This window comes from Mesorhizobium sp. B2-4-15 (genome assembly GCF_006658505.1).
Taxonomy (GTDB): Bacteria; Pseudomonadota; Alphaproteobacteria; order Rhizobiales; family Rhizobiaceae; genus Mesorhizobium.
In genome coordinates this window covers 168,460-225,720 of record NZ_VFUZ01000008.1, presented here as the reverse complement: position 1 = coordinate 225,720, position 57,261 = coordinate 168,460, and the positions used below count along the sequence as shown (strand labels likewise).

Here is a 57,261-nt window from a genome sequence, read left to right as displayed (position 1 = left end):
CTTCGACCGGAATCTGGTTCTTGCCCTCCAGCCGCTCGCGCACGACGCGCAGGTGCATCTCGCCATGGCCGGACAGCACCGTTTCAGCCGAGTCCTGGTTGTGACGGAGGCTGAGCGAAGGGTCCTCCTCGGCCAGCCGCTGGATGGCGGCCGACATCTTCACCTCATCCTTGCGTTCCTTGGGGCGTAGCGCGAAGGCAAAGACCGGCTGCGGCGGCTCAACATCGAACAGCTGTTTGGTGCCGCCCTTGGCCGAGGTCAACGTCTGGCCGGTCTTGACGTCGTCCAGCTTGCCGAGCGCCACGGTATCGCCAGCCTTGGCGGCGGTGAGCTTGACCTGGTCCTTGCCCAGCATCTTGTAGATGCCGGAGACCTTGGCGGTGCCGCCGCCTGGCAGCCAGAGTTCCAGGCCGTCGGCGACCTGACCTGACAGGATGCGAGACACCGACAATTTGCCGCCATGCGGCGTGTGGATGGTCTTCATCACCTGGGCCAGTGTGGCGTTGCCATCCGGGGCACCGAGCCGCTTGCGGGTCGCCTCGATGTCGGGCGCGTCGTGGCGGATCGCCTTCAGGAGGCGCAGCACGCCGTTGCCTTTCTCGGCGGTGCCGATCAGCACCGGCGTCACCACGCCGTCGCGAAGATCGGCGGTCAGGTCGTCGAAGACCGCGTCCTTCGGCGGCTCGATCTCTTCGAGTAGCTGTTCCATCAGCTCATCGTCATGGTCGGCCAGCGTCTCCAGCATGGAGAAGCGTGCCTCCAGCTCGCGCGCCTTGTCGTCGCCCGGTATCTGAGCCACTTCGCTTTCGGCATATTCGCGGTAGATGTAGGCGCGCTCCAGCGCCAGATCGATCGAGCCGATGACGACGCCGTCCTTGCGCAACGGAATCTGGCGCAGCAGGAGCGGCACCGAGCTTGCCGGCTGCAGCATCTTCAGCGTGTCACGCACGCCCGCTACCGCCTTGTCGACCTTGTTGAGGAACAGGATGCGCGGTACGCCGAGGTCGTCGAGCTTGCGCATGATGAGCTGCAATGCGGGGATCTTCTTCTCATCGGCCTCGGCCACGACCACTGCTATGTCGCAGGCGGCCAGCACCGGCTCGGCCTCGAAGGAAAATTCGATCGAGCCGGGACAATCGACGAAGGTGAACTGCTCGCCCATGAATTCGGTGGTGGCGATTGTCGCCTCGACGCTCATAGCGTGGGCGCGTGCCTCTGGCGAATGGTCTGAAACGGTGCTGCCCGAGGAAACCGGGTTCTGGCGGGGGATAGCGCCCGTGCGGGCCAATATGGCTTCTAGAAGTGTCGTCTTACCGCTTGCGAAGGGACCGACTATGGCAATGCATTTCGGTCCCGTGCGTCGTCCTCCGGCGCGATTACCCATGACTGACCTCCACTCAGGCGTTTCCCGTAGGACCGACTGGCATTCATGGTTCAGGCTTGGTCAATCGGTCCCGAGCGGCGGCCGGCCTGTTCGACCGTCGCGGGCGGGGTTCTTTTCAAGCGCCACCTGCCCAAAAGCATCGTCCCACTTGTTTGCCGGCAGGGCAAGGAAAATAGGAAGCCGATGCCGTGCGGCGTCAGGCGCTCAGCGCCAGGGGAGCGGCATTGACGGTGCGAACGGGAGCAAGCTTGTCGCGCGGCGCCGGCCGGCCGAAATGATAGCCCTGGAAGCGGTTGCAGCCGGCCGCCTTGGCCAGCGCGAATTCTTCCGCGGTCTCCACGCCTTCCGCCACGATGGTGACGTCCTGGATGCGCGCAATCTGCCCCAGCGCGGAGACGAAGATCTGCGCCACCTGGTCATGGGCGAGGCTGCGTATGTAGGAGCGATCGATCTTGATGATGTCGATAGGCAAGGTTTTCAAATAGTTGAAGCCGCAATGGCCGGTGCCGAAATCATCGAGCGCTATGTGGAAGCCAAGGCCACCCAATGCCTCGAGTCGACGCAGGATCTCGGGCGTGGCCGCGGTCGCCACCGTCTCGGTGATCTCGATGATGAATTGCGCCGCCTGACGGCCGGTTTCCTTCAGCACGCGGTCGCACATGGTGACGATCTCGTCGCGCTTGAGCTGTTCGCCGGAAACGTTGATCGAGATGCGGCGCCCCTGGAAATGGTCGACATCGGCGCAAGCCCGCTTGAACACCCATTCGCCGAGCATGTCGATCAAGGTCGAGCGTTCGGCGATCGGAATGAACTCGGCCGGCGAGATCAGGCCGCGTACCGGGTGACGCCAGCGGATCAACCCTTCAAACGCATGGGTGGAACCGTCCGGATTGACGATCGGCTGGTAGTGCAGTTCGAGTTCGCCGAGATAGACTGCGGCGCGCAATTCCCGTTCGATCAGACGGCGGTAGCGCTTGTCGGATAGCATCTCCTCGTCGAACACGGTGACGCGGCCTCGGCCGGCCGCCTTGCTTTCATAGAGCGCCAGGTCGGCAACCAGCATCAGTTCCGTCGTGTTCGAGGCATGGGCGGGCGCCAGCGCCACGCCGAGCGAAATGGAGAGTGGAATGATCTTGCCTTCATGCGATTTGCCGGCCCGCATGGCATCCAGCAATTGCCTGACATCCTTGTTGATGGCGTTGAGGTCTGCGTGCGGGATGATGACGCCGAATTCGTCGCCGCCCAGGCGCCCGACCATGCTGCCGGCAAAGATGCGCTCCGCTGTCTTGACCAGATACATCAGGGTACGGTCGCCGAACTGATGCCCGAACGTGTCGTTCAACTGCTTGAAATGGTCAAGGTCGATCAAAAGCAAGGTCGCCTCGCGCCGATCGCGCATGGTGCCCAGGCTGTCGCGCAGCGCTTCGAGGAAATAGCGCCTTGTCATCGCCCCGGTCATCGCGTCCCTGGTCAGGAAATAGTGCTTCTCCGCCTCGGCCGCCTCAGCCGACCGCAAGCGATGGACGATGCTGCTGCGCATGTACATCAGCGCCAGCAAGGCGACGCTCGTGGCCAGGATCGAGACGGCGAAGGCGCTGCTCGACGGCAGGTTTCGCGAATTGTCGAAAGCGCCAAGTGCCGCCGCGCCGATGCTGAGCACAAGCAGCGCCTGGACGCCGCGGTAGATCCGGCCGCTGTGGTTTTTGATCGTTGCCAGTATGCTCATCCGCCAGCCCCCGCGAAGCTGGCTCACGGCTAGTGCGCAGCCGTTAAGAAGACATTGAATTCCCCGTCATTTCACCGCGCTGCACCATGCGGAGAAGGTTCATGGTTAAGGAGAAGAAACCGATCTTGGTCAGGCAGGCGAAACCGCGGGTTGCGTCCTGGGTGATATCGACCGACAATACGGTTGCTCGATGAGCCGCGGTGTTTGCCACCAGTGGCTCACCCCAGTTTCAGGATCAGACGATGAAGATCATTGCTTGCGGCAGCGTGCCGACCATTATCGCGCCGGAAAAGTATTTCACCGGCCGGGTGCTGCAGACGCCGATCGTCGAGACGGAGGCGCCGGCGCGGCTCAGGGCCACGCTGGTCGCCTTCGAGCCGGGCGCACGCACCCACTGGCACACGCATCCGTTCGGCCAGACGCTCTATGTCACCTCGGGCGCCGGGCTTGCCCAGGTATGGGGCGGCCCGGTCCAGGAGATCAGGGCCGGCGATACCATCTCGTTCGCCCCGGGCGAGAAGCACTGGCATGGTGCCGGGCGGAAAACCGCGATGACGCATATCGCCATGCAGGAGGCACTCGATGGCGTCCATGTCGACTGGCTGGAAACGGTTTCCGGCGAGCAGTATGGCAGCTGAGTCCTGACCGTGGACGGCGGCCGCCTCCTCGGGCCTATCTGATCAGGTCAGCGATGCCGTAAAGCGCTGGATGCGTGTGCAGGCTTCCTCCAGCAGCGCCTCCGATGTGGCGTAGGAGATGCGGAAGTTGGGGCCAAGGCCGAAGGCCGAGCCGAACACCACAGCGACGCCTTCGGCCTCGAGCAGTTCCGAACAGAAGGCCTCGTCGGTGCCGATCACCTTGCCGGCTTTCGTCTTCTTGCCAATCAGTTGGGCACAGGACGGATAGACATAGAAGGCGCCTTCCGGCGATGGGCAGGTGATGCCGCGCGCCTGGTTGAGCATCGATACGACCAGATCGCGCCTGCCCTGGAAGATCGCCTTGTTCTTGGCGATGAAGTCCTGCGGGCCGTTCAACGCTTCCACCGATGCCCACTGGGCGATGGTGCAGGCACCCGAAGTCTGCTGGCCCTGGATCATGTCCATCGCCTTGATCAGCTGGACCGGACCGGCGGCATAGCCGATGCGCCAGCCGGTCATGGCATAGGCCTTGGACACGCCGTTCATGGTCAGCGTGCGCTCATAGAGGGTCGGCTCGACCTCGGCGATGGTCTTGAAGACGAAATCGCCATAGGTCAGGTGCTCATACATGTCGTCGGTCAGCGTCCAGACATGCGGATGCCTGAGCAGCACGTCGGCCAGCGCCCGCAGTTCGGCCTCCGTATAGGCGGCACCCGACGGGTTGGACGGCGAGTTCATCAGCAGCCATTTGGTCTTCGGCGTGATCGCCTTCTCAAGCACTTCAGCCGTCAGCTTGAAACCATTGTCGATGGAGGTGTCGGCAAACACCGAGGTGCCGCCGCAGATCGCCACCATTTCGGGGTAGCTGACCCAGTAGGGGCGGGGGATGATGACCTCGTCGCCGGGGTTCAGCGTCGCCATGAAGGCGTTGAACAGGATCTGCTTGCCGCCGGTGCCGACGATGGTCTGCTCGGGCTTGTAGTCGAGATTGTTCTCGCGCTTGAACTTCCTGGCGATGGCCTCGCGCAGCGGCACGATGCCCGAAACCGGCGGGTACTTGGTCTCGCCACGGCGGATCGCTTCGATCGCCGCATTCTTGATGTTGTCGGGCGTATCGAAATCCGGCTCGCCGGCGCCGAGGCCAATAATGTCACGGCCGGCATTTTTCAGCTCGCGGGCTTTCTGCGTCACCGCGATGGTGGCGGAAGGCTTCACGCGGGAAAGGGTGTCGGCAAGAAAGGCCATGACCTTTTGTCTCTCCAAAGGATCGGCGCGGCCAGGAGCGGCCGCGGCGCTTCTCATGTCGCATGCTGCCGCCAAGTGCAAGCATTGTCGGCTGGGCCAGGTATGGCGATGCGGTCAATGAGGCGTGATCAACTGAGAGTTCATTAATACAAGGTAGAGGCTTGCATGGCAGGATCGCAATCCAATTCCGCCAGTTCGCGGAGCGAGGAACCCTTGTCGCGCAGCATCGGGCTTGCCCATATTATCCGTCATGATCGCTCGCAAGTCTGCTCGCTGACGGCAACGGTCGCTCTCAGGTTCGCTCCCTCACGACACCCTCCGGGCTGTCTAAATGGGCAAGCCCCGCTGCGTAGACACCAGCCGTTTGGTCGACAAAAATATCTAGATCGTTGATGGTCGTTACGGATGATGTATAAGACATCAATAAACATGTCTGAGGCATCAATACTAACGGTCTGAACCTTAACTGAGGCTCGCCCGATGGGGGTACAAGGGGGGCAGCCCCCGGCCAAGACTTAAGGTATGACCCCCTGAAAATTTCTCCAAGAATTTACCGGAAAACGGGACCCTCGACGAGGAGCGGGGAGAAATCCCCTTGCTTGGTTCCCCGGCGGGATGACGACGAACAGGGTCCTCGTTGTGACCAGAGTGTGACAAGAGTGACCGGGAATAACCTAGAGGTAAAGTCTTCTAGAGCTTTGTTTTTATTCCTAATTTGGTAACACGTAGCGGTCTGCAAACCTAAAGGTCAAACCTCTTGGGCGAGAGCTAGAGGGCCAGAGCTAGAGGGCCAGAGCTAGAGGGCGAGAGCTAGAGGGCCAAAACAAGCACCGCAGGTTCACTAGAGTAAACCACCTCCAAAGATCGAAGGAGATAAGTCCTCTACCCTTCGGGAGTTCAGTACCCCTTGTCGGGAGCTAGGAGTTTAATGTAGGGAAATGTCCCTTAAGTATAATGTGTAAATCCCTACATTAGATTCCTTATATGTCGAACAATCAAAAACCAAGACCATGAGGGATGTCGAAACCTGTTCTCCCTACATTCTTGCGAAGTGGCTTCCACCTTTGCCTCTCATGCGCACGAGGCGGATTCCTTGGGCAGCAAGTGCCCCCTCGAAGTCCCGGTGACTTAGAACGTCGTTACTCCAATCTTGTCGAGTCATGCCGAGTTTGTTCGCCACCAGCGGAGCGGGTAGTTTGTCCCCATGACCGGGGTTGTCCCTGAAGAACTGGACTATGAAGCTGACAGCCTCTCCGACCTTGCCGGTCAACTGACGCTCGACCGGCGACCAATCAACGGCTTTCGATCCGGGGAATATGTCGATATCGCCCTTGTGTTCCAACATGGCAGGGATGCCTGTCTGAGGGTCGGCAATGATGTAGGCGTCACACTTCCCACAAGCCCCGTCGATGCTCTTCCTGACCGCGCCACGGCACAGAGCTTGAAGGATCAGGTCAGCATGTTCGCCATGTTTGATCGACGCGAGCTTAGCCTTGTCTAACTGCTCTTGGGACCGGACACCCGATGACATCCTCGCTCTAGCGATATAGGTCTCTTGGTCATAGAAGAGCGTTCCAGCGAGGATGACGTTCTCGATATCCCGATACTGGTTTGTCGCCTTGAAATCGGACCCACCCCAGTACGTGAACTTCAGTCGTCTCGAATCCTTGACCCGTCTCCGAATCGCTTTCTCGACATCGGCGACACGCTTGGAAGCCTTATGGTGGACGATGAGAAATCTTGCGTCCGGCTTGTCATCAATGGTCCTAACAATACCCTCTAGCAGGGTCTCCGCGCCATCTTCATCCCACGAAGCCTTGCCTCCGCCACGCCTCCAAATGTGGACAGTCAGGTCTCGGTAGTTTTTGCCACCGTGAGAGAGGGTGACTAGTTCCTTTCCAACATCCTTTTCCCAATGCTGGTAGGTCTTCCTGACCCTGCCTGAGGCGTCGCAGACGACCATTGGCTTAAGGTCATCGGGTAGGTGTTTCTTGTAGTGGATAGCGGCGCTGGTTGCTCCGATCTTCTCTACAATCACGGGAGTGTTCGACAACTCCCATAGGTCGCTTGCGGCTTCCTTGATTGCATCCTTCTCGTCCCCATAGCGGGCGAGGATGTCGTTTGTGTCTAGATCAGTTTCCGCAGGCAGATCAGGAACCCAGAATTCCGCCCCATGGTCCTTGGTCTCGATGCCGGCTTTGACGGTGTTCAATGCCTTGGTGAGGCTTTCGCTATAGGTCGCAGCGGGTAGCATCCCACCAATCAGAGCAGCGGAAATTCTCATCTCCCTGGCCCTCAATATGGCCTCATCCCATATGCGGACTTGTCGCGGTCTGCCTTGGTAATGGAAATCCTCCGTCGCCTCAAAGCTGTCGTGACGCCTAGTCCGGGAATCGACCATCTGTTGTGTCGTGAAAAGCACCCTAGCTCTGCGTTTGTCGGCATTGCCGGCTTTGTTCAATTCTCGAAGGAGCACCGTCCTTTCATTCGTCTTGTCTTGGTCAGCCTCTTGGACAAGGACAGCAAAATCACCGTCATCCAATCCCATCTGTTCGATCATTGGCTTGATCTCTGCCAGACGGCCAAGACAGATCAGGACCGAAACATTTTTGTGGGCTTCTGACCTAAGCAGACGACGGGAGAAATGGATTATCGACTGAGACTTGCCTACGCCGGGGTCCAGCGGGGAAAGGTAATAGAGTTTCTCGGCTTTGCCGTCGGCCATTGCCTCAAGGCTGGAAACCAAATCCTTCAAGCCTACCCATTGGGCAGTCGATGGTTGATGGCCGTTTCGTTTGAACGTCTCGCGCAGGTCATCCATCGTCTGTTCGGCAAGGGTGGCGTGGGGACGCTTGTGGCTCTCTCTCCAAGCGAGATAGGCGAGGTATTCTTTGACCCCTCCGATCTCGACACCATCGACCCTGTAAACGACCTTTCGGTCGGAGCTTCGCTCCTCTAGTGGCACTACGTGCCGACCCACGGGGCTTTCATCGGACCCCTCTTGATAAATCCTCACTTCAGGAGCTTCGTATTCATTCAATCCTAGTGCATGCGCGATGTCGCCAAATCCGTTTATCGCCAACGTGGCTTTCCTTTCTCTTGGGCAGTTGTTCAGGATGAAGCCAGTAACCCAGCTTCACCGGTTTGATTTCGCCGTCTGGGATTATGGCAGGATCGACCGATCTGAGTATAAACAGGCGATTTATTGCAGTGTCGTCTACCTTGCCGAATAGGTTCCGCCCGTTCTCCCAAAGCTCGCGGACGGAGCCGTAGGCCCTGAAGTCTCGTCCGTTCTTTTGGAGAATGAAGGAGTCGCCGCGCACGACGACCCCCCAGACCTTGTTTAGCTTGACCATCATGCGGTCACCCCAGCGTCTAAAATGCCTTTGTTTGGGTGGTGGTGGTGGCCTTTCAGCGCATCCAACGGGATCGGGTGATCCGAGACAGCGGGAACATCAAAAGACCGATATTTTATCCGCTTCGCCACCTTGGTTTGTTCATCGACAACATCGTGATCAGCCCAATAAGCAAGGCTGTGATCCCGCTTGAAGACAGGGACGCCATCCCGCTCGACATGGATCAGGGTATCGGGCGAAAATCCTACCTCATCGCGGATGACACGGCAGAGTGGGCCGAGCGGGTCTTTGTAAGTGCGCCGACCGGATGCCGAGTCAGACGTATCGATGGTAGTGCCACTGTCGCGATGGGTAGCCCGATAGCTGCCAGTGTATTCGACGACGATGGTCTCGGTCATAGCGCCGTAAACATCTGGTCAGCGCATTCAGCAACTTCCGGGTAGAAGGACGCAGGGGCATGGTGGTAACTCATCGTGGGACCGCTCCCTGTGGCTGCGAATAGACGACACGACCACGACGACGGGACTTCACCACGCTGTCAGGACGGAAGATCAACGGCTTTCGGAATCGCGGATGATAGGAACCGGCTTTGATGCTCTCGGCCTTCTCAGCCTCTAAACGATCCCTCGCTTCAACGAGTAGGGCACGATCATGCTTGGTAGAGAACCCGTCCCGTACTGCGAGATTTTCCAGGCACAAGTTAAGCGGATTGCCGTCACGGTACTCCACGACCTCGCCAGCCTTGGCATCCGTCAGGACACGAGCGACGAGAAGACGAAGACCGTTCGGGCCTCTGGCATAGACGCCCCCGCCTAGGATCGACCAGTTGGGATAGAGCTTCAGAGCGACGAGTTCGTTGTAGGCTGAGAGTTCAAGAACAGCCTCGTCTTTGCCGAAGCGCGACAACGGGACATGCACGACGAAGAGTCCCTTGGGACCCTCCGCCTCTGTGATACGTACAGAACGCGCCTTCATCAGAAAGCGCTCCGACTTGCGCCCTTTTGGGCAAAGATCGATTTGGTGTTGACCGGCTTCTGATTCACCTTGATCGAATCGAGGTACCGTTCGACTGCTCCCTCGTCGGTCGCACCACCCCGTTCTAGAAGAGCGAGCGTCACCATGCGGCTGAACTCTGGCGAGAGCGCCCCTTCGATGGCATCGGCAGCCTCATGGGCACGACGACGAAGCAACTCTCGTTCGGCATCACCCATGTCGGCCACATTCTTGGCGATCATTGAACGGTCGGAAATAGAGACATTGACAGGCATAAAATTACCTTTCTGAAAAACAGATTTTGAAAATAGATTGTTGAAACAGTGAGTAGAGTTTAGGAGATTAGGTCAGGAATGAGGATGGATTGACGTCGAGACGCTGACCTGTCGCTGACGCATAGTGGGCCATCTCGAACGCCCATCCGTTCTTGGACGCCCAATCGATCAGGGCGCGGACGAGATCTGTTCGACTGGTAAAGCTACCAAGCTCCGGACCTTCGATGCCGACAAAGCCAGCACGGTATAGATGAGTTTCAGAGCGGAGGAGTTTGACGTGCCCTTCGTCGCGACCCTTCTTGACGCTGATGACTGTCACGTCGAAGGGATTAGGGCTTGAGCCGATGTAGTTGAGTTCTTTTGTTCCTAATGATGCAATTTCGGAAATGCTGATTTCGTCCATGGTTCCTTTGGTTGCTGCCAAAACGGCAGTGGGTTTGAGTTTATCAAGTCTGATTGCAATTTGTATGCTGAATCTACAAGCTTTAAATTTGCTCTGGATTCTCCCTATTATAGCATAAATTAACAAGAAAGTCAATAGCAAACGCAAGGTTACATAAAATATATCGGAAGTCGCTTCAACAAGCCATCGATCCCGCTGGCTATTGTACCCAGAGTGTTTTTGAGCGGTAGCAAATCAGATGATAGGACGCTCTCGCTAGTGGACAATCCGGGTAGGCTCCCTACGGTCCACAGTGGCCAAATAGGAAGGGTTACAGGCTCACGCCACCCGTTCCCGGCCAGTCTCTTGGCGCAACCCTTGCTGCCTCACTGACCCCGTCGTCTGCCTGGCACCCGCTTTCGCGTACTCACCTTTGAGGGCTTTCAGTTGGCTACTAGGGCAGGCAAAGACGACTTGCCTAACGAAGCTGGGCCTTCATGTCGCTCATGTCAGAAAGACTGTGGAGCTATCCCCAGATGACCATTAGACGAAGCGATTACGGCAATCCTTGGGCCTTCCTGAAAATATTGTTCCTTGTTGATGAGTCCGGTACGCTACGGCGTTGATTCGATCCCCGGCGGGCGACCGCTATCTTTAGTCAGCGGAACTAAGGCCCGATGAGTGACTATCCGAAATTCGATTACCTTCGGAAGCAAATCGTTCGCGTAGGCGAAGAGTTGTCTGGAAAGATGCTCGTCGCGGAGGACCACTCAAATCTTGAACACTATCGGGAGGTCTTTCGTATTGCCTACAATTGGCGAAACTCTCACATCTACCCCATGAGGCGCATACATCACGAGTTAAGCGTCAACGTTCGACAGCGCGGCGTCAAGCTAACGGGCATCACTTCCGCCCGCCTGAAACGGATGCAATCCATTCGAGAGAAGCTTGGGGAGAGCACCACCAAGTTCGACCAGATTCAAGATTTAGGCGGCTGTCGGGCGATTATGGATTCTGTCGATGATTATCGGCAACTGATTGCGAAGTACCGGGAGGGCGCGACCGTCCATCGTATCCGCAATGACACTGACTACTTCGCCAATCCAAGGCCTTCCGGATATCGGGGACACCATCTGGTAATGGAGTTCCAACCACTGGTGAACGAACAGCAGCACAGGGACAGGCGCATTGAGGTCCAATTGAGGACCGGGTTGCAGCACGCTTGGGCGACTGCCGTTGAAGCCGTGGGGATCATGCGACGTGAGAATATGAAGCGCGGCAACGGTGATCCCGACTGGCTTCGTCTGTTCGCGTTAATGTCCACTGATTTTGCGATCGAGGAAGACGGCGCGGCAGTTCCAGGCACCCCGGAAGGCAAGCGAGAGCGACATCAAGAGCTTCGTCATTTGAACGCCAAGTTGAATGCAGTGGTCTTCTTGGAGAATATCAATCAGGCGTTCCATTATGCCCCGAAATACAAGGGGAGCGCCAAATTCTATCTGGTCCAAATCGACCGTGATAGGAAGGAGGTTCACGTCACCGGCTACAATCAACCGATCAATGCGACCGAAGGCTTTAGTGCTTCGGAAACTGGCGGGAGGTTTATATCCGTACTGGCGGAGGTCAACAAAATTGAAGACCTAACTCGGGCGTTCCCGAACTATTTCATGGATGTGCAAATGTTCACCGATCACCTGAAGACCATCGTTTATCCCGACAGGCTTCACAGGGTGGCAAGACAGGCAGCACAAAGTGTAAGGGCCACTAAGAAAAAGTCGTCTAGCTTCCTCGACCTGTCTTGGTTGAAATCTTATATGCCTCAGCGCTGATCACTATTATTCAACAGAAGGTTCTTCCGAATGAGTGTGACTTGCATGGTCTTTATCAATCGCAGTATGACGGGGACGCCATATAAGTTCGCTGCGGTGCCACGTGCCGGGGACCTACTTCAAATCGCTACAGAGGGGCGCGAATGGATGGTGACAGTCGAGAACGTCACCTTTATCGCCGATGGTGTTTACCAGCAGGGCGAAACCCCCATACAAATCAATGCTTTGACCGCTGAGCACATGAGGCGTAGTAAACCGTAAAGAAAAGGCCCAAGACGGGTGCAAGGGCCTAGTAAGTCTGTGTGACATTCCGATGGGCCGGAAACGTATGTAAATCAGATAGTTAGCTCTGGTGAGGGAAGGGCCTTTCGTTCCATCGTTGACGATATCGATGGCCGATCCAAGAGTTTCGCCCTGACTGCCTCCTGACTGGCGTGGGAATACCTCATCAACTGGGCAAGCGTCCTGTGGCCTGAGATCGAGGCGACTTCCGGGACCGTCAGACCAAGCTCAAACAGGCGAGATATCGCTTCGTGTCGGAGGTCATGGAAATGAAGGTCTTCAATCCTTGGCGTCGCACGTCTGCATATCCGGGTCCAAGAGGTCTTTAGAACTTCGACGTGTATCGGGAATGCTTTCGTCGTCGGAATGACATGAGGTGGCCCGATTCGGGCGAAGCCCTCAAAGGAATTCCGTTCCGTCTGGTCAGGACGTGGTTGAGCGAAAGCCAGTGTGAGACAAGCCTTTGCCTTGTTCGTCAGCGGGATCGTTCTCGAATGGCCGTTCTTCGTGAAGGGGATGACCAGCAAAGAGCGTTCGAAGTCGATGTTCCTGAGTTCTATCCGAAGGATTTCACCCTGCCGCATGGCCGTCTCTAGGGCGAACAAGATGATAGGAACGACGTAGGGATTAGGCTCACCATTCAGTTGCCTCAACTGCCGGGCTTGCGACAGCAATCGTTCTTCCTCTCCGGGACGTAGGCGTCGTTCACGTCTGACATCTATCGCAGGCAGATACAGGTCTTGGAGAGGGTTTCCGGTCGGGATATGCCATTCCGCCTTGGCCATCTTGAACATGTGATAGAGCGGGGCGAGTTCTCGTCTCAATGAGTTTGCCGTCACGGGGCGACCAGTCAGCCTCGAAACCTCCTTAAGCCTTTGGTCACGGTACTGTGCGAAGTCCTTCGATTGGAGGTCGTTCAAACTTTTCGAAGCGATAGAGTGGCGCATGAACCTGTCGAGCAGGATGGTTTCAAATCGGCATGACCGCTTCTTCGGAAGGACTTCGTCCCGGTATCGAGTGACGAGTTCAGCCAGGGTGATACCTTTGAGTGTCTTCCTGTCTGGTCCTAGCTCTTGTCGGTCTAGTGATCGTTCGATCTCTCTGGCCCATTCGAGGGCATCAGCCTTGACGAGAAAACTTCGTGATCTTGGTGATGATCCCTTCCGTCTGACTTGGACGTTCCACCTGCCGTTACGCTTGCGAATTGATGCCATTTTGAAAGCTCCGTGTGACCCAGTTGTGACCGGAAGCCAGATGCCCCAAGTTTGTCGTGGGAAATCAAATGCTTCGACTAGGTGACCTTATCATCCGTCATGATGACGGCACCTCGTCAGGTGTCTGGGGCATCTACACGCTGCAAAGCGCCTTCCAGCCGATCTTCGCCTTCAAGGAGGGCAAGCTGTTGGTCGTCGCCTTCGAAGGGTTGATCCGGCCGTTTCGCGATGGCGAACCGCAATCGCCGATGACCTTCTTTTCGACCTGTCCGGCCGCCGACCGGCTGCATGTCGAGGCGCTGACCAGGACGCTGCATCTGCTCAATGCCGGCGCCTGCCTGCCGCAGGAGGCTTCGATCTTCATCAATTTCGATCCGTCCGTGTTCACCGAGCGGGCGATTGCCGACAATGCCTTGCGCGAAATGCGGCTGGTGCTGCACGAGGCCGGCATCGATCCGGGCCGGGTCGTGTGCGAGGTGACCGAGCAGCGATCGGCATCGCAAGAGACTTTGTACGAGTTCGTCGCGGCATTGCGTGGCAACGGATTTCGCATCGCCGTCGACGACTATGGCGCCGACGATTCCGACATCAACCGCGTCAAGGAGTTGAGGCCCGACATCGTCAAGTTCGACGCTCGCTGGATCACGCAGCTGATGGAGTCAGGCGCCGGCTTCGCGCTTTTGACCGCCATGGTGAAAAGCTTCGAGGAGCAAGGCATCCGCACCGTGTTCGAGGGCATCGAGGAGGGATGGCAACTGGAGCTCGCCGAGAAATCGGGAGCTTCGATGGTCCAGGGTTATGTGCTGGCGCGCCCCGAACTGGCGCCGACCAGCTTTCACGCCTTCGGCAAAGCCGGGGAGGAGACCGTATCCGCCACCGCCGGGGCGGCGTCTGCCACGGCCACGCCGCGAACAGCACGACCGGCGAAGGCCTTCGGGCGCAGGACGTCACCATGAGCCTGGAGCGGCGGCGCAATGTCGGCGATGCGATCTTCGTCGACGAGGTCGGCATCGAATATGGTATCCATGGCGATTTCCGCCTGCGCAGCGCCTACCAGCCGATCTTCGCCCCGCGCGGCCGCACCTTGCGGGCCGTGGCGGTCGAGGGCCTGGTCGAGCCGCGTCGTGCCGACCAGCCAGGGTCGGCTCGGATGTTCTTCGAGAGCGTTGCATCGCCGGACCGGCTGTTTGTCGAGGCCATGTGCCGGGCGCTGCATTTGCGGAATTTTCACAATATCGGCGTCGACGGGCTCGATCTGTTCTTCAACTACAATCCGGTGGTTAACGACCATCCGGAGCGGGCGCTGGCGGAGATCCGGCTGATGAGCAGGCATCTCGACGAGCTCGACCTCGCCCCTGGCATGCTGGTCTGCGAAATCACCGAACAGGCGGCGGATGACGCACTTCTGGCGCGGCTGGTGCGCGAAATGCGGCGCGACGGCATCCGTATCGCCATCGACGATTTCGGCACCGGCCATTCGACCGAGGAGCGGGTGAACCTGCTCAGGCCCGATATCGTGAAGATCGATGGCGGCTGGTTCGCGGAATTCTGCCGCCACACTGCTGCCGAACGTTTCTTCCGCCCGCTGGTGTCCAGCCTGCACGACCGCGGCGCCAAGGTTCTGGTCGAGGGCATTGAGCAACCCATCCATCTGCGCGTCGCACTCGAAGGCGGCGTCGACCTGCTGCAAGGTTTTCTTCTGGGCCGGCCGGCGCTGGCCGGCACCATCTTCGACGAAAAGCCGCTCGCCATCGATGCACTGCTGGGCAGGGACAACAATGTCGTGCCGCTCTTTGGCTAGGACCTTGCATCAGCGGTGCTGATGATCACGCCAAAACAAATCATTGGTTGAGGGCGCCGCGGCTGCGATAATCGCGTCCGCACAAGGCAGCGCTTCGGGGACCGGCAATGATACTTTACAGCATGATCGACAGCGGCAATTGCTACAAGCCGCGCCTGCTGATGGCCAAGCTCGGCCTCCCCTTCACGACGATCGAGGTGAGTTCGCACACGGGCGATACGCGAAAAGCCGATTTCATCGCGAAGAATCCGAACGCCATGGTGCCGCTGCTCGAACTCGACGACGGCCGGCGGCTGGCCGAGTCCAATGCCATCCTGCTTTATCTCGCCGAAGGCACGCGCTTCCTGCCCACGGACAAATATGAGCGCGGGCTCGCCTATCAGTGGCTGTTCTTCGAGCAATACAGCCACGAGCCCTATATCGCGGTGCGCAAGGCGCTGCTGACCTTTCCCGAGAGGGCCAAGGACGCCACGCCGGAGCGGCTGTCAGTGACACTGGAGCGCGGCAACAAGGCGCTCGGCGTGATGAACAAATATCTGGAGAACAATGCCTTCTTCGCCGGCGGCGCCCTCAGCGTCGCCGACATTGCCCTCTATGCCTATACGCATACGGCGGAGCACGGCGGCTTCCAGCTCGACGCCTATCCGGCTGTCGTGGCCTGGCTTGGCCGCGTGGAGGCGGATCCAGGGCATGTGCCGATCGGGTGGGTGGGGTAGTCTTGTCCTCATGCCATAGCCGCTTCGCGGCTGGACGGGGCATGCCAAGAGGCTACTTCAAAAGGCGGTCATAGTCGGCATGGGTGCCGATCCAGAACCAGATCACATCATCATTGTCACGGACGGCAACGGCCCGGTAGCTATCGTCAACTCGCGCCGACCAATAACGTCCGACCTGTTTGAAATGCAGTGATGGATGAAAAGGATCAGCGCGCAGTCTGGCAAAACGCCTGTCCGCTTTTGCTCTGATTAGCGATGGCAGTTTTTCGTAAGCCTCCCAGAACGATGGGGAGGCGATGTGATTCACAATGGCCGGGTCCGGCCGGCACGATGGTCAGCCAGCGCCGCTTCGGCAAACTTGTCCAACCGGCCCGCCTTCGCGTCGGCCTCGATCTGCCGATCCCACGTATCAGCCCGAAGCGCCTCGAACCATGCGGCAAATGCCTTCAGCTCTTCGGGGCTCAGTTCGGCGACGGATTTTTCGATTTGCTCAAGCTTGGTCATATCCGAATAGTATCACTATTGGGCTAAAAGTACCACAAGTGGGACTATAGTTCCCAGCTTCGGTGCCTGAACTCCAGACAAACAAAAAGGCGGGACAAAGCCCGCCTTCCCATGCTTGGTAGCCTGATCGGGAGCGTCCGGTCCGGGCTGGCAGCTATCTGCTGTTCCAGCTTGTCGGGTCTTTCCGCTCCGGCGCGCTTCTCGCGCGACCGTCAGTACATCCGTGACTTGCCGCGCGCCCCGAGCTCTCGCCCGGCGCGCGCCATTCGCAAAATCAGGCTGCCTTGCTCAGAGACCCAGCGGACGACTTGCCAGTGCGGCGGTCCTGCTCGATCTCGAAGTTGATCTTCTGGCCTTCGACCAGGGTCGACAGTCCAGCGCGCTCGACAGCCGAGATGTGGACGAAAACGTCCGCGCCGCCGCTGTCAGGCTGGATGAAGCCGAAACCCTTGGTGGCGTTGAACCACTTGACCGTTCCAGTTGCCATAAAAATAGTCCTTCACATTTGCTTTGGTTTGACTGGACCGAGGCCCAGCCGGTGTGCATCGAGATTTTGGAGATAGACGTCAGCAAACGCGAAGATCGCGAGGCCCGGATCGATCGGCCGAAATATCAATGGGGCTGATATAGGATGCTTTCGCACCAAAAACAAGACTGTGTGAGAAAGCCGTGATCGGAACGCCGCCCAAAGGCCGCCCCAATCTGGTGAAACCGTTGCGGCAGGTCGTGCTGACCGCGGCTGCGGATCAGGGGAGGAGACCATGAAAATCATTCTGCTTGCCGCCTGCCTGACGCTGATGGCCGCCGAGGCGCAGGCGGTCTCGCGCTATGATCCGACGCATATGAGTTGCGGCAAGGTCCAGGCGACGATCGCGCGACAAGGCGCGGTCATCCTGCGCTATGAGTCGACGCGCGTGCCGGGCCTGCCGCTCTACGACCGCTATGTGCAGAGCCAGCAGTTCTGTACCATGGGCGAGGTGAGGACGCGCGCCTATGTGCCGAGCGCCGATACGAAGTCCTGCCCGGTCTACAACTGCAAGCGGCCGGATAACGACCGGCATTTCCGCCGGCGCTTCTTCCATAATAACTAGGCCACGACGGTTCAGAACCCGAACGACACCTGCGCGGGCGGCGGCGGGCCGACGCGCACGCCTTCCATGGCCAGCATCTTCTCCTTGGTGCCCGAGCCGCCGGGAGCCGAGAAGCCGCCGATCTTGCCGCCTGCGGCGAGGATGCGATGGCATGGGATGACCAGCGGCACCGGATTGGCGCCAAGGGCGGCACCGGTCTCGCGCGGCAAGCCAGCGTGGCCCGCGCGCTTGGCCAGTTCGCCGTAGGTGGTGGTCTCGCCATAGCTGAGTTTGCGCGCCGCGTCATAAATGGCGAGGCGGAAGTCGTCGACACCGTCGAGATCGACCGGAACATCGGTGAAATCGACGTCCTCGCCCGCGGCATAAGCCTTGATCGAAGCGATCAGGTCGACCACCCATCGCGGCTGGGCCGTGGAGGCGGAAACGCCGGCGTGGCGCATCAGCCGCCGCTCCACCGCCTCGCGGCTGCGTTCGGGCAGGCAGAGCCGGATCAGGCCCTTTTCGCTCCAGGCGATGCCCATGAAACCGATCACTGTTTCTAACACTGCGTGGCCGGCTGTGATCGAAGCTGTCGTTTCCATGATGCACTCCTTTCCGCAAAGCGGCGAAATCCGGGATTCCTGCCGGTACATATCAGGAACAATATGGCATCACCGCTCAAGTCTCGCCACCCGAAAACCACCGGACGGCCCCGATTGCTACCCAAGAATCGCTGGTGTAAGGGAAATCTTAACAACCCGACAAACCGGACCCGAGCGCGGCTTGCCAGCAAAACAGATCCTTATCGCGATCGGCGTGATCGTGGCGGCGGCAGGCATGAGCGGCTGCACCTCGACCTCGCAGATGAAAGCCGCGCCGTCCCTGACCGAAACCGCGACAGTGGCAGGCAGCGATGCCGGCTTCACCATCCCACTGCCGGAAACGGTTTCGGTGCTGCCGCAATCCTCGGGCATCGAGCCCGTTCAAACGGCCGAATTGACGCCTGGCGCGGCGGCCGCGCCAGCTCTCGATCCAGCCATCCAACCCGTTGCCGCGACCGCCGCCTTTGCCGGAGCGACGCCGGCGGCGCCGGCCGTGCCCGCCGTGATGGCCGCCAATGCCTGGCAGGCGCCGCCGCCGGCCAAAGCGGGTCAGCCACTCAAGGCGGCTCAGGCATACACGACCGCCGGGCTTATCGTGCCGGCGACCGCCAGCGCCGGCCAGAAAATGCCCGGCGTGCAGCAGGTGGCCTATATGCTGCCGCAGAATCCGGCTGCCCTGGTGCAGTTCCCGTCGGCGCCGGTTGCTCCGACGCAAGAGGAGCATGCCACCGGCATGCGCGGCGACGTCGACCGGCTGATCGTCAAATATGCCGCCCTCTACGAGGTGCCGGTTGATCTGGTGCGCCATGTCGTCAATCGCGAAAGCACATACAACCCCAAGGCCTACAACAACGGCCATTGGGGGCTGATGCAGATCAAGCACGCGACGGCGCGCGGCATGGGTTATGACGGGCCGGCCAAGGGCCTGTTCGACGCCGAGACCAACCTGAAATACGCGGTCAAATATCTGCGCGGCGCCTGGCTGGTGGCCGGCGGGAACGCCAAGAAGGCCGATTGGCTCTACCAGACCGGCTATTATTTCGATGCCAAGCGCAAGGGTCTGCTCGAGGCGACGGGCCTTGGCGCCGACCGCAGGCGGCAGCCCGCCGCCTGAGCGCAATGCCTGAACCGCGCCCGCCGGCTCCGAACGACATTCGGTTGCGCAAGATCCTCGACGAGACTCTGGTTGCGCCGCATTGGCCGGATGGCTTCGTCATGCGCTGTCTGAGGCACGGCGACGCGCCGGCCCTGCATGCGCTGATGGGCGACGTGTTCGAGAACCGCGCCGACGATCCGTTCGACGACTGGTGGCCGCGCATGTCGGGCGACCCCGAATTCGATCCGGAGCTCTGCTTCCTCGTCATCGATGCCAAGGGCCGGCTGGCGGCGGCAGCGCTGTGCTGGACTTCGGCCTTCATCAAGGATCTCGCCGTTCATCCCGAGGCGCGCGGCAAGGGCATTGGCGAAGCGCTGATGTGGCGGGCCTTCGCCGCCTTTCGCGACCGCGGCGCCGCCCATGTCGACCTCAAGACCGACACGGTCGAAAACGCCGCCGCCGTGCGGCTCTATGAACGGGTCGGCATGTTCGAGGTCGACTGGGAAGGCTGAAGCGCATCGCGCCGAAACGGATTCATGCGAGGCGCTTCAGTGTTCTTTGTCAAAGCCCGGGAACCCGAAAGGACGGCTTCGCATTCAGGGCAGGGGGATAGCTGACGAGCTGCCGGCGCGTGGGAGGTGTCCGGCTCGAAAGGGAGACCCAACCCGACGTGAAGCCTTTCCACGCATTTCTGGCGCTTGTGGTTGGCAGCATCCTGGCAGTCGCTCAAGCCCACGCGGTCGACCTGTCGATCGTGTCGGGAGACACCGGCAACGGCATCAAGGTGCTTCGCGAGATCCTCGACCGCTATGAGAAAGAGAGCGGCAACAAGGTTTCCATCGTCGTCCTGCCGCCGTCGACAACCGACCAGTTCGGCCTGTACAGGCTGTGGCTTGCCGCCGGAAACAGCGATATCGACGTCTACCAGACCGACGTCATCTGGGCGCCGCAACTCGCCAGCCAGCTCGTCGATCTCACCGAAGCGACCAAGGATGTGGTCGGCGCCCATTTCCCGTCGATCATCCAGTCGCAGACCGTCAACGGCAGGCTGGTCGCGCTGCCGATCTTCACCGATGCGCCGGCGCTCTACTACCGCAAGGACCTGCTCGACAAATATGGCGCCAAGGTCCCTGCCACCTGGAAGGAACTGGCCGAGACCGCCAGGCTGGTCATGGACAAGGAGCGGGCGGCCGGCAACAAGGATATCTGGGGTTTCGTCTTCCAGGGCAACGCCTATGAGGGGCTGACCTGCGACGCGCTCGAATGGATGATGTCCAGTGGCGGCGGCCGGATCGTCGAGCCGGACGGCACCATATCGGTCAACAACCCTAAAGCGGCGGCCGCGCTCGACATGGTCAGGGGGTGGATCGGGACCATCTCGCCGCCCGGCGTGCTCGCCTACCAGGAAGAGGAATCGCGCGGCGTCTGGCAGACCGGCAATGCCGTCTTCATGCGCAACTGGCCCTATGCCTATGCGCTCGGCAACAGCGACAATTCGCCGATCAAGGGCAAGTTCGACGTGGCGCCTCTGCCGGCAGGCACAAGCGAGGGCGCCCGGCCGGTCGCGACGCTGGGCGGCTGGAACCTCGCGGTCTCCAAATATTCCAAGCATCCGGACGCCGCGATCGGACTCGTCAGGTTCATCGCCTCGCCCCAGATGCAGAAATACCGGACGCTGAAGACGTCCAATCTGCCGACCATCCAGGCGCTCTATGACGATGCCGACATTGCCCGGCAGCAGCCGATCGTGCCGCGCTGGAAGCAGATTTTTCTCAATGCCGTGCCGCGTCCTTCCGCGACTGTCAGGATTAAGTACAACGAGGCATCGAGCCAGTTCTGGACGGCCGTGCACAACACCCTTTCCGGCGAAGGCAGCGCCGCCGACAATCTGGCGGACCTCCAGGCGAGGCTGAGCAAGCTGAAAGGCAAGGGCTGGTGAGCGTCGCGCCTGTCAGGCATTCGCGGCTGATGGCGCAGCGCGTGCGCTCGGCATGGCTGTTCCTGGCGCCGATGCTTCTGGTGCTGGCCGCCGTTGCCGGCTGGCCGCTCATCCGCACCGTCTATTTCAGCTTCACAGACGCCTCGCTGGCCGACCTCGATGCCCGCCAGTTCGTCGGCTTCGACAATTATCTCTCGGTGCTGCGCCTGCCGAGCGGCCGGGTGATCTATGACGGGCTGCTCGTCGATCCGGTCTGGTGGAGCGCGGTCTGGAACACCGTGCGCTTCGCGGCGATCTCGGTGACTTGCGAGACGATTCTCGGCACGATCGTCGCTTTGGTGCTCAACGCCAGCTTTCCTGGCCGCGGCATCGTCAGGGCGGCGATCCTCATTCCCTGGGCGATCCCGACGATCGTCTCGGCCAAGATGTGGCAGTGGATGCTCAACGACCAGTTCGGCATCATCAATGTCGTGCTGGTCAATCTCGGCCTGATCAGCCACAAGATCGCCTGGACCGCCAGCCCCGACACCGCCATGGCGGCCGTGCTGATCGTCGATATCTGGAAGACGACGCCGTTCATGGCGCTGCTCATCCTTGCCGCGCTGCAGATGCTGCCGGGCGAGATCGTCGAGGTCGCCAGGCTCGACGGCGCCAATGCGTGGCAGATCTTCTGGCGGGTGACCCTGCCGCTGATCCGCCCGGCGGTGATGGTGGCGGTGATCTTCCGGGCGCTCGATGCGCTGCGCATCTTCGACCTGATCTATGTGCTGACGCCCAACAATGTGAACACCAAGTCGATGTCGGTGTTTACGCGGGAGAACCTGTTCGAGTTCGACAAGTTCGCCTACGGCTCGGCCGCCTCGACCCTGTTCTTCCTGATCCTCGCCCTGCTCACCATCGCCTACATCCGGATCGGCCGGATAAGCCTGGATGGAGGCCGCTGAGATGTGGATCGTGCGGCGCGGGGCCTTCTATTTGCTGGTTCTGGTGATCGTCTTCGTCTCGGTGTTTCCGTTCTACTACGCCATCGTCACCAGCCTGAAATCCGGGACCGAGCTCTTCGAGCCCGGTCTTTGGCCGAAGACCTTCAGCCTCGGCAATTACCGCAACGTGCTGACCGAAGGCGCCTTCGCGCGCAATCTGGTGAACTCGCTGGTCGTCTCCGGGGCGGTGGTTGCGCTGTCGCTGCTGCTCGGCGTCACCGCGGCCTACGCGCTGGCGCGCGTTCGCTTCCGCGGCCGCTCGGCCCTGCTGCTGGCCATCCTGTCGGTCTCGATGTTCCCGCAGGTGGCGGTGCTCGCCGGCCTGTTCGAGATCGTCCGCATGTTCGGCCTCTACAATTCGCTGTTGGCGCTGATCTTCTCCTACATGATCTTCACTCTGCCGTTCACCGTCTGGGTGCTCACCACCTTCGTGCGCGACCTGCCGGTCGAGCTCGAGGAAGCGGCGATCCTCGATGGCGCGACGCCATGGATCATCGTCACGCGCATCTTCCTGCCGCTGATGGGACCGGCGCTGGCGACCACCGGGCTGCTCGCCTTCATCGGCGCCTGGAACGAATTCCTCTTCGCGCTGACCTTCACTTCCAACAATGCGCAGCGCACCGTGCCGGTGGCGATCGCGCTGCTGTCCGGCAATTCGCAGTTCGAAATCCCGTGGGGCAACATCATGGCCGCGTCGGTGATCGTCACCGTGCCCCTGGTGGTGCTGGTGCTGATCTTCCAGCGCAAGATCGTCTCCGGCCTTACCGCGGGCGGAGTAAAGGGCTGAGAAGCGGTCGAAAAAATGTAGGAACCGGTCGGTGCGCCCCGTCCTTGGGTCGTAGAGTACCCTTGCCGGGACGCCGGCGCGACGATCTGAAGGAGCCGATCATGATCACCTTTCCCAACGAATCCGCCAGATACCGCACCGCCCGCGAAAAGCTCTTGAAAAAGGAAATCGAGCTGCGCCGCGCCATGGAAGCCGTGGCCGAGGCACGGCGCGCCCTGCCGCCGGGCGGCCTGGTGCCACGCGACTATGTGTTCGATGGGCTGGACATCGCCGGCAAGCCAACGCGGGTAAAACTGTCGGAGATGTTTGCGCCCGGCAAGGACACGCTGATCCTCTATCAGATGATGTTCCCGCGCCATCCGCAGGAAACGCGCGACGTGGCGGCAGGCGGCGAGACGGCGAAGCTGCCGAGGCAGGACCAGCCGTGCCCCTCCTGCACGGCGCTGCTCGACCAATTCGACGGCGCGGTTCGCCATCTCGAGGCGGCCGGCTTCAACTTTGCCGTGGTGGCCAAGACGGCGCTGGAAAACCTGACGGCGCTTGGCCGCGACCGCGGCTGGAAGAACATGCGGCTGGTTTCGTCGGCCGGAAACAGTTTCAAGCGCGACTACAACGCCGAGGATGCGGATGGCGCGCAGATCCCGCTGCTGTCGGTGTTCCATCGCGACGGTGACGGCATCCGGCATTCCTGGTCGTCGGAGCTCGGCTTCGCGCCTGTCGAACCCGGCCAGGACCCGCGTGCCATCGGCACCTGCGAGATCCTGTGGAACCTGATGGATTTCACCCCGGAAGGCCGGCCGGACTGGCATGAGCAACTGCAATATGGCGAGTCGTGCTGCCACTGAGGGGAGAGAGAACGCGCAACCTCGGCGCGTCTGCGGCGTTGGACAGTCAGAAGGATCATTCCGAGCGGAGATTTCAGATGAAAACGCTTCTGATTGTGGCAGCCGCGGCCCTGCTTGCCAGCGCGCCGGCCGTGCTTGCCCAAACGAACGGCACCAAATCGAACACGGTCGCGCCTGTGATGGCCGACAGCAAGGTCGACACCCAAACCTTCGTCACGACGGTGCCCAGCGCCAATGAGTTCGAAATCCAGTCGAGCAAGCTCGCCGAGGAAAAATCGTCGTCGAAAGACGTCAAGGCTTTCGCCAGCCGGATGATCAAGGATCACACCAAGGCTGGGGAGGACTTCAAGGCGGCGCTGAGCAAGGGCCAGACCACCGCTTCGGTCAAGCCCGCCGGGCCTGCCTTGCAGCCGAAGGAGCAGCAGATGCTCGACGAGCTGAAGGGCGCCAGCGGCAAGGCGTTTGACCAAAAATATATCCAGATGCAGACCGACGCGCACAGGGATGCGGTGGCCATGTTCAGCACCTATGCGCAATCGGGCGACGATCCGGCGATGAAGGAATTCGCCAAGAAGACGCTGCCGGTGCTGAAGATGCACGAGAAGCATGTGAAGGAACTGGGCGCCGCGCATCAGGGGTGAGGGCTCGGTCGGCAAGGGCTGAACGGTTAAAGATGGCGCTCTACGGCGCCCCCCTCTGTCCTGCCGGACATCTCCCCCACAGGTGGGGAGATTGGCAGCTCGGGCGCCGGCTTTTCTTTTGCAACGTTGAAAACTGGCGAAGGCCGCAATATCGGCCGATCTTCCCCCTTGTGGGGGAGATGTCCGGCAGGACAGAGGGGGGCGCCGTGGAGCGCCACGTCGGATACCGGACGCCTTGGCAAATTGCGTGGAGCCATGGGCCTCCGCCGCCACGAATAGATCGGCATCCCTCCCTGGACGATGTCATCACCGTTCCGACATCGACATGATGAGCCCGACGCCAATGGCCGGCTCCTGGACAAGAACGGCTCGCCCTATCTGGGGCAGGGGTGAGGTGCGGACTATGCGCCGGCGTTCGCCGAGCGGCGCGATAAGCTCGCTTGAACCATAGCGCTATCGCTTTACGAATACCCCCACCCGGACCTGCGGTCCGACCTCCCCACAAGGGGGAGGTAAGTCGACGGTGCCGCCTCGGCTAAAGCCGTGAAGCGTGTCGCCGAACGATGCCCGGGCTCCCACCTCCCCCTTGTGGGGAGGTCGGACCGCAGGTCCGGGTGGGGGTCCTCGTAGAGCGCCAGCCTCACCCAGGAGATCACCATGAAGAAGGCGGGACTCGAAGTGCCCGTCATGCCGGACAAGGTGCGGGCGCTTGCCCCGCCCTGCTCGACAGCGGTGAAGGCCAACGGCTTCGTGTTCATCCCGGCGACGCCGCCGGTCGGCATGGTGACCAGCGAGATGGTGCACGGCGACATCGCGGTCCAGACCGAGGCGCCGCTGAAACGCTGAAACATTGCCTGAAAGCGGCTCGCTGGAAACGCGGTGATGGTGCGCATCTACGCCGTCAATTCCGGCTTCTACAACGTCATCAGCCGGGTCTACGCGAAGTGTTTCAGCGTGAACCCGCCGGCGCGGAGTTTCGTGTCGGTGGCGTCATGGCCGATGGAGTTTGATATTGAGATTCAGTGTGTGGCAGTGGGGAAGGGGCTAACTGAGGATGTTCTTCGTGATAGCCCTATTGTCTTCAATTCACCGTCTCGCCGTCTTTGGCCAGTTCTTCACCGTGTGTGTGTTCTCGTTTCAAAAGAATCGATAACAGCCGACTCGCGTAGTTTTTCTTCGGGGTGTACGAGTAATCCTCACTCATGTGGTGCCTGAGATGCTCCTTCAGCATCTCAATCTTGGTCTGTGTTCGCAATTCATATCGCTCATCGTCGGATAGCTCCATACCATCTTGAGATGCATATGAGACATCTGTTGCAATGATACTTATCTTGTATAGATCCTGCCGTCTTCTATTTATATTTATAATCTCTGATATCAACCTATAAAGAATTGAATAGCATACCAGAAGAACGGATGCAGATATTATAACATATGGTGCCCGAGATATCAAAAACTCTATGATGCCGATTTTGCTATTTTCCAGAAAAAAATTGAGCAAGCGTTCTGAGTTGGAAAACAACCTATTTGTCACTAACCCAATGATCAATATTGGCACCACGCATATTCCGGCGTATAGCCTAATGTTATTTGTTCCTTGCTTTACATAACCGGCTATTTCTGTAGGAAACAGATTTATATTACTTTTTAATTCTCTTAGCTCGATCTCTCGTTTTGATATTTCCGTGCTTATCGTTCTTCTATCCCCGTTTAATTTGGCGATGTTCAGATCGATAGCCTGCACTCTTTCGTTTTGTTCTTTTTCGACAGAGGCGCCTATCGCGATTTTCTTCTGGATATCATCACGTGACTCCAATAGCTCAGCTATATTTTTGCCAAGTTCATCTATTTTATTTCCGTTTTCGCCGATTTCGCGGGCTTGCTCCGCGATTTCTTTCGTGTTCAATTCTGTTTTTAAGAAGGATTCCTTGGCCTCCTCAAGGTATTCCTTTAGAGATGACTCGATTCTCTCTCGTTCTCGTGAAATATTTTCAAAAATATTTACAACATCTGAGAAGTATTTCTGCTCTATTCCGCTGATCTCTATTCTTTTGATGTCAGCAATTTTCCATAGTCGCTCACTTGGTCTCAATCCAAATCCGCTTATAAAGCGTTTTGGCTCGAAACTAAATGATTCTCCGTTGAATCTTCGCGATTCTTCAACTCGCCTTCCGCTAGAGCTGTCGATCAAGCTAAGTTCAAGTTCGTGATTGTCCTCATATCCTGCCGCATATACCTTTATATGGGTCACATAGATGGTGTCAATTAGATCGAAGCCCCACCATTCTCTTCTAGCTCGCAAGGTTATATTTTCGTTTCTGTTACCAATTAGTTGAGTGGACTTTCGTGTTCGATGCGAAAAGAAAGAAATATCAATATCCTTGGGAACCGGAAGCGGTGTGGCAGCCAATTCTTCGATTCGAGATAAATCCAGTTCGCTTGGTGGCGCCAGCGAACTAGCTTCAATAGGATCCGCTGCTTCAACGCTGGCCATCAAAATTCACTTTCAAATCATTAAAATAGGCTGATCCTATATTAAGATGCACTGTCAGAAAACTATTTTCCACCCGTATGCACAGGCAATTGCGAACAGAGAGCCCCTGTGTCTAGCACCCCCATTTCCTGCCGGAATCGGTCTCGGTCAGATTTTACTTTGGTTGCGCGCGTTCTCGACGAAAACGTGGGGTGCTTAGGTTTCTACCCGGAGGTTAGGATCGGCCCCGCTTTTGCAAGGCTTACTTTCGCGCTAAGCTGAAACCAACTGATAGGGGGCAAGCGATGGATATTACCACCGATCAACGCGACGCGTGGTCAAGACGGCCTGAGAACCGTGAATGGGAAGCAATTATTGCTCCTCATTACAAACGGCCTGACGGGGTGACGGACATTGAGGCGCTTCATAAGATCGCACGTCTCAACGGATTGATGGATACCCATTCCAAGTACGACCGACTAAACGCGGGGCAGGTCGCAATGAACATTCGAAATCGACTTCGGGTTCTCTGGAAGCAAGGACTATTGAACCTACCAAGTTAGTAGGGGCTCCTGCTGATGGTCAGATGGCGCTGCCCCTCATCCGCCTGCCGGCACCTTCTCCCCGTTGAACGGGGAGAAGGGAACTAATCACCTTAAGCAAAATACTCCTGCAGCGGCCTGACTTCGAGGCTCCCCGCCTTCAGCGCCGCAATCGCCTCGGCCACGGCCGCGGCGCCCGACAGCGTCGTGTAATACGGCACCTTCTGCATCAGCGTGGCGCGTCGCAGCGACTTGGAGTCCGACACCGCCTTCTGGCCGTCCGTGGTGTTGAAGACGATCTGGACCTGGCGGTTGCGGATGGCGTCTTCGATGTGGGGGCGGCCTTCCAGGACCTTGTTGATCTTTTCGGCGACGACACCGTTTTCGGCGAGGAAGCGCTGCGTGCCTGATGTGGCCAGCACCTTGAAGCCGAGGCCGGCGAGGCGCTTCACTGCGGGCAATATGCCTTTCTTGTCCTCGTCTCGCACCGAGACGAACAACGTGCCGTAGCGCGGCAGGTCGACGCCGGCGCCGAGCTGGCTCTTGGCGAAGGCCAGCGCGAAATCGCGGTCGAGGCCCATGACCTCGCCGGTCGAGCGCATTTCCGGGCCGAGCAATATGTCGACGCCGGGGAAACGGGCGAAGGGGAAGACGGCTTCCTTGACCGCGATGTGGCCGGGGTTGCGGGCATCGGGCAGGGGGCCGTAATGGGCGAAGGCGTCTTCCAGCGTCTCGCCGGCCATGATGCGGGCGGCGATCTTGGCGATCGGCCGCCCGACGGTCTTGGCGACGAAGGGCACGGTGCGCGACGCCCGCGGATTGACCTCCAGCACATAGACCGTGCCGTCCTTGATCGCGTACTGCACGTTCATCAAGCCGCCGACATTGAGCGCGCGGGCCAGCGCGGCCGTCTGGCGCTCCAACTCGTCGACGAGGTCCGAAGGCAGCGAGTGAACGGGCAGCGAGCAGGCCGAGTCGCCCGAATGGATGCCGGCTTCCTCGATGTGTTCCAGGATGCCCGACACGAAGGTCGCCTTGCCATCGCAGAGGCAATCGACATCGACCTCGATGGCGCCGGACAGATATGTGTCGAACAACAGCGGGTTCTTGCCCAGCAGCGTGTTGATCTGGCCGGTCTTGTCGTTGGGGTATTTCTGCTTGATGTCCTCCGGCACCAGGCCGGGCACGGTGTCGAGCAGGTAGGTCTGCAGCATGCTCTCGTCATGGATGATCTGCATGGCGCGGCCGCCGAGCACATAGGAAGGGCGCACCACCAGCGGGAAGCCGAGCTCACCGGCGACGAGGCGGGCCTGCTCGACCGAATAGGCGATGCCGTTCTTCGGCTGGCTGAGGTTGAGCTTGTGCAGGAGCTTCTGGAAGCGGTCGCGGTCTTCGGCCAGATCGATCATGTCGGGCGAGGTGCCGAGGATCGGAATGCCGGCCTTCTCCAGCGCGTCGGCCAGCTTCAGCGGCGTCTGGCCGCCGAACTGGACGATGACGCCGACCAGTTCGCCCGAGGCCTTTTCGGCGCGCAGGATCTCCAGAACGTCTTCGGCCGTCAGCGGATCGAAATAGAGCCGGTCCGAGGTGTCGTAGTCGGTCGACACGGTCTCGGGGTTGCAGTTGATCATGATCGCTTCATAGCCGGCATCGCGCAGCGCGAACGCCGCATGGCAGCAGCAATAGTCGAACTCGATGCCCTGGCCGATGCGGTTCGGCCCGCCGCCGAGGATGACCACCTTTTTCCGCGACGACACCTGCGCCTCGTTGGCGAGAGCGCCCGCGAACGGCACTTCATAGGTCGAGTACATATAGGCGGTGGGCGAGGCGAACTCGGCCGCGCAGGTGTCGATGCGCTTGTAAACCGGATGAACGTCGAGCTTTTCACGAATCTTCGCAACCACTTCGGCGTCGGTCTTCGTCAGCGAGGCGAGGCGGGCATCGGAGAAGCCCATCGCCTTCAGCATGCGCAGATTGACGGCATCCTGCGGCAGGCCATGCTCGCGGATGCGCGCTTCCGTGGCGACGATGCCTGATATCTGTTCGAGGAACCACGGGTCGATCTTGCACATTGCGTGCACGTCTTCCAGCGAGGTGCCCATGCGGATCGCCTGCGCCACCATGCGCAGCCGGTCGGGCGTCGGCGTGCCGAGTGCCGCGCGGATGGCGTTGCGGTCGTCGGCATGGCTGGCGACCGCGGTTCCATGGCCGAGGCCGGGGATCTCGATCTCGTCGAGGCCGGTCAGGCCTGTCTCCAGACCGCGCAGCGCCTTCTGCAGCGATTCCTGGAAGGTGCGGCCGATGGCCATGACCTCGCCGACCGACTTCATGGCGGTGGTCAGCACGGGTTCGGCGCCGGGGAATTTTTCGAAGGCAAAGCGCGGGATCTTCGTCACCACGTAATCGATCGACGGTTCGAACGAGGCCGGCGTGGCGCCGCCGGTGATGTCGTTCTCCAACTCGTCCAGCGTGTAGCCGACGGCGAGCTTGGCGGCGATCTTGGCGATGGGGAAGCCGGTCGCCTTTGAGGCCAGCGCGGACGAGCGCGAAACGCGAGGGTTCATCTCAATGACGACGAGGCGGCCATCGGCCGGGTTGACGGCGAACTGCACGTTCGAGCCGCCGGTCTCGACGCCGATCTCGCGCAGCACCGCGATCGAGGCGTTGCGCATCATCTGGTATTCCTTGTCGGTCAAGGTCAGCGCCGGCGCGACGGTGATGGAGTCGCCGGTGTGCACGCCCATCGGGTCGATGTTCTCGATCGAGCAGACGATGATGCAATTGTCCGCTTTGTCGCGGACCACCTCCATCTCATACTCCTTCCAGCCGAGCACGCTTTCCTCGATCAGCACTTCAGTGGTGGGCGAGGCGTCGAGGCCGGACTGGACGATGTCGTAGAACTCGGCCCTGTTGTAGGCGATGCCGCCGCCGGTGCCGCCCATGGTGAAGGAGGGGCGGATGATGGCCGGCAGGCCGACATGGTCGAGCGCCTGCGCGGCCACCGCCATGGCATGGCCGATATAGCGCTGCTTGCGGTCGCCCTCGCCGAGGTTCCAGCTGGTTTCGAGCGCGTCGAGCGCGGCGTCGAGATTCTCGGGCTTCTCGGCCTTCAGCGCGGCGCGCTCGGCCTCATGCGTCTTGCGGTCGGCGTTCTTGACGTCGGTGGCGTTGGCCAGCATCGACTTCGGCGTCTCGAGCCCGATCTTGCTCATCGCCTCGCGGAACAGCGCGCGGTCCTCGGCCTTGTCGATCGCCGTGGCGTCGGCGCCGATCATCTCGACCTGATAGCGCTCGAGCACGCCCATGCGGCGCAGCGACAGCGCGGTGTTGAGCGCGGTCTGGCCACCCATGGTCGGCAGGAGCGCATCGGGCCGCTCCTTGGCGATGATCTTGGCGACGACCTCGGGCGTGATCGGTTCGATGTAGGTGGCGTCGGCCAGTTCCGGGTCGGTCATGATGGTGGCCGGATTGGAATTGACCAGGATGACGCGAAAGCCCTCTTCCTTCAGCGCCTTGCAGGCCTGGGTGCCGGAATAGTCGAACTCGCAGGCCTGGCCGATGACGATGGGGCCGGCCCCGATGATCAGGATCGACTTGATGTCGGTGCGTCTTGGCATGTTCGAAATTCCGTTCGGCGAGCGGCTTGCACGAAAAACCGGGACGGGAAGACCCGGCCGGTTGTGCTTGCGATTCTGGTATCAGGCTAGGAGGGCCTTATAGGGAAGAGTTTTGCGGGATGTAACCCCGAAAATGCAGTAGGGCAGTAGGGCAGTAGGGCAGTAGGGCAAGCGACTCCAGGCACTTCACATATTGCCTTACTGCCCTACTGCCCTACTGCCTTTAGAAACTATTCCCCGAACGCCACCGCGTCGGTGATCTCGAACCGTTCCGACACCCCGACGCGGATCATGCTGAGGCTGCCTTCGCGGGTGAAGCGGAAATCGCCTTGGGCGTCCGAGCCGGCCGGCCGGCCACCGTCGAACGAGATGACACGGGTGCCGCCGTCGGGCCAGGTCACCGTCACTTCGGCCTTGTCCGTACCCTTATGCAGGACTGTTGCCGCGCAGCGGGTCATCGGTTGGCCGACATTGCGGGCGCAGGGAATCTCGACAGCGCCGCCACTGGCGAGAGCGTCTGACTGATGCGGCAGTTCCGCGACGGTCTGCGGGTCCTGGGCAGGTGTGGCCACCTCACCGGTCGACGGGGTTTCGGCAGCGGCCAATGCCAGGCCGTAGGCATCCTGCATGGCGGTGTCGGCGGCCGATTTCATCGGCGGTTCAGGGGCGGCTGGATGAGCCGCGCGCCCCAACCTTGCCGCCAGGTCGGCCGGAGGTGCCAGCGGCTGGGCGGGATCGGCGGCCGCCACCCTGTCCCCGTCGGTGTTCACATCGGCAGCCGCGCCCGCGTCCTCGGTGCCGGCATCCGCCTGTTGGTCCGCGTCAGATACGGCCGCCGGGTTGACGGGAACGAGATAGCGCGCGGGGGCCCAGCCAGTTGCCCGGGGATTGTCCGACACGATCTTGCACCATTGATGCCCGTCAATATCGTTGCAGCCGAGATTCCTGACGCTGGCGCCAGCGGCCAGACGGGTCTCGGTCTTGCCGATCGGCGATGGCTTGGTGCGGACATTGAGCAGGTCGTCTGGCGCCAGCCCGGTGACGATGGAGATGAACGGCGCCTCTTCGGCATGGGCCGGGACAACAGCCTGCCACGCCGCCATCAGCAGCGGAGCGGCGGCAATCAGCGCATGCAAACTTTTTCGGAGCGTAACTGTGCGCCTCTTCATTTGGCCGTGCGCCGATAGTCAAATCACCATGTCACGGCGGTTCCGCCGCATGCCCGGCCGGTTTTATAAGGGACGACGTGCCGCCATGTAAGTCCGAAAATTCAGGCGAACCATGCTGCTGGGCGGACGGGAGAACCCCTGCTGCTGCCTTCGAAGCCGCAGCCGATCCCCTCGCCAGGTCAATCCTCCCGTGCGCATCGAGATCGACGAAGGGCAGGACCTTGCCCGGATGCTGCGCCCGGCATGTCGGTGATCGTCAGCGTCGACACCGACGCCGCGCCGAGCGGGCTATAGACCCATCTTCAGCAGGGCGAAATCCTTTGCAATTCCATAGGCCGGGGAGTTCTTCAGGCCGGCACATCGATGTCGTGGCCGCCGACGGCCGGCAGCGCGGGGTCGTCCACGGCGGCGGCGATGACACTGTCGAGCAGGCCGGGGAAGCGGGCGTCGAGATCGGCGCGGCGCAGCGTGATCATGCGGTTGGTGCCGACCACTTCGGCGCGGGTGACCCCGGCCTCACGCAGCTTGGCGAGGTGATAGCTCAGATTGGTCTTGGAGCCGAGGTCGAGGAAACGGCTGCAGTTCAGCGGCACGCCTTCCTTGCTGGCGAGATAGCGCACGATGGCCAGCCGTGTCGGGTCGCCGAGCACGCCGAGCACGATCGGCAGGCTGATCTGGTCAATATTGGGATGGGGCAGGGTCATGCTCGAAAACTAAGCACAGTTCGGGCCGATTTCAACGCGTCTGTCCTGCCGTGGGCATGCACACTGTTTCTCCATTCGATGACCGTGCTGACACAGGGCTGTCAGGATGGTTCTGCTATTTTTGCCTGGCTTCATTGACATCATGCCCCGTTATGTCCAATTGTTCAATAACTTTTGAACTAAGGACACATGCCATGGACAAGCGGCTCTTCTGGCTTGCGCTCGGATCGTTCACGATCTCGACCGAAGGCTTCGTCATCTCCAGCCTCCTGCCTGATATCGCGGCGGACGCCGGCATTTCCATCCCGCTCGCCGGATCGCTGATCACCGCCTTCGCGCTCGCCTATGCGGTCGGCACGCCTATCCTGGCGACGCTGACTGGCGAATGGGACCGGCGCCGCGTCATCCTGTGGACGCTGGTGTTCTTCGTCGTCGGCAATATCGCCGCCGCAATGAGTTCCTCCTTCGAGGTGCTGCTTATCGCGCGCATCATCATGGCGCTATCATCGGGCCTGTTCGCGGCCACCGCGCAGGGCACGGCGGTGGCGCTGGTCGATGACCATCACCGGGCGCGCGCCATTGCCGTCGTCGTCGGCGGCACCACGGTCGCCGTTGCCGTTGGTGCGCCGCTCGGCGCGTTGGTCGCCGCGATCGCCGGCTGGCGCGGCACCTTCTATGCCATTGCCGGGCTTGGCGCGCTCGCCGGAGCCATCCTGTGGTATCGGCTGCCGCGCGGCATCGTCGGCACCAGGCTGCCCCTGAAGCGCCGGCTGGCGGCGGCCATGCGGCCCGGCGTGATGCCGATCCTGTTGACGACGCTGCTGGCGCTGACCGGTGCCTTCACCGTCTTTGCCTATGTCGCGCCGCTTGCCATCGAGGGCGCCGGGCTCGGCCAGATCGCGTTGCCCGGCATGCTGCTCGCCTTTGGAGTCGGCGCCGTCATCGGCAACATCGCCGGCGGCCAGGCGGCTGACCGTTTCGGCGCCACGCGCACCGTCGGCTGGTCGCTGACGCTGAGCGCGGCCATGCTGGTGATGCTGTCGGTCGTCCCGACCTTCCTGCCGCGCGAGATCGCGGGACCGGCGCTGATGGCGATGATGGTGCCATGGGGCATCGTCGGCTGGGCGTTCCCGCCGGCGCAGGCCAGCCGCATCATCAAGCTGGCGCCCGACGCCGCCCCGATCGTGCTGTCGCTCAACGGCTCGGCGCTTTATCTGGGCGTGGCGCTTGGTGCCGTCGTCGGCGGCGAGGTGCTGCGCTACGGCGCGCCGGCCGATCTCGGCCTCGTCGCCGCGATGTTTCCGTTGATTGGACTGGGTATCGTGCTGGCCGGGCGGGTGCTGGCGAGGCCGGTGGCGATGCCGGCGGAATAGAATTGACCGACCGATTTGACGGCCGCTCCTTCAGTCGGAAGGGGCGGCCGTCGGCGTATCGAAATCCAGCGCGGCGATTTCATCCAGCGCGGCACGCAGCTGGGCCGCGCGCTCCTTGCCGACCACCGCCTCGAAGCGCTGCTGGGCCATGCTCCAGAGTTTTATCGCTTCCTCGAGCTTGACCTTGCCCTCCGGTGTCAGCCGTACGCGCCTGACGCGGCGGTCGTCCCTGTCGGTGAAAGTCTCGACAAAGCCGTCGCGGATCAGCGGCTTCAGCGTATGGCCGAGCGCCGACAGGTCCATAATCAGCGCCTCGGCTATGGCGCCCATCGTCGGCTCGTCGCTGACATCGATCTGAAAGAGCAAGCCGAACTGCGTGCCCTTCAGCCCGGAAGGCGCCAGCATGTCGTCATAGAAACGGCCGAGGCTGCGCCCGGCACGGCGCAGCGTGGCGTTGTTGCAAAGGCTGAATCCCGGCCCGTGGCTCTCGGTCATGTGAACTCCTTGGCTGCGCAACGGATGCGCCAGCCCTATCGCAAAAATAGTTTTCGGGGTCGCCGTTGACAAGATAGTGGCATATACCTACTTCGGCGAAGGTGGCATATGCCACTAATTGGAATTGGATGGCGCGGCGCGGGGACTCGATAGTCCGCAAGGCCGAGCGACAACGAACAGGACGGAAGGAACGACAATGACTGGGAAAGACAACAAGGGCACGGCGGTCGTCACCGGCGCTTCATCGGGCATCGGTGCGGTCTATGCGGACCGGCTGGCGGGCCAGGGGTATGACCTCGTGCTGGTGGCGCGCCGCGCCGACCGGCTGGAGGAACTGGCCGAGAAGCTGCGCTATGCCTATCATCGCAAGGTCAGCGTGATCAGCGCCGATCTGTCCGACGACGATGATGTGCGGCGCGTCGAGCAGGCGATATCCGCCGACGAGAGCGTGACGCTGCTGGTCAACAATGCCGGCCTCGGCGGCCAGCAGGTGGTGGCGACGGCCGACGTCGACGCGGCCGAGCGCATGATCAAGGTCAATGTCGTGGCGCTCACCCGGCTGACGCGCGCGGTGCTGCCGGGGCTTCTGGCGCGCAATCGCGGCGCCATCGTCAACATCGCCTCGGTGCTTGCCTTCGACAGCTCGTTCGGCGGTATCTACAGCGGCACCAAGGCGTATGTCGTCAACTTCACCGAAGCCCTGCATCGCGAGGTCGCGGGCACCGGCGTGAAGGTCCAGGTGGTGCTGCCGGGCGCGACTCGAACCGATTTCTGGGAACTTGCCGGCAGCGACATCGACCAGTTGCCGAAGGAAATCATCATGAATGCCGACGATCTGGTCGATGCCGCCCTTGTCGGCCTGGCCAGGGGCGAAGCCGTCACCGCGCCGGCGCTTGTCGACGTGGCCAAGCTGGATACGTTCCTCGGCGCCAGGCAAGCCTTCTACGGCAGCCTGCACGCCGACAAGCCGGCCCCTCGCTACGCGGCCTAAAGGGGTTCGCGACGCGAACCAGCACCCCACCCGGCTGCTTCGCATCGGCTTGCCCGGGCGAGCCACGAGTCTCGGCCGAGCTTCGGACCCCACAAGGGGGAGGGTAGGGCGCGTGTTTTCTACCTCCCCCTTGTGGGGAGGTCGGACCGAAGGTCCGGGTGGGGGTACTGGCGCTGACCTCGTGGGATTTAGGTTCCTCTCCCCGCTTTGCGAAAGAGAGGAACTAGGTCTGTGCTAAACAGTCCGCCACATCGGAATGATCGACGCCGCCAGCACCAGCGCCAGCACGATGTTGAGCGCGCGCCATTGCCACTCGGTCTTGAGCAGCCGTGCCAGAACCATGCCGGCGACGCACCAGACGGACAGCGAGATGGCGGCGGTCAGGCCGAAAGTGGAGCCGAGCAGCAAGGCGAGTTGCCCCGGCCCGTCGGCCAACGCGGCAAACGAAGCGGCCGCGCCCAGCCCCATGGCCCAGCCCTTGGGGTTCATCCACTGGATGCCGGCGCCGCCAAGGAAGCTGTTGGGTCTGGCCATCGCCACTTCGAGATTGGGCGGCCCCGCACGGCCGATCTTGACCGCCAGCCAGAGCAGATAGAGCGAGCCGGCGATCTTCATCGCCAGCTGCAAGGATGGCACCGCAAGCAACAGGCCCGCGAGCCCGGCGGCGGCCGCCCCTGTCACGGTCGCGAGGCCAGCGGCACTGCCGATCATCAGGGGCACCGAACGGCGAAAGCCGAACTGCGCGCCCGACGCCGTTGACAAGGTTGTGGCGATGCCGGGCGTGGCGGTGGCCACGAAGGCGAAGAGGATGAGTGGCAGGATGGGCTGGAGCATGCGGCTTCCTTTGTCGGTGGCCGTCATGGTATGCGCGACTATCAATCAGTAAATGCAATGTTTGTCATGGTCCGCATTAGGAACTATAATGCAGGCATGATCCGTAATCTCGACACAGCGCTCATCCGCACCTTCGTCACCGTGGCCGACAAGGCCAGCATGACGGCGGCCGCCAACGCGCTGCACCTGACCCAGGGCGCCGTCAGCCAGCAGGTCAAGCGACTGGAGGAGACGCTCGGCTGCAGCCTGTTCGAGCGCGACAGGCGCGGCTTGCGCCTGACACGATCCGGCGAGCGGCTGTTCGGCAAGGCAAAGCGCCTGCTCAGCCTCAACGACGAGATCTGGGCCGAGATGGCGGGAAGTGCCGTCGCTGGCGAGGTGCGCCTCGGCGTGCCCTACGATCTCGTCGGTACCTTGCTGGCGCCGGTGCTGAAGACCTATGCGGAAACCTACCCGCAGGTCGAGATCTCGCTGGTCTGCGCCTCCTCGCCGGAGCTGGCCTCGGCGCTGGCGGCGGGAACCATTGACCTTGCGGTGATCGAGGAGCGGGTTGGTCCGAGCGCCGGCGAATGCCTTGCCATCGACCGGCTGGTCTGGGTCGGCGCCAGGGGCGGCGTTGCCCGTGCCAAGCGTCCGCTGCCGGTTTCGATCGTCGCCGACACTTGCGCCTTTCGCCCGGTCGTGCTGGCGGCGCTCAACGAGCACGGGCTGGAATGGCGCACCGTGTTCGAGAACGGCAACATCGACGCGACGATGGCAACCGTGCGATCGGACCTCGCCGTCACCACCTGGCTGGCTTCCACCGTGCCGGCCGATCTCGACATATTGCCGTTCGAGTCCGGCCTGCCGCCACTGCCGAATTTTGCCATCAACCTGCATTTGCCGAGACATGGAGCGGGGCCGGCGGCGCTGGAGTTCGCGCGACATATTCGTGACGGGTTGGGCCGGCAAAGACAGGCGGCTTGAATTGTTGCATTGGAGAATGTCGACGTTCCATCGATGCGACCAACTCGGAAGTGTCGCGCCGCCCCTCATTGCCCTGCCGGGCGTTCGTCGGGCGGCGCAAACGTTCAAGGCAAAAGCCCGATCTGCTACTTCCAGTTCCTGCGCCGCTCGAGCTCGGCGTCGGATGGTTCCTCCGTGACAAAGGAGCCGGTCTTGATCTCACCGCCGCGCTCATAAGTCGCCATGATAATGCCGGTGGTCGACGTTAGCGACTTGGTGAGCTTGAAGGCGGCGGGCAGCGCGTTGTCGCCGAACAGCCGCTTGCCCTTGCCCAGCAACAGCGGGAAGATCATGAGCCGGATTTCGTCGATCAGCCCGTTGGCGAGCAGCGTCTGGATGAGATTGCCTGATCCCTGGATCAGCAGGTCAGGTCCGTCTTCCTGCTTGAGTTCCTTAAGCCTTGCAACGACATCGGGCCCAAGCCACTGGGTGTTCTGCCAGGTCAACGATTCCGGACGGTGCGTGGCCACATATTTGGTCGCCGGGTTGAAGGCATCGCCGATCGGATCTTTCTGATACGGCCAGTACGCGGCGAAGATGTCGTAGGTCCTGCGGCCGAGCAGCAGCGCGAAGGGTCTGGAGAACAATTCTTCCATGACCGTGCCCGCCACCTCGTCAAAGTAATGGAACGTCCAGCCGCCGAACTCGAAGCCGCCGACAGGATCCTCTTCCGGACCGCCCGGCGCCTGCATGACGCCATCGAGGCTGACGAAGGTGGCGGCGATGATCTTTCTCATTGTGCTCTCCCTTGTTCCATCCACGCCGTCGCGGCCGGACTATGGCCCAAGGACGGCCGGCGCGCGGCCATCCCGACACGGTTTGCCAAAAATTTTGCGCAAGCCGGTATCAATCCGCCCGTTGCCAGCTCAAGCGCCGGGATTTTTCGACGAGAACCAGACATCGCCGAAAATGGCCGTGGCGGTGCGGTCCGGCGCCTTGTCATGCGTCAGCCAGATCGAGCGGCTGCGCGCGGCCTGGTCGCGCGTCGGGATCTTGGCGGCGGGGTCCACGCTCGACGCGCCGACGCAAGGGATGAACCAGGAGCGCATGAACGGTTCGCACGCGAAGCCTTTTCCGGTGCGGGTCACCATCACCGCGAACGGAACGCTCTCGGTCGGGCGCCAGGGAAAGATCATGCGGCCGCCCGGCCGCAGCGCCTTCAGCCATCCGGCCGGAGGTGCGACGACGCCGGCATTGACGTAGATGATGTCGGATGGCGGCAGGGACGCCGTGACGGCGTCGCCATGGACGACGGCGACGTTGTCATAGGCTTCGAGATTTTTTTGCGCGCGGCCGGCCAGGTCTTTGTCGAGCTCGAAGGCGGTGACGCTGCCGCCGGGCGCGACAAGTCTGGCCAGCAGCGCCGTGTAATAGCCGGTGCCGGCGCCGATATGCGTGGCGGCCTCGCCGGGTCTCGGCGCCAGTTTCCCGATCCACATGGCGTGCAGGAACGGCTCGCCATTGTTGATGCCCTTGTCGGCATCGAGCGCCACCAGCACGTTCTGGTAGAGGTGGACCGGATCGGAGCTGGGCGTGGTTATCTTGCCCTTGCCGGCGATGATCGTCCACGGCCCCGGACCGAGGAAGGCTTCGCGCGGAACGCTGGCGAACACGTCTTCCAGCCGCGGGTCCGATGAGGCGGCGTTGGCGGCCATCAGCCGTGCATAGAACTTTCTGGCGTCTTCGACATTGGTCATGACCCCCGGGAAGATAGCGCGATTTTGCGCTCTTGGGACCGGGTGGACTTCAGCCCATCCCGAACATCGTGTCGTAGAGCAGCTTGAAATTGAGCACCAGGATGATGGCCGCGACCACCCAGGCCAGCGCGGCGACCGCGCGCGGAATGGCAAGACTGCCCATCTTCTTCCGGTCGGACACGAACTGCACCAGCGGGATGACCGCGAAAGGCAGCTGCATCGACAGGATCACCTGGCTGAACACCAGCAACTGGCCGGTGCCCTTCTCGCCGTAGAGCGCGGTGACGGCCACGACCGGGACGATGGCGATGCCGCGCGTCAAAAGCCGGCGCGCCCAGTTGGGGATGCGCAGGCGCAGGAAACCTTCCATGACGATCTGGCCGGCAAGTGTCGCCGTCACCGTCGAGTTCAGGCCCGAGGCAAGCAGCGCGACGGCAAACAGGATCGAGGCGATGCCGAGGCCCAGCAATGGCGACAAGAGCTCGAAAGCCTGACCGATCTCGGCGACATCCTGGTGGCCGGTGCTGTGGAAGGCTACCGCCGATACGATCAGGATGGCGGCGTTGACGAACAGCGCCAGCATCAGGGCGATGGTCGAATCCGCCGTTGCCCATTTGACGGCATCGCGTTTGCCGGCGTCGGTGCGTTCATAGGCGCGGGTCTGCACGATCGACGAGTGCAGGTAGAGATTGTGCGGCATGACCGTGGCGCCGATGATGCCGATGGCGATATAGAGCATTGCCGGGTTGGTGACGATTTCCGAGGACGGCACGAACATCGAATGCAGGATCGTGCCGGGCGGCGGGGCGGCAACGAAAATCTGAATGGCAAAGCAGCTGAAGATGATGATCAAAAGCGCGACGACGAAGGCTTCGAGATAGCGAAAGCCCTTGTTCATCAACAGCAGCACCAGGAAGGCGTCGAGCGCGGTGAGCACGGCGCCGCCGATCAGCGGAATGCCGAACAGGAGCTGCAGCGCGATCGCCGTGCCGATCACCTCGGCCAGATCACAGGCGATGATGGCGAGTTCGCAGGCGATCCACAGCACGAAATTGACCGGGCGCGGATAATAGGCACGACAGGCCTGGGCGAGGTCGCGGCCGGTGGCGATGCCGAGACGGGCGGCCAGCGCCTGCAGCAGGATCGCCATCAGGTTGGACAGCATGATGATGAACAGGAGCCTGTAGCCGAACTGGGCGCCGCCAGCGAGGTCGGTCGCCCAATTGCCGGGATCCATGTAGCCGACCGAAACCATGTAGCCGGGACCCATGAAAGCGAACAGGCGGCGGGACCAGGCGCCGGAACTCGGCACCGCGATGGAGGAATTGACCTCGCGCAGGCTGGGCTGGTCGTCCTCTTCGGGCCTGGCTAACCGCCATGCGGATCGGGAGGCTGTGGCTTCGGCTTCAGACATGAAAAAGGACTTTCCGCGAGACTTGGCGATCTTCGCTTAAGCTATGCCACGGCTCAACATTATGCAATATGCTATATTTCATTGTCGGTGCTTTTTATCAGGTATTTTGCCGGAGGTGGCGGACAGGCAATCGGATTCGATATCGGGGTCGAAGAATTGCCCTAGATTCCGACGGGAAACCCTCTATCGCGGCAATAACGCTCGAGCGTATCGACCGAAGCCTGGAGATCGGCGAGCGCTACATAGGTGTCGGGCCGCAGGCACGCTCGGCGAAGCCTCACAGCGGCGGCGCGAGAGCGCCAGAAGAGGGGGCCGGGCCGTCTGGTCAACCCGGCACGATTGTGATTCACGGCACATCGAACCAGAGATATGCGCCGACGTGGCCCAGCATGTTTGTTTTTTCAACGGCTTGGAACCGATCCCTTAAGTTCACGTTTTTTCACCAGGTCACCTTTTGTTGAAGGACCCAACGGAGGATATTCAAATGAACTTCAAGGTGCTCAGCTTGGGCGCAGTTGCGCTCGCAATGATGAGTAGTGCTGCATTAGCCGCCGGTTCCGGCACGTCCGCACTCGATGACCCGGCCAAGATGTCGCCGTTCTTCACTGACGCCGGCATGAAAACATTGAGGACCGAAGCGGATTTCAAGACCGCCTGGATGGCCATGAAACCGGACGAGCGTACGGCTGTGTTGAAAGACTGCGGCGATACCACGCTTAACAAGGCCCACGCAGAATTCTGCGCGATGGCCAAGAAAATGGGCGGCTAGGTCCAGGGCCCGTCTCGATCAAGGAAAGCCCAGCCCGATCGTCGAGGAGAGTGACCGTCCAGATGAACGAGCTGGGGTTCCCCGCGCTTTTAGGGCAGAACGGGCTCATCGCCTGTTATGACTCTCTCTCGTGTCGTCCCTGACGATACGGCTTAGGATTCCGATCGAGGCCATATCCAGTATTCCGATCTAATGCAGAACTGACGCACAATCCGACAACGTAACGGATGTCGCGCACGGCACTACATCGTGGCTTCCTGCTCCAGTCCCGGATCGAGCGTCACTATGCCAGGAGCAAGGTGCGATGACCGCCCAAGCCATCATTGAAGCCAGGGCCGTGTCCAAATGGTACGGCCAGTTCCACGCGCTGAAGGACATCAACCTGACCGTCCACAAGGGTGAACGCATCGTCATCTGCGGGCCTTCAGGCTCCGGCAAGTCGACATTGATCCGCTGCTTCAACCGCCTTGAGGCGCATCAGGCCGGCGAGATCGTCGTGAACGGCGTTGCCCTGCATGGCAAGATGAGCAACGTCGCACCAGCCGCGTCCACGCCACCATGAACCATTGATGGGCGCGTGTCGCTCGCTCACGGACGAACGCGGATGACGGTCTTCCCGTTGCGTCGCTCGGTCGGGTTGAGCGCGGCGACCGCATCGTCGAGGGTCGCGATGTTGCCGATATTCGTCCGCAGTCGTCCGTCTCGCACCCGCTGGACGATCTCGCTCAGTTGGGCACGATCGGACTCGACGACGAAGTCGACCGCCAGGACATCCACGCGCCGCGCCTCGGCCGGTCCGACGGCACTCACCAGCGTACCTCCGGCTCGGATCAGGGCTGCAGACCGCTTCTGGATGTCGCCCCCGATGACATCGAACACCAGGTCGACTCCGCCGACATCTCCCAGGGCATCGTTGTCGAGGTCGACGAACTCGTTCGCGCCGAAGTCGAGCGCCTTCTGACGGTCGGCGGCGCGACCGGTGCCGATGACATAGGCGCCGGCCTCTCGTGCAAGTTGCGTCACCATCGAACCGACCGCGCCGGCCGCGCCGTGCGCGAGGACGCTCTGTCCCGCCCGAAGGCGGCCATGCTGGAACAATCCCTGCCACGCGGTGAGGCCCGAGATCGGCAGGCTCGCGCCCACCGTGAAGTCGATGTCGCCCGGCAGCGGCGCAAGGTTGCGCGCCTCGATGGCTATGTACTCGGCCAGGGTGCCGTCGCGGTACCAGTCGGCCAGGCCGAACACCCGCTGTCCCGGCGACAGACCCGTGGTGCCATAGCCGAGAGCGATGACAATTCCGGCGAGCTCGTGCCCGGGAATCGACGGTGTTCGGTCACGGTCGCGGCGATCGGTCCAGGTCGAGGGCCACGCCAGTTCAGTTGGGACGAATCCCGACGCATGAACCTGAACGACGACGTCGTTTATCGCTGCCTGCGGCTCAGGCCGCTCCGCCAGCTTCAACCCGGCCGTTCCCGCAGCCTGGTCCGTCACTACGATTGCTTTCATGATTACCTCCTCAGACACGGAATAGTCTCACTAGATCATCGAGATCATCATCATCTAGATCATCGCTCCCGAAATCCCAGCGCAGCCTCTGAAAGGCGCCGTAGTCAGCCAGACCGGTGGCCGCAGCAAGCATCAGGCCTACGATTGCCGCTGCAATTGCTACGTCGGTCTGGCGAGCACGAGAGGCGAAGCATGCCGCAACCTATTGCTCAGCTCGTTGCGGCTTAATGGCCTCCGGCGTTTGCCCGCTCTCGAGCTACCTTGCAATTCGATCTCGACCGCGCCGCGTCGGACGGGCATTCTCATGGACGTTCATCCGCTCCTTCCGAGAACCGCCGAATCTTCGACAAGTTCAGACGCCCATGTCGGGATCGGGTGAACAAGCTATTGAAAGCGCACAGCCAGTGCCAAGCACTCTCCGGGCCCGACGTCGAATTCGCCCAGGCTTATTGCGGTACCCACGCCACTGGGTTATTTTAGCAGTTGATTGGGTGCGGCATCTGCCAGCCATCGCGGGTGCCTTCGTGCCTTGCCGTTTCGGCGGATGTGAAGTCTTTAACGGACCGCGGCGTCACGAGCTGTGTCTTGTGGCCCGACAGGTCACCAGCAGTTAAGGATGAGCCATGCTGCGATGTTGTGCGTTCATTGCGGCCCTGATCCTCGCGAGCTTCACGGCGTTCCAAGCTTGCGCTGATCGAAGGGTTGCGCTTGTCATCGGCAATTCCGAGTACCGCGAAATTCCGGCTCTGAAGAATCCGGAGAAGGACGCCGACGACGTATCGAACACCTTCCGGCTGGCCGGATTCGACGTGTTCGTCGCCAAGGATCTCACCAAGATCGAATTCGAAAAGCAATTCCGCAACTACCTTGCGGCGGCGGACGGCGCTAATCTTGCTGTCGTGTACTATTCTGGCCATGGGTTTCAGATCGGCGGTGAAAATTTCCTGATCCCGGTCGATGCATCGCTCAGGAACGCGGCTGACATTGAGGTGCAGGCCGTAAAGCTCGATGATGTGCTGCAGCAGTTGCGCGCGAAATCGAAGATCCAGGTGATCATCCTCGACGCCTGCCGCAACAATCCGTTTCCGCGCAAGGACTATTGGTTGCGAGACCAGCTGATCACTGCCGGCGACACCGGCCTTGCGCAGGTGAGAAGTTCGCTGAACACGCTTATAGCCTTCGCCACCGAACCCGGTGCTGTCGCTTATGACGGAAGTGGCGATCTCAGTCCTTTTTCCTCCGCCTTCTCCCGTCGCGCGCTGGCGCCGAACCAGGAGATACGCTCGGTGATGGCGGCCGTTCGCCGTGATGTGGTCGAGGCTACGGCCGGCAAGCAGGTGCCTTGGGAAAACTCATCGCTGATCGACGAGGTCGTCCTTATGCGTCGCACCAGCCGGCCCGCACTGCCGCCGGTACTGGAAAAGGTCGTGCCGTCTGGCGTCGGCCCCGTCGCGCTCGACCTGCCGGAGCCGGTCGATGTCGATGGCGGCGCGGTCACCGTCAGCATCGAGAGACCGCCGGCATTGGGGCGTCTGATCTTGGATGGCAAGCCGGTAGCGGCGGGTCAGCCGATCGCCGGCAAGGATCTCCCGCGATTGGAGATGGAGGTGCCCAAGGGTGCTGGCGCTCAGGAAGAAGTCGACATGCTGGCCTATGCAACGCGCGACAATTGGGGCGGCGAATCGCAAGGCATCCTGGTGTTCCGGGTCAAGGATGGGGAGGGCGCCGAGGGCAAGCAACTCGTGGCCTCGCTCGAGTCCGAGCAGAAACAGGAAGTGGTGGAACGAGGCATTCACATTACCGGCGCCGCCGAAGCGATCGAAAACCGTGACGTACAGGTTCCCGTCGGCGTGGGCCCGGTTCCCTTGAAGCTGGATTTCCCGACCAAGGATCCCGCGGTCAGCCTGAAGCTTGCGAGCTACCCGGCAACCGGCACGCTATCCCTGCCGGATCGGACCTTGTCTCCGGATTCGAGCCTGATGGCCGATGAAGTCGACCACCTGCGCTACGAACCCCAGATTGGCGCCGTCAAACCACTGATAGTCGGCTTTGAAATCAGGGCTGACAACGCTTCGTCGAAGCCGGCGACGATGAAGCTGTCACCAACCGTCGATGCCTGCGATAGGGAGGCCGGTGAGCCTCTTGACCTGCAGGGCGTCGTCCCCGGCCTGCTGCCGAACCAAATCAGCAGCAACGCCGTTGACGTCTGCCGGGCGGCGGTGAAAGCCTATCCGGACGTCGCTCGCTTCCGCTACCAGCTCGGTCGGGCGCTGCTTGCGGTCGGCAAGGTCGATGAGGCCAAGAAGGCGATCCAGGAGGCTGCCGACAAGGGGCACGTCCGCGCGGTGTTCGAGCTTGGCTACCTCAACGCGACGGGAACGGGCATGCCCGTCAATCGCAAGCAGGCCAATACCTTCTACGCTGCAGCGTCCGACAAGGGGGACCCCTATGGGATGACCTCGTGGGGCCGCGCCTTGTTCAACGGCTACGGTGTCGAGCGTGACAGCACCAAGGGGCTGGACCTGCTGCTGAAGGCGGCGGCGATGGGGCACACCTATGCGATGAACGATCTTGCGGCGATCTTCACGGAAGGTCGCAATGGCGTGCCTGCCGATCCAGCTCGCGCCGTGGCCTTCCTCAAAGCTGGCGTCGAGCGACAGGACATGTATTCGATGAACTTGCTCGGCCGCAATTATCTCGCCGGCACGGGGGTCGAGAAGGACCCGAAGACAGCACTCTCGCTTTTTCAGAAGTCCATGGATCTCGGCCAACCCTATGCCCCCGGGAGCCTTGCGCGCATGTACAGGGACGGTGTCGGCGTGCAGCAGGATCTTGCAGAAGCACAAAGGCTATTCGAGCTGGCGACCGATCGCGGCGATCAGTCGGCCGCGTATGACCGCGCGGCTCTGGAGATGCAGAGGGGTGACAAGGCGGACCAGGCCGTGGCGGTGCGTTACCTTGCTTTCGCCGCCGCGCTCGATCTGCACAACGAAATTCCGGATGCCAGGAGCAGTCTGGCGAAGTTCGGAGCCAAGGCCAAGACGGCGGCTCTGAAGCGGATGCGTGAGGACCTCAAATCGAAGATTTCGGCGGACGGCACGTTGGACGATCGACTGGTCAAGACAGCCAGGGCGGTCTGGGAACAAGCCAACCCGCGGCGGGACTTGTTCTGATCAATGTGGAGGCAATACGGTGGGCTGGGCATCGAAAAAACACGCAATCGTCGCAGCGATCCTATCAGGCGCTCTGGCTGTCGCGGGGTGCACGACCGTGACGCCCAGAGCCGAGCCGACCCCCACGGTGAAACACAAGACGAAGGTCATTCGCACGACGACCGCGCCAAAGGTTGTCGTTGCCAAGAAACTGATCAAACCCGTTGGGGAAACACCTGAATCTCCGCCCCCGGTCTTACCGGTCATAGGGGGCGGCAATAGTGGTGGCAATAGTGGTGGCAACAGCGGCGGAAACAGCGGCGGCGGCGGTGGCGGCTGGGGAGGCTGACCAAAAGTTTCACTGAACTCGCTGATCGCCGCGCTCGGACTGTGACGACGCTCTCGCAGTGGATGATTGCATGGCATGCGTCTTCAACCGCGCACGACGGCTAGAACCGCTCGCCAAGCAAGGGCGAGTGCTCTATGCTCCCGTCTCGTGCCGGTATCGAGATCGGGTAGTCCTGGCGGGGGCGTTCCATGTTCGAAGTCGTAGCATTCTGGCGCAAAGCGCGGCCGAAGTCCGCTGACCGGCGAGTTGGGCTGATCGCCGTGCTGCTCGGTTTGCTCGCCTTCGGTGTGCAAACCGCGAGCGCCGCGGCGAACTGGACGCTCGATCCTGCCGCCTCGGTGCTCACCTATCAATCGGTCAAGAAGAACACGATCGTCGAGACCAACAAGATCAGGAACATCACCGGCACGCTGAGCTCCGCCGGCGACGCCAAGATCAGCTTCGATCTCAATTCCGTCGACACGGGCGTCGACCTCCGCAATGTTCGCATGCGCTTCCTTTTCTTCGAGACATTCAAGTATCCGACGGCCGAGCTGACGGCGAAGGTGGACCCGGCCGCATTTGCCGACTTGCCGGTCAAACGCCGGATCAAGGCAACCATGCCGTTCCGGCTGAGCCTGCACGGCGTCGACAAGGATCTGGAGGCGAGCGTCGTCGTGACCATGATCAGCGACACTCAGGTCTCCGTCGCTTCCGAGGCTCCCGTCGCGGTGCATGTCGAGGATTTCGGCCTGCTGCCGAACGTCGACAAGCTGCAGCAGGCCGCCAATGTGACGAACATAGTGCCCACCGCCTCGGTGTCCTTCGATTTTGTCTTTGCCGCGGATGGCAGCAAGCCGGCCGCGGTGCAGACCGTCGCTGCTGCCGCCGACGTCGGTCCGGTGGCCACCGATGCCGCGAGGACCAATTTCAGCGATGAGGAGTGCCTCAACCGGTTTGCCGTGCTGTCGCGCACCGGCGCCATCTACTTCCGCCCGGCAAGCGTCAGGCTCGATGCCAAGAGCCGTCCGCTGCTGGCGGAGGTCGAAGGTGTCGTCGGCAAGTGTCCAACGCTCAAGGTCGAAGTGTCCGGCTACACCGACTCCGACGGATCGCCCGAGGCAAACAAAACGCTTTCGGAACGGCGCGCCCAGGCGGTTGCCAATGCGTTGGTCGCCGACGGCGTGCCGCGCAGCCAGATCAGTGCCGCCGGCTATGGCGAGGATCGGCCGGTTGCCGCCAACGACACACCAAAGAACAAGGCGCTCAATCGGCGGATCGAATTCTCCGCCACGAAGCTCGCGAACTGAGGTCGGGGTGGGCTGCCGTCCAATAGCGTTTTGCGCCGGCTTGCTTCGCGGCGCCGGTCTTGCCGCCCTTGTCTTGCTTTTGACCTTGACCGCCGCCAGCGCCGAGCGCCGGGTCGCGCTCGTGCTCGGCAACTCGCAGTACCAGCACGCCGCGCCGCTCGCCAACCCCGTGCGCGATGCCCAGGCGATGGCCGAGCGCTTGCAGAACCTTGGTTTCGAGGTGATCTCCGGCTTCGACCTCACCAAGCAGCAAACCCAGGCTACGGTCGCCCAGTTCGCCAAGCAGGTGCGCGGCGCCGATGTGGCGCTTTTCTTCTATGCCGGCCACGGCTTGCAGGTTTCAGGCAAGAACTATCTGCTTCCGGTGGATGCCGCGCTGGAGGACGAGACCTCGCTCGACTTTGAGACCGTGTCCGTCGATTTCATCCTGCGCCAGATGTCTCGCGAGACAAGCATAAGGCTGGTGTTCCTGGACGCATGCCGCGACAATCCGTTGGCCGATGTGCTGGCAAAGACCGCGGGCATCAAAGGTGCAAGCAGCGGTCTTGCGGAAATTCCGATCGAGAATGGCGGCGCGGGAACGCTTGTCGCCTTCGCGGCCAGTCCCAACCAGCTCGCCTATGATGGCTCCGGCGACCACTCGCCCTTCACGACGGCATTGCTCCAGCACATTGGAGAATCAAATGTCTCCATCACCGAAGCGATGAACAGGGTGACCAGCGACGTCTTCAAGGCGACCGCCGGCAAGCAACGCCCCTGGATCAATGTTTCCTTGACCACCGAGGTTGTCCTGCACAAGGTCGATCTCAACGCGCCGCTGATCGTCGGCGAGGCCAGCGTTCCGCCGGCTGAAGCCGGCTCCGGAACCCGCAACACCGGCGCGTCGTCAGGCCAGGCCGACGACCAGCTTGCGCTCGATCTTCTACGCGCGAAAATCCCTAAGCTCGCGACTGACGGCCCGATTCTTTTCGATCGTCCCGTCAAGTTCGGCGACCCGGCGATCGACGGCAAGAGCATCGCCCAGTTGATCAGGAGCGAACCACTTTTCAGTCCGGTGGAAGGCCTCGACAAGTCGGTTTGGGAAGGCAAGCACTGCGACACCTGCCATGAGTGGAACGAAGCAAGATTGTGCGAGCAGGCGAAGAATTTCGCCGCCAACGACGTCTCGGTCCTGCGCCTGCAGCATCCGCTCGGTACCCGCTTCAAGGTCGCTCTGGCCAGATGGGCACAAGGCGGTTGCCGCTGATACTGGCCTGATGCCAGCTGACGGCGAGTAGGGATCGGCGAAAGCCGTTACGCCTCCATCTCCGCCATCTGGATGCCCATTTCGACAAAGGCGGAAAGCACGGTGAACCGGTCGTCCTGCGAGGCGCGGGCGAGCCCGGCCAGAATTCCGGCATTGACGGCGTGGGCGGCAGGAAATCCGGTCGATACCATGTTGAGGGTCGGCTCACGCCACACCGCCGCCAATGCGATCCAGGCGGCCGGCGTCGCCGGCGGCAGGTCCAGGGCATTGCTCAGGGCGGCTTGATGGTGAGGATTGTCAGGTTCGCCGACGCGGTCGTGGACAAGCGCCAGCAATTCCAGATCCCCGTCCGCGAGGAGTTCAACGAGATTGCTCAGGCATTCATGTCCCCACCAGACGGCGGCTCGCTCGGGCAGGAGATAGGCGCAGAACGTGACGGCTTCTTCCGGCACGCGCCCGGCAAGCAGGGCACGGCAAAAGTCAAGCGGCGGCTGACCGGTGGCCAGCGATTTCATGTCCCTGGCGATGGCGGGACAAGCAAGAAACAAATCCCGTGCCGTTCTGTATCCGAGTTCATTGGCCATGGCTGCCACACCCCGAGAGCCAGCGGAACAGTACTGAAGCCTGTGGCCGAGCGCCGGTCAAGTGTCAGTCTTTAGCAGGTTAGCGGCCACGAGCAGCGTGCGTTTGTTCACAGACAATCGCTTCCCGATTTGATATGATACGCGCCAGCGAAATCCTCTCGGACAGGAGTGACGGTCATGCGATGGGGCAGTTCAGCCTTGGCATTGGCGGCCATGCTTCTTTCAACGCACGTCTCCGCCGATCCGCTTCAGAAGTCGGAAGACATTGTGAAGTTCTTCGCCGGCCAGCCAGGCAATCTGGGCGCCTCGCGTGGCATCTGCGTCGGCACGGAGGAAGAGTGCAAGAGCAAGGCTGAGAAGACTGGCTCAGCTTCACAAAAAACCGGTCTCGACATGATGATCAATTTCGCCCTTGATTCCGCGCAACTCGACCAGATCGCGCGCACCGAACTCGACGAGTTCGCCAAGGCGCTGAAGGACAATCGGCTGAAAACGTTCAGCTTTGTCGTTGAAGGTCATACCGATGCAACCGGCTCGGATCGCTATAACCAGGACCTTTCGCAGCGAAGGGCGCAGTCGGTGGCGGCCTTCCTGACCGCGAACGGCGTGGAATCTACCAGGCTCGAAGCAATCGGCCTTGGCAAATCGCATCCGCGCGTCGCCAATCCTTACGATCCGGTCAACCGCCGCGTGGAAATGCGCATCAGGACCGAATAGGCGATTGCCGGTAGGCCGATCCGTTAAAAGCGATACCGTCAAAGGCGAGCCCGTCCAAATGTTGGCTCCCCTTTGACTGCCTGTGATCAATATTTCATCGCGCCGCCGATCACGACGCCGCTGCCGAAGATCAGCGCCCTGGTGAGGAAGTTGTTGTTGTCTCTCGGCGGCGGCTCGTCGCGCATGACGATCTCGCTGTAACGCCTGCGCTCGACAATCTGCTGTTGCATGCGTGGTTTCCGCCGCGCCACTGGCTTCAGGGTGCGGGTCTTCTGCACGGCCGGTTTCTTCGGCTGCGCCCCCGTCCGAGCCTGATCCGCCGCATTCTCGGTGAGCACCGTATCCATCCTGGGGTCGGTCTGAAGAACCAGGAACGCCAGCTGTTCGCGTGTCAGAAAGGTGGTCGGCGGCAACCCGTTCCTGGCCTGCCAGACACCGATCGCCTGGCGCGTTCTCGGGCCGATATTGCCGTCGACCTGACCAAGCTCCGCACCCAGCGCTTCGATGCGCAACTGCAGATCGATGCGGCGGTTGCGATCGAGACCGATTGCGCTTTCCGTCAGGTCGGTGCCTTGCGTCTGTTTCATCTCGTCGGTGACGCCCGTCGAAGTGCGAACGGCCGAGCCGGGATTTGCATCCGATGCACTCGCGCCCAGCGCCGCAATCCGCTTGCCCGCTTTTGGATCCTTCAGCTGGTCGATGTCGAGCCTCGCCACCGTCGCGAAGCGGCCATTCGGGAACTGGTCGAGATACGCCTGGTAATAGGGAATCGCGTTCTTTTTCGAAGCCTCGTCCCAAAGGCGCTGCTCGATCTCCCAGGACGGCTGATCGCTGGCCACCGGCGCAGGGCCGGGCGAGGCCGTGGTCTTGGCTTCGGCGATCGGCGCCGCCGCGGATTGTGCCGCCGATCCGCCAAGGAAAACCTCGCGCCCCAGCGATGCGTTGTGCCATGGGCGCTGCCGGCCTTGCGTGGCTTCCGTCACGTCGCCGCGCACGCGCGTCAGCGCGCTCTGTATCTCGACCCCCGGCTCGGTCAGGTGCTTGGCCAACGCCAGCGAGTAGGGGCTGTCGACGCCGTTTCCGTCGAAAGCGGTAGCGCCGGGCTCCGTCGCATAGGCAATCAAGACACCACCGCTGCCGACGCCGTCTGCCTTTGCTTCCACCGGCGCGAGGCCGGCGCCGAGCGAGCGGCTCTTGGGCAGCGCCGCGGCCAGCGTGCGCGCCAGCGGATTGTCGCGGCAGGCATCGAGAATGATGATGCCGACGGCGGGATCAGCAGGCAGCGCCGCCATGAACTCGTCGATCTGAACCGTGCGGGTCTTGAGATAGGCGGGTGAGGTCAGATCGGCATCGACCGGTATGAGATAGTTCCTGCCGTCGACCTGCATGCCGTGGCCGGCGTAGAAGATGACCGCGAGGTCCGCGTTGTAGGATTCTTCGGTGAATTTGCTGATCAGGCCATGCATGCCGGCAATGTCCTGGTCGACGCCTTCGATCACGTCGAAGCCGGCGTTGCGCAAGGTCGACGCAATCAGGTGGGCATCGTTCGCCGGGTTTGGCAAGGCAACGGCGTTGACATATTTGCTGTTGCCGATGACCAGCGCGACACGCTTGCCCTCGACGGCTGCGGCCTGGACGCCGAAGGCGGCGAGGATGGAAAAGACAAGTCCGCTCAAAAGGATGACAAAGAGTTTCATGGATCAGCCCTCCGCCCAACGGGGCGCGCTATTGACGTCTGCGCATGCTCAATTCGTCAGCGACAAAGTCGCTTCTGCCAAAAATGGCTCTCAGGCTTATGTGACCCCGACCACGGTTTAGGTTCACGGGGCGTAGCTGGGCCTCTGCAAATATTCGCCAATGCGCCAGCCGCCGGCGCCAAAACCGATCGGCTAAGTCAGGCGATCGTTGCCTCGAGCCGAGACGATCATTAGGGCAACTCCAGGAAAATCGTGAAACGGCTTTCCCGGGAAAAGCGCATCGCGCCTTCTCTTGGGAATTGCCTCAAAACAAAGAGATAGAGCGGTTCACCGTTTCCTTGAAACGGTGAAATGCGCTAGCCTGGCCCGGGCGTATCCTGGAACGAATTGAGCAGGGTCGCTATTGCCTGCTTGTATTTTTCGAACTCCGGCGATGTCTGCCTGAGTTCGGTCGTGGTCGTCGCCGGCTGGCTTGCATCCGTCAAAACGCGCGGCGCTTTCTGTCCCATCTTCCGTTCGGCCCAGTCAACGACATAGCTGGCGGTCTTGCCGATGAGGAACGGGTTGGCCTCGATCACGGCCGAGCCCAGAACGGCGCTCAATTGCGACGAGCCGGACGCGGCCAGCACCTGGTGCGCTCCCTCCATGCCAAGGAAGTGGCAGAGGTAAAGGCGCCCTGCCGTTATCTGGTGGCCGCGGGCGCGCAGATAGGCCTCGCCTTCGCGCGCGAGGTTACGCACCATCTCTCGCGACAACGTCACGTCATAGCGAAGCGCGAGCAGGTCAGCGGTCGAGAGCGAACGGGCAAGATCGGGACGATAGGTGTTCATCATCCGGATCCAGGTCTTGGTGATGAACTGGCCGGCGCCGGTTGCTGACGAGTTGGGGTTCTTGGCACGGGCGCTGCCGCCGCTTTCGACATGCACGATCCGGTCGGTCAGCGTCTCGACGGCAGAATCGCCAGAGCCGCCGGCCCCGCCGGAGTTGCCGGAATCAGCGCTGGCAACCGTGGTGACCGTCCCGAGGGGATCGATCGCTTCGCCGTTCTGATAAAGCTCGAAATGCAGATGCGGTCCGGTCGACAGCCCGGTTGTGCCAATATAGCCGATGACGTCGCCGGCCTTCACCTTGGTGCCGACGCCGCTGGTTATGGCAAATTTCTGCATATGCGCGTAGCGCGTCTCGCGCCCGTTTGAATGGGCGATCTTGATCAGATTGCCATAGCTGCCGCCATCGCCCTGGAAACTGATCTCGCCGTCAAAGGCGGCCAGGATCGGCGTGCCGATTGGAGCCGTCCAGTCGACGCCATTGTGGATTCTAACCGTGCCGAGGATCGGATGCTTACGGGGGCCGAAGGTCGACGTCATCACTCCGCTCACTGGCGTGACCATGCCGTTGATGACGGTCAGCGAACGAACCTGATCATCGCCGGTCACGCAGGCATACTGACCGTCGCTTTGCTGGAAGACGAAACAGTCGAGGTTCTTGTCCTTACCCAGCACGCCGACGTAAAGCACCCGTCCGGAGATATCGCCCTGGCCGCGCGGCGTCTGCGAGTAGATCAGCACCAGGCGCTGGTCCTCGCTGGCGAAAGCGTCCAGATCCTGTCCTCTCGACAGATACATGATCGCTTCGCCGATCACGCTGGTCGGCACCTTGTTGCGCGCCGCGGTCGAGTAGATTGCGTCGAGCAGGCGATACTGCCGCTTGGGCCCGCCCTGATCCGAGGCACCGGAATAGTTGAAGAGGTCCTCGCGGACCCAGGGGTCGACGCCTGAAATGAAGGCGCCCGCGGCGTTGCGCGCCAGCGTACCGACGTAGACGTTCCTGGCGTAGACGGAGACCTGCATCAGCGACATGGTCGTCGTCTCGCGGTTCGGCCGGAAACCGCGCAACGCGACCACAAAACCGGGCTCAAGCCCGTCGCGGTTGAACAGCGCTTTCAGCGCCTCGCCCGCAAGCCTTGCGTCGTCCGCGGAGAAATGCGCGTCGAGCACCACGCTATCCAGGCTGCGGTCGTTGAGGATTTTCACGAAAGTATCCTCCGTGGCCTCGAAGCGCTGATATTCGCTGATGACGGTCTCGACGGTGGTGTTGTTCTCGATCGCGGTTTTCTTGAAGGCGGGGAGCGCTGCCTCGCCTTGGTCGATGGTCTCGCCCCAGCCGGCCTCAGGATCGTCTGCGTCGGCTTTGGGTGCCGAACTGGCGGGGATCGCGCTCTCTTCCGGCGGCGCCTGCAGGTCGTTCGCCAGATCGCTTCGTTGATCGTTGGGCGCCACGGCAGGTGCGGGCGAAGTCGGCTGCTGACCGTCCGGTGCTGCGGCGGAAGGCTTCGGAGCAGCCTGCCGCTGCGCCTGGAAAAAGGCAAAATCCTCCTGCGTCGAGGGGATCGTCGTCATGAACTTCTCGCTAGCGCTCAGCATCACGTCGGACAGAATCTCGATTTGCGGCGAAGCCCCGGAAGTGTCGAGTTCGGCCGGGCGCGCAACGGTATGGCCCTTCGAGGCGGTGTCGGCATCGGGCGCCAACGTGATCCACATCGGGTCGCCGGCAAGGTCGATGATGGCCGGCACATAGACCGAGGCGTCGGGCGGCACGTCTTCCATACCTTCGACGGGATGCAGTTCTTCATCCTCGTCGCCGAACGACCAGTCATCCTTGGTCAGATAGAAGCCGGTGGCGATCGCGACGATGGTGAGCGCGGCAATACCGGCAAGAAAGCGGCGCCAGAATTTGCGTCTGCGCTCGGTCTGGCGCGCCAGCTTCTTCCGTTTGAAGCTCGTGTCGATGCTGTGCGTCACGGGCTGTTTCCGGTCAGGAAATAGGTCCAGCGCACCTGCTCGAGCGTATCGACCTCGACGAAACGCGCCGCGATATGACCTCGCTGCCAGCACTCTTCGATGCCACGGATAGAGAAGCGGCGCCGATCGATGCACATCTCAGTCGATCCGCCGAGGATCGCATGGCCGAACACATCGGTCGCGTACAGGTAGATGTACCGGTTGGTCAGCTCCTCGCGGATGACGTTCACGCATTGGTTGGCGCCGATGGTCCACCAGCCGTCGGTCTGGTCGGCATTGTCGACCTTCTGTCCAACGGCGAGATTGACGACGTCGAGCGTCTGGTTGCAGACGGTGAATTCGGCGTGCGCGCTGTTGGTCGAGAGGATAAAGAGCAGCGCCGTGCCGAACGGCGCGGAAAATGCCGCGCGGGCGGAGAAGCCCAGCAAGAATCGAAACCAGCCTGTGCGTGTCAAAGCATGGCGAAATGACTGCAGGTAGCGACGGTCCATCGGCGTTTCATATCTATCCGCCGAGCCGGAAATACTTGGCGGTGGCGGAAAACTGCGAACCGTCGGCCTCGATCTCCTCGAGGATCCTTGGCAAAAGCTCGGAGGCCGGTGTCGGTCTTGAGAACATCGCGGCCTGAATGTCCCGCGGTCCGGTGATCACCAGCATGATCTGCGGCAGGGCCTTTCCGGCCGCCTTGTCGGCGGCGCCTAGGCCGATCGGGATGCTGAAGGTCGCCTTGTCGGTTTGCGCCACCATGCGGTCATCGAGGTTGAAGGCGATGCCCCTGTGATCGATTAGCATGACGTTGGAAACGAGCCCGCCATGCGTTACCAGCGCGCCGGTGATCGGCGCGCCATCCGCCACCGACGTCCGGTCGAGAACGAGCTCAGGCCTTTCCACCTGGTTCCGGTCGAGGAAGCGCAGAAAGTTGGTCACTTCACACTGGGGCTGCTCGATGAGACGGACGCTGATGTCCGGCTCGAGATGAAACTTCGTCTTAAAATCATTGAGCATCTGCTCGAAGGGCTGCACGGCTGTTGCAAAGCCTTCGATAGCGGCGGCGCTGTCTGTTGCCGATGTCAGCGACGCGTAGAAACAGTCGCCGCCGCTGAAGTCGCGCACCCATGAAGCGCGTTGCGCCGTCTCGTCGGCCGCTTTCGCCGGCGGAAGCGCCGGCTTGGGCATGTTGATCGCGACTTCGGTATTTCCGGGCTGTGTAGTCACCGGCGGCTGCGGCTGCTGGGATGGCTGCGCTGTCGGTGCCGGCTCTGGTGGCGCGGTTGGTGGCGTCGGTCGGCTGGCGGTCGGGGTCGGGACCGCCGGTTTAGCCGGCGGGCTGGTCGGCTGCGCCGGTAACTGGCTCTCCGAAGTCGGCGGCGAGGAAGCCTTAGGCTTGGCCAATTTGGAAAGCATGTCGACGAGATCCGTTGCGCTGGGTTTTGTTGCCGGCGGGTTTGCACTTTCCCCGACCTTCGGCACCGACACGGGCGGCGTTTGGGCAGGCTTGATCTCGACCGGTGGTTTTTGCGCCTGACTGTTGTTGGCCGTGAATTCGGGCTGGGCCGCCGGCGCCGGCTTCCCTACGGGCGGCGCGACAGGCTCCAGCTTGTCGGTGGTCAGCGGCCGGGCCGCCGGCGCCTGCTCGGCGGGCTGCTGTGGTTCTGTTGCCGGCGACACCTCCGGCCCGGGGGTCGGTGCGGGGATTTCGGCGGGCTTGGCCGGCTCCGGTTTCTGCTCGCCCGCCGCGTCCGCCTGGTTCTCGGCCGGTATTGGGGACTTCACCTGTGCATCCGGCAAGGCAGGTGGCTTCATTGTCCCGACAGGGGCAGCGCTGTCAGTTTTTGACGGCTCTGGCCGAGGCTGCACCGGTGATTGCGGCTGAGGATTCGATGTTTCCGGCTGCGGCGTCTGGGCCACCGGCCTGGGGGCTTCCACAGCGGGTTTAGGCACCGGCTTCGGCGTCAGCGGTTTGAGTCTCTCGTCGGCCGGCGGGGGCGCAAGGATCCCACTGAAGTAAAGGCCGCCCCCCAACAGGAGTGCCAGCGTCAGGAGGCCGCCAGCGATAGCCGGCAGCCGCGACGACTTTCGCGGCGCAGCCGGCATGGGCGCGCTGGCCGGCGCGGGCGCTGGCGTGGGCCTTGGCTGCGACAGATGCGCCGGCCGCACATGTTCGACGAAGCGCTGTTGGCCCGGAGACGCCGAAGGCTGGGGCCTGGACTCGGACAGCGCCGTCCAGCCGGCGCGCGGTAAACCCGAGCGTTCACGCGAACCATACGATGCCGGCGGCAATGTCACATCGACATCCTCGCTACGCGTTGCCCTGGCGATCTCGGCCATGCTGGCCGGCCGATCGCGCGGATCCGGCTGCAGCATCGCGCCGATGAGCTCGTGGAAATCGGGATCGATGTCGGACAGGTCCGGCACGGTCCGGCGTTTCTCGATGACCTCGTACTGCGTGCCGCTCATATCGAGCGGCTTTCCGCGCAACGCGGCGGCGAGCACCAGTCCGAGGCTATAGATATCGGACTGCTCGCTAAC

51 protein-coding genes and 2 pseudogenes (2 of these 53 cut by a window edge) are annotated in these 57,261 nt (G+C 61.5%); 24 read left to right on the top strand and 29 right to left on the bottom strand.

Annotated features, from left to right (window positions below; all coding sequences use genetic code 11):
* From FJ930_RS12645 to FJ930_RS30080, 3 genes are all read right to left on the bottom strand, one after another.
* On the bottom strand, positions 1-1,384 hold the 5' portion of the coding sequence (locus FJ930_RS12645; protein WP_141837960.1) for an elongation factor G. Its footprint begins 668 nt before the window's first position; 1,384 of the gene's 2,052 nt are visible here — the first part of the coding sequence; it begins with the start codon at positions 1,382-1,384; its stop codon lies beyond the left edge, outside the window.
* A gap of 196 nt (positions 1,385-1,580) precedes the next feature.
* Complete coding sequence (locus FJ930_RS12640; protein ID WP_140744407.1) at positions 1,581-3,110, bottom strand: EAL domain-containing protein; 1,530 nt, start codon at positions 3,108-3,110, stop codon at positions 1,581-1,583.
* A gap of 43 nt (positions 3,111-3,153) precedes the next feature.
* Positions 3,154-3,321, bottom strand: a complete 168-nt coding sequence (locus tag FJ930_RS30080) for a hypothetical protein (RefSeq protein ID WP_181176416.1) — start codon at positions 3,319-3,321, stop codon at positions 3,154-3,156.
* Between the two features lie 31 nt (positions 3,322-3,352).
* On the opposite strand from FJ930_RS30080, the gene FJ930_RS12635 reads away from it, so the two are divergent.
* Positions 3,353-3,748 (top strand): cupin domain-containing protein, encoded by a 396-nt coding sequence (locus FJ930_RS12635; RefSeq protein ID WP_141837958.1) that lies wholly within the window; start codon positions 3,353-3,355, stop codon positions 3,746-3,748.
* Positions 3,749-3,790: 42 nt separating this feature from the next.
* Here FJ930_RS12635 and FJ930_RS12630 read toward each other — a convergent pair whose 3' ends face one another.
* The 6 genes from FJ930_RS12630 to FJ930_RS12605 form a co-directional block, all read right to left on the bottom strand.
* Positions 3,791-4,993, bottom strand: coding sequence for a pyridoxal phosphate-dependent aminotransferase (locus FJ930_RS12630; RefSeq protein WP_140744409.1), 1,203 nt, complete (start codon positions 4,991-4,993; stop codon positions 3,791-3,793).
* A 1,036-nt stretch (positions 4,994-6,029) separates the two neighbouring features.
* Positions 6,030-8,075: a hypothetical protein gene (locus FJ930_RS12625; protein WP_141837956.1), complete on the bottom strand. Its 2,046-nt coding sequence runs from the start codon at positions 8,073-8,075 to the stop codon at positions 6,030-6,032.
* A 273-nt stretch (positions 8,076-8,348) separates the two neighbouring features.
* Complete coding sequence (locus tag FJ930_RS12620) at positions 8,349-8,747, bottom strand: hypothetical protein (RefSeq protein ID WP_140776847.1); 399 nt, start codon at positions 8,745-8,747, stop codon at positions 8,349-8,351.
* Between the two features lie 70 nt (positions 8,748-8,817).
* On the bottom strand, positions 8,818-9,324 hold the full coding sequence (locus FJ930_RS12615) for a hypothetical protein (protein ID WP_141837954.1): 507 nt from the start codon (positions 9,322-9,324) through the stop codon (positions 8,818-8,820).
* Positions 9,324-9,617: a hypothetical protein gene (locus FJ930_RS12610; protein ID WP_141837952.1), complete on the bottom strand. Its 294-nt coding sequence runs from the start codon at positions 9,615-9,617 to the stop codon at positions 9,324-9,326. The genes FJ930_RS12615 and FJ930_RS12610 overlap by 1 nt, the downstream gene beginning before the upstream one ends.
* Positions 9,618-9,684: 67 nt before the next feature.
* Positions 9,685-10,020, bottom strand: coding sequence for a hypothetical protein (locus FJ930_RS12605; protein WP_141837950.1), 336 nt, complete (start codon positions 10,018-10,020; stop codon positions 9,685-9,687).
* 656 nt (positions 10,021-10,676) lie between these two features.
* On the opposite strand from FJ930_RS12605, the gene FJ930_RS12600 reads away from it, so the two are divergent.
* Positions 10,677-11,828 carry a RelA/SpoT domain-containing protein gene (locus tag FJ930_RS12600; RefSeq protein ID WP_141837948.1) on the top strand — a complete coding sequence of 384 codons (1,152 nt, stop codon included), beginning with the start codon at positions 10,677-10,679 and terminating at the stop codon, positions 11,826-11,828.
* A 335-nt stretch (positions 11,829-12,163) separates the two neighbouring features.
* Here FJ930_RS12600 and FJ930_RS12595 read toward each other — a convergent pair whose 3' ends face one another.
* On the bottom strand, positions 12,164-13,324 hold the full coding sequence (locus tag FJ930_RS12595; RefSeq protein WP_141837946.1) for a site-specific integrase: 1,161 nt from the start codon (positions 13,322-13,324) through the stop codon (positions 12,164-12,166).
* 68 nt (positions 13,325-13,392) lie between these two features.
* On the opposite strand from FJ930_RS12595, the gene FJ930_RS12590 reads away from it, so the two are divergent.
* The 3 genes from FJ930_RS12590 (at position 13,393) to FJ930_RS12580 (ending at position 15,841) form a co-directional block, all read left to right on the top strand.
* Positions 13,393-14,280, top strand: a complete 888-nt coding sequence (locus tag FJ930_RS12590) for an EAL domain-containing protein (RefSeq protein ID WP_141837944.1) — start codon at positions 13,393-13,395, stop codon at positions 14,278-14,280.
* Positions 14,277-15,125 (top strand): EAL domain-containing protein, encoded by an 849-nt coding sequence (locus tag FJ930_RS12585; RefSeq protein WP_141837942.1) that lies wholly within the window; start codon positions 14,277-14,279, stop codon positions 15,123-15,125. The genes FJ930_RS12590 and FJ930_RS12585 overlap by 4 nt, the downstream gene beginning before the upstream one ends.
* A gap of 107 nt (positions 15,126-15,232) precedes the next feature.
* A complete protein-coding gene (locus FJ930_RS12580; protein ID WP_140744412.1) occupies positions 15,233-15,841 on the top strand; it encodes a glutathione S-transferase family protein in 609 nt (202 codons plus the stop codon).
* Between the two features lie 52 nt (positions 15,842-15,893).
* On the opposite strand, the gene FJ930_RS12575 is transcribed toward FJ930_RS12580, so the two are convergent.
* From FJ930_RS12575 to FJ930_RS12565, 3 genes are all read right to left on the bottom strand, one after another.
* Positions 15,894-16,148, bottom strand: coding sequence for a hypothetical protein (locus tag FJ930_RS12575; protein WP_141837940.1), 255 nt, complete (start codon positions 16,146-16,148; stop codon positions 15,894-15,896).
* Positions 16,145-16,345, bottom strand: coding sequence for a hypothetical protein (locus FJ930_RS12570; protein WP_140744414.1), 201 nt, complete (start codon positions 16,343-16,345; stop codon positions 16,145-16,147). Before FJ930_RS12570 ends, FJ930_RS12575 begins: the two co-directional genes overlap by 4 nt.
* A 274-nt stretch (positions 16,346-16,619) precedes the next feature.
* On the bottom strand, positions 16,620-16,832 hold the full coding sequence (locus tag FJ930_RS12565; protein ID WP_015316174.1) for a cold-shock protein: 213 nt from the start codon (positions 16,830-16,832) through the stop codon (positions 16,620-16,622).
* Between the two features lie 274 nt (positions 16,833-17,106).
* Here FJ930_RS12565 and FJ930_RS12560 point away from each other — a divergent pair, with 274 nt between their 5' ends.
* Positions 17,107-17,436, top strand: coding sequence for a hypothetical protein (locus FJ930_RS12560; RefSeq protein ID WP_140744415.1), 330 nt, complete (start codon positions 17,107-17,109; stop codon positions 17,434-17,436).
* Positions 17,437-17,447: 11 nt separating this feature from the next.
* Here the strand turns inward: FJ930_RS12560 and FJ930_RS12555 are convergent, their stop codons facing one another.
* Entirely contained in the window at positions 17,448-18,017 is a 570-nt protein-coding gene (locus FJ930_RS12555) for a methylated-DNA--[protein]-cysteine S-methyltransferase (protein ID WP_140744416.1), read from the bottom strand.
* Positions 18,018-18,198: 181 nt separating this feature from the next.
* Between FJ930_RS12555 and FJ930_RS12550 the strand changes: the two genes are divergently transcribed.
* From FJ930_RS12550 to FJ930_RS30425, 9 genes and pseudogenes are all read left to right on the top strand, one after another.
* A complete protein-coding gene (locus tag FJ930_RS12550) occupies positions 18,199-19,131 on the top strand; it encodes a lytic transglycosylase domain-containing protein (protein ID WP_141837938.1) in 933 nt (310 codons plus the stop codon).
* A 5-nt stretch (positions 19,132-19,136) separates the two neighbouring features.
* Positions 19,137-19,625: a GNAT family N-acetyltransferase gene (locus tag FJ930_RS12545; RefSeq protein ID WP_141837936.1), complete on the top strand. Its 489-nt coding sequence runs from the start codon at positions 19,137-19,139 to the stop codon at positions 19,623-19,625.
* A gap of 158 nt (positions 19,626-19,783) precedes the next feature.
* Positions 19,784-21,052, top strand: a complete 1,269-nt coding sequence (locus tag FJ930_RS12540; RefSeq protein WP_141837934.1) for an ABC transporter substrate-binding protein — start codon at positions 19,784-19,786, stop codon at positions 21,050-21,052.
* Positions 21,053-21,081: 29 nt separating this feature from the next.
* A complete protein-coding gene (locus tag FJ930_RS12535; RefSeq protein ID WP_141838008.1) occupies positions 21,082-21,996 on the top strand; it encodes a sugar ABC transporter permease in 915 nt (304 codons plus the stop codon).
* A gap of 1 nt (position 21,997) precedes the next feature.
* Complete coding sequence (locus FJ930_RS12530) at positions 21,998-22,822, top strand: carbohydrate ABC transporter permease (protein ID WP_141838006.1); 825 nt, start codon at positions 21,998-22,000, stop codon at positions 22,820-22,822.
* Positions 22,823-22,923: 101 nt separating this feature from the next.
* On the top strand, positions 22,924-23,667 hold the full coding sequence (locus FJ930_RS12525) for a DUF899 family protein (protein WP_181176417.1): 744 nt from the start codon (positions 22,924-22,926) through the stop codon (positions 23,665-23,667).
* 77 nt (positions 23,668-23,744) lie between these two features.
* Entirely contained in the window at positions 23,745-24,308 is a 564-nt protein-coding gene (locus tag FJ930_RS12520; protein WP_141837927.1) for a DUF4142 domain-containing protein, read from the top strand.
* A 657-nt stretch (positions 24,309-24,965) separates the two neighbouring features.
* Positions 24,966-25,154, top strand: coding sequence for a hypothetical protein (locus FJ930_RS30430; protein WP_246676889.1), 189 nt, complete (start codon positions 24,966-24,968; stop codon positions 25,152-25,154).
* Between the two features lie 36 nt (positions 25,155-25,190).
* A pseudogene (locus tag FJ930_RS30425) lies at positions 25,191-25,331 on the top strand (RidA family protein); the annotation flags it as partial.
* Positions 25,332-25,389: 58 nt separating this feature from the next.
* Here FJ930_RS30425 and FJ930_RS30420 read toward each other — a convergent pair.
* The 4 genes from FJ930_RS30420 to FJ930_RS12495 all read right to left on the bottom strand — a co-directional run bounded on the left by FJ930_RS30420 (position 25,390) and on the right by FJ930_RS12495 (position 32,813).
* Complete coding sequence (locus FJ930_RS30420; RefSeq protein ID WP_246676888.1) at positions 25,390-26,802, bottom strand: hypothetical protein; 1,413 nt, start codon at positions 26,800-26,802, stop codon at positions 25,390-25,392.
* Positions 26,803-27,436: 634 nt separating this feature from the next.
* Entirely contained in the window at positions 27,437-30,940 is a 3,504-nt protein-coding gene (gene carB / locus FJ930_RS12505; protein ID WP_141837923.1) for a carbamoyl-phosphate synthase large subunit, read from the bottom strand.
* A 230-nt stretch (positions 30,941-31,170) separates the two neighbouring features.
* A complete protein-coding gene (locus FJ930_RS12500; protein WP_141837921.1) occupies positions 31,171-32,109 on the bottom strand; it encodes an SH3 domain-containing protein in 939 nt (312 codons plus the stop codon).
* A 347-nt stretch (positions 32,110-32,456) separates the two neighbouring features.
* A complete protein-coding gene (locus FJ930_RS12495; protein ID WP_141837919.1) occupies positions 32,457-32,813 on the bottom strand; it encodes a helix-turn-helix transcriptional regulator in 357 nt (118 codons plus the stop codon).
* Between the two features lie 194 nt (positions 32,814-33,007).
* Between FJ930_RS12495 and FJ930_RS12490 the strand changes: the two genes are divergently transcribed.
* Positions 33,008-34,186 carry an MFS transporter gene (locus FJ930_RS12490; protein WP_141837917.1) on the top strand — a complete coding sequence of 393 codons (1,179 nt, stop codon included), beginning with the start codon at positions 33,008-33,010 and terminating at the stop codon, positions 34,184-34,186.
* A 30-nt stretch (positions 34,187-34,216) separates the two neighbouring features.
* Here the strand turns inward: FJ930_RS12490 and FJ930_RS12485 are convergent, their stop codons facing one another.
* On the bottom strand, positions 34,217-34,681 hold the full coding sequence (locus FJ930_RS12485; RefSeq protein WP_141837916.1) for a MarR family winged helix-turn-helix transcriptional regulator: 465 nt from the start codon (positions 34,679-34,681) through the stop codon (positions 34,217-34,219).
* 196 nt (positions 34,682-34,877) lie between these two features.
* Here FJ930_RS12485 and FJ930_RS12480 point away from each other — a divergent pair, with 196 nt between their 5' ends.
* On the top strand, positions 34,878-35,672 hold the full coding sequence (locus tag FJ930_RS12480; RefSeq protein WP_141837914.1) for an SDR family oxidoreductase: 795 nt from the start codon (positions 34,878-34,880) through the stop codon (positions 35,670-35,672).
* Positions 35,673-35,906: 234 nt separating this feature from the next.
* Here the strand turns inward: FJ930_RS12480 and FJ930_RS12475 are convergent, their stop codons facing one another.
* Positions 35,907-36,506, bottom strand: a complete 600-nt coding sequence (locus FJ930_RS12475; RefSeq protein WP_141837912.1) for a LysE family translocator — start codon at positions 36,504-36,506, stop codon at positions 35,907-35,909.
* 96 nt (positions 36,507-36,602) lie between these two features.
* Between FJ930_RS12475 and FJ930_RS12470 the strand changes: the two genes are divergently transcribed.
* Complete coding sequence (locus FJ930_RS12470; RefSeq protein WP_141837910.1) at positions 36,603-37,472, top strand: LysR substrate-binding domain-containing protein; 870 nt, start codon at positions 36,603-36,605, stop codon at positions 37,470-37,472.
* Positions 37,473-37,597: 125 nt separating this feature from the next.
* On the opposite strand, the gene FJ930_RS12465 is transcribed toward FJ930_RS12470, so the two are convergent.
* From FJ930_RS12465 to FJ930_RS12455, 3 genes are all read right to left on the bottom strand, one after another.
* A complete protein-coding gene (locus tag FJ930_RS12465) occupies positions 37,598-38,248 on the bottom strand; it encodes a dihydrofolate reductase family protein (RefSeq protein WP_141837907.1) in 651 nt (216 codons plus the stop codon).
* A gap of 129 nt (positions 38,249-38,377) precedes the next feature.
* Complete coding sequence (locus FJ930_RS12460; protein ID WP_181763359.1) at positions 38,378-39,208, bottom strand: protein-L-isoaspartate O-methyltransferase; 831 nt, start codon at positions 39,206-39,208, stop codon at positions 38,378-38,380.
* A gap of 49 nt (positions 39,209-39,257) precedes the next feature.
* On the bottom strand, positions 39,258-40,622 hold the full coding sequence (locus FJ930_RS12455) for an Nramp family divalent metal transporter (protein ID WP_141837905.1): 1,365 nt from the start codon (positions 40,620-40,622) through the stop codon (positions 39,258-39,260).
* A 484-nt stretch (positions 40,623-41,106) separates the two neighbouring features.
* On the opposite strand from FJ930_RS12455, the gene FJ930_RS12450 reads away from it, so the two are divergent.
* Both FJ930_RS12450 and FJ930_RS12445 read left to right on the top strand, forming a co-directional pair.
* On the top strand, positions 41,107-41,391 hold the full coding sequence (locus FJ930_RS12450; RefSeq protein WP_140744435.1) for a hypothetical protein: 285 nt from the start codon (positions 41,107-41,109) through the stop codon (positions 41,389-41,391).
* A gap of 304 nt (positions 41,392-41,695) precedes the next feature.
* Positions 41,696-41,926, top strand: a pseudogene (locus FJ930_RS12445) (ATP-binding cassette domain-containing protein); the annotation flags it as partial.
* Between the two features lie 53 nt (positions 41,927-41,979).
* Here FJ930_RS12445 and FJ930_RS12440 read toward each other — a convergent pair.
* The gene (locus FJ930_RS12440) at positions 41,980-42,897 is read right to left on the bottom strand and encodes an NADP-dependent oxidoreductase (protein WP_141837903.1); all 918 of its coding nucleotides are present in this window, start codon (positions 42,895-42,897) and stop codon (positions 41,980-41,982) included.
* Positions 42,898-43,520: 623 nt separating this feature from the next.
* On the opposite strand from FJ930_RS12440, the gene FJ930_RS12435 reads away from it, so the two are divergent.
* The 3 genes from FJ930_RS12435 (at position 43,521) to FJ930_RS12420 (ending at position 48,933) form a co-directional block, all read left to right on the top strand.
* Positions 43,521-46,070, top strand: coding sequence for a caspase family protein (locus tag FJ930_RS12435; protein WP_141837901.1), 2,550 nt, complete (start codon positions 43,521-43,523; stop codon positions 46,068-46,070).
* A gap of 516 nt (positions 46,071-46,586) precedes the next feature.
* Positions 46,587-47,687 carry an OmpA family protein gene (locus tag FJ930_RS12425; RefSeq protein ID WP_141837897.1) on the top strand — a complete coding sequence of 367 codons (1,101 nt, stop codon included), beginning with the start codon at positions 46,587-46,589 and terminating at the stop codon, positions 47,685-47,687.
* A gap of 40 nt (positions 47,688-47,727) precedes the next feature.
* Positions 47,728-48,933 carry a caspase domain-containing protein gene (locus FJ930_RS12420; protein ID WP_246676887.1) on the top strand — a complete coding sequence of 402 codons (1,206 nt, stop codon included), beginning with the start codon at positions 47,728-47,730 and terminating at the stop codon, positions 48,931-48,933.
* Between the two features lie 47 nt (positions 48,934-48,980).
* On the opposite strand, the gene FJ930_RS12415 is transcribed toward FJ930_RS12420, so the two are convergent.
* Positions 48,981-49,517: a hypothetical protein gene (locus tag FJ930_RS12415; protein ID WP_246676886.1), complete on the bottom strand. Its 537-nt coding sequence runs from the start codon at positions 49,515-49,517 to the stop codon at positions 48,981-48,983.
* A 213-nt stretch (positions 49,518-49,730) separates the two neighbouring features.
* Between FJ930_RS12415 and FJ930_RS12410 the strand changes: the two genes are divergently transcribed.
* A complete protein-coding gene (locus tag FJ930_RS12410) occupies positions 49,731-50,234 on the top strand; it encodes an OmpA family protein (RefSeq protein ID WP_140744450.1) in 504 nt (167 codons plus the stop codon).
* Positions 50,235-50,320: 86 nt separating this feature from the next.
* Here FJ930_RS12410 and FJ930_RS12405 read toward each other — a convergent pair whose 3' ends face one another.
* The 4 genes from FJ930_RS12405 to FJ930_RS12390 form a co-directional block, all read right to left on the bottom strand.
* Entirely contained in the window at positions 50,321-51,931 is a 1,611-nt protein-coding gene (locus FJ930_RS12405) for a caspase family protein (RefSeq protein ID WP_141837893.1), read from the bottom strand.
* A 356-nt stretch (positions 51,932-52,287) separates the two neighbouring features.
* The gene (locus FJ930_RS12400; RefSeq protein ID WP_141837891.1) at positions 52,288-54,732 is read right to left on the bottom strand and encodes a M23 family metallopeptidase; all 2,445 of its coding nucleotides are present in this window, start codon (positions 54,730-54,732) and stop codon (positions 52,288-52,290) included.
* Entirely contained in the window at positions 54,729-55,223 is a 495-nt protein-coding gene (locus tag FJ930_RS12395; RefSeq protein ID WP_141837890.1) for a DUF1036 domain-containing protein, read from the bottom strand. The genes FJ930_RS12400 and FJ930_RS12395 overlap by 4 nt, the downstream gene beginning before the upstream one ends.
* Positions 55,224-55,236: 13 nt before the next feature.
* A protein-coding gene (locus tag FJ930_RS12390; RefSeq protein ID WP_141837888.1) for a serine/threonine-protein kinase crosses the window boundary here: on the bottom strand, positions 55,237-57,261 show its 3' portion. Its footprint extends 621 nt past the window's final position; 2,025 of the gene's 2,646 nt are visible here — the last part of the coding sequence; its start codon lies beyond the right edge, outside the window; it ends in the stop codon at positions 55,237-55,239.

Coding starts and splice junctions, on each gene's coding strand:
- FJ930_RS12640 (WP_140744407.1), bottom strand. CDS start 3,110: ATGAGCATACTGGCAACGATCAAAAACCACAGCGGCCGGATCTACCGC.
- FJ930_RS12635 (WP_141837958.1), top strand. CDS start 3,353: ATGAAGATCATTGCTTGCGGCAGCGTGCCGACCATTATCGCGCCGGAA.
- FJ930_RS12630 (WP_140744409.1), bottom strand. CDS start 4,993: ATGGCCTTTCTTGCCGACACCCTTTCCCGCGTGAAGCCTTCCGCCACC.
- FJ930_RS12620 (WP_140776847.1), bottom strand. CDS start 8,747: ATGACCGAGACCATCGTCGTCGAATACACTGGCAGCTATCGGGCTACC.
- FJ930_RS12615 (WP_141837954.1), bottom strand. CDS start 9,324: ATGAAGGCGCGTTCTGTACGTATCACAGAGGCGGAGGGTCCCAAGGGA.
- FJ930_RS12610 (WP_141837952.1), bottom strand. CDS start 9,617: ATGCCTGTCAATGTCTCTATTTCCGACCGTTCAATGATCGCCAAGAAT.
- FJ930_RS12605 (WP_141837950.1), bottom strand. CDS start 10,020: ATGGACGAAATCAGCATTTCCGAAATTGCATCATTAGGAACAAAAGAA.
- FJ930_RS12600 (WP_141837948.1), top strand. CDS start 10,677: ATGAGTGACTATCCGAAATTCGATTACCTTCGGAAGCAAATCGTTCGC.
- FJ930_RS12595 (WP_141837946.1), bottom strand. CDS start 13,324: ATGGCATCAATTCGCAAGCGTAACGGCAGGTGGAACGTCCAAGTCAGA.
- FJ930_RS12590 (WP_141837944.1), top strand. CDS start 13,393: ATGCTTCGACTAGGTGACCTTATCATCCGTCATGATGACGGCACCTCG.
- FJ930_RS12585 (WP_141837942.1), top strand. CDS start 14,277: ATGAGCCTGGAGCGGCGGCGCAATGTCGGCGATGCGATCTTCGTCGAC.
- FJ930_RS12580 (WP_140744412.1), top strand. CDS start 15,233: ATGATACTTTACAGCATGATCGACAGCGGCAATTGCTACAAGCCGCGC.
- FJ930_RS12570 (WP_140744414.1), bottom strand. CDS start 16,345: ATGACCAAGCTTGAGCAAATCGAAAAATCCGTCGCCGAACTGAGCCCC.
- FJ930_RS12565 (WP_015316174.1), bottom strand. CDS start 16,832: ATGGCAACTGGAACGGTCAAGTGGTTCAACGCCACCAAGGGTTTCGGC.
- FJ930_RS12560 (WP_140744415.1), top strand. CDS start 17,107: ATGAAAATCATTCTGCTTGCCGCCTGCCTGACGCTGATGGCCGCCGAG.
- FJ930_RS12555 (WP_140744416.1), bottom strand. CDS start 18,017: ATGGAAACGACAGCTTCGATCACAGCCGGCCACGCAGTGTTAGAAACA.
- FJ930_RS12545 (WP_141837936.1), top strand. CDS start 19,137: ATGCCTGAACCGCGCCCGCCGGCTCCGAACGACATTCGGTTGCGCAAG.
- FJ930_RS12535 (WP_141838008.1), top strand. CDS start 21,082: ATGGCGCAGCGCGTGCGCTCGGCATGGCTGTTCCTGGCGCCGATGCTT.
- FJ930_RS12530 (WP_141838006.1), top strand. CDS start 21,998: ATGTGGATCGTGCGGCGCGGGGCCTTCTATTTGCTGGTTCTGGTGATC.
- FJ930_RS12525 (WP_181176417.1), top strand. CDS start 22,924: ATGATCACCTTTCCCAACGAATCCGCCAGATACCGCACCGCCCGCGAA.
- FJ930_RS12520 (WP_141837927.1), top strand. CDS start 23,745: ATGAAAACGCTTCTGATTGTGGCAGCCGCGGCCCTGCTTGCCAGCGCG.
- FJ930_RS30430 (WP_246676889.1), top strand. CDS start 24,966: ATGAAGAAGGCGGGACTCGAAGTGCCCGTCATGCCGGACAAGGTGCGG.
- FJ930_RS30420 (WP_246676888.1), bottom strand. CDS start 26,802: ATGGCCAGCGTTGAAGCAGCGGATCCTATTGAAGCTAGTTCGCTGGCG.
- carB (WP_141837923.1), bottom strand. CDS start 30,940: ATGCCAAGACGCACCGACATCAAGTCGATCCTGATCATCGGGGCCGGC.
- FJ930_RS12500 (WP_141837921.1), bottom strand. CDS start 32,109: ATGAAGAGGCGCACAGTTACGCTCCGAAAAAGTTTGCATGCGCTGATT.
- FJ930_RS12495 (WP_141837919.1), bottom strand. CDS start 32,813: ATGACCCTGCCCCATCCCAATATTGACCAGATCAGCCTGCCGATCGTG.
- FJ930_RS12490 (WP_141837917.1), top strand. CDS start 33,008: ATGGACAAGCGGCTCTTCTGGCTTGCGCTCGGATCGTTCACGATCTCG.
- FJ930_RS12485 (WP_141837916.1), bottom strand. CDS start 34,681: ATGACCGAGAGCCACGGGCCGGGATTCAGCCTTTGCAACAACGCCACG.
- FJ930_RS12480 (WP_141837914.1), top strand. CDS start 34,878: ATGACTGGGAAAGACAACAAGGGCACGGCGGTCGTCACCGGCGCTTCA.
- FJ930_RS12475 (WP_141837912.1), bottom strand. CDS start 36,506: ATGCTCCAGCCCATCCTGCCACTCATCCTCTTCGCCTTCGTGGCCACC.
- FJ930_RS12470 (WP_141837910.1), top strand. CDS start 36,603: ATGATCCGTAATCTCGACACAGCGCTCATCCGCACCTTCGTCACCGTG.
- FJ930_RS12465 (WP_141837907.1), bottom strand. CDS start 38,248: ATGAGAAAGATCATCGCCGCCACCTTCGTCAGCCTCGATGGCGTCATG.
- FJ930_RS12460 (WP_181763359.1), bottom strand. CDS start 39,208: ATGACCAATGTCGAAGACGCCAGAAAGTTCTATGCACGGCTGATGGCC.
- FJ930_RS12455 (WP_141837905.1), bottom strand. CDS start 40,622: ATGTCTGAAGCCGAAGCCACAGCCTCCCGATCCGCATGGCGGTTAGCC.
- FJ930_RS12450 (WP_140744435.1), top strand. CDS start 41,107: ATGAACTTCAAGGTGCTCAGCTTGGGCGCAGTTGCGCTCGCAATGATG.
- FJ930_RS12440 (WP_141837903.1), bottom strand. CDS start 42,897: ATGAAAGCAATCGTAGTGACGGACCAGGCTGCGGGAACGGCCGGGTTG.
- FJ930_RS12435 (WP_141837901.1), top strand. CDS start 43,521: ATGCTGCGATGTTGTGCGTTCATTGCGGCCCTGATCCTCGCGAGCTTC.
- FJ930_RS12425 (WP_141837897.1), top strand. CDS start 46,587: ATGTTCGAAGTCGTAGCATTCTGGCGCAAAGCGCGGCCGAAGTCCGCT.
- FJ930_RS12415 (WP_246676886.1), bottom strand. CDS start 49,517: ATGGCCAATGAACTCGGATACAGAACGGCACGGGATTTGTTTCTTGCT.
- FJ930_RS12410 (WP_140744450.1), top strand. CDS start 49,731: ATGCTTCTTTCAACGCACGTCTCCGCCGATCCGCTTCAGAAGTCGGAA.
- FJ930_RS12405 (WP_141837893.1), bottom strand. CDS start 51,931: ATGAAACTCTTTGTCATCCTTTTGAGCGGACTTGTCTTTTCCATCCTC.
- FJ930_RS12395 (WP_141837890.1), bottom strand. CDS start 55,223: ATGGACCGTCGCTACCTGCAGTCATTTCGCCATGCTTTGACACGCACA.